Raw genomic sequence first — 57671 nt, 5'->3', positions numbered from 1 at the left:
CGTGCGCCGACCTTCCCGTCCACCACTACGCATAAGGATCGGGCATGCGCCTCGGAGTCTGTTACTACCCGGAACACTGGCCGGAATCGATGTGGGCCGACGACGCCCGCCGGATGAAGGCACTCGGCATCGCGCAGGTGCGGATCGCCGAATTCGCGTGGAGCCGCATCGAGCCGTCGCCGGGCGAATACGACTGGGGCTGGCTCGACCGCGCGATCGACGTGCTCGGCACGGCCGGCCTCGAGATCGTGATGTGCACGCCGACCGCGACACCGCCGAAATGGCTCGTCGACCGTCACCCCGACATCCTCGCGATCGGCGCGGACGGCCGGCCGCGCAAGTTCGGCTCGCGCCGCCACTACGACTTCTCGTCGCCGACCTATCTGGAAGCGTCGCGCCGCATCTGCACCGCGGTCGCCGAACGCTACGGCCGCCACCCGGCCGTGCGCTACTGGCAGACCGACAACGAACTCGGCTGCCACCAGACGGTCGTCAGCTACTCGCCCGCCGCGCTCGTGCGTTTTCGCGCATGGCTGCAGGCGCGCTACGGCACGATCGACGCGCTGAACCGTGCGTGGGGCACCGTGTTCTGGAGCATGGAGTACCGGCATTTCGACGAAGTCGATGCGCCGGTCGGCACCGTGACCGAAGCGCATCCGTCGCACCGCCTCGACTACCGGCGCTTCGCGTCGGATGAAGTCGCGCGCTATCACCGGATGCAGGTCGACGTGATCCGCGCGCATTCGCCGGGCCGCCCCGTCGCGCACAACTTCATGCAGCTCTTCACCGAGTTCGATCATTACGACGTGGCGCGCGACCTCGACGTCGCGACCTGGGACAGCTATCCGCTCGGCGCGCTCGAGGAGCAATGGTTCGCGCCCGACGTGAAGGCGCGCTGGCTGCGCACCGGCCATCCGGATTTCGCGTCGTTCAATCACGACCTCTATCGCGGCATGTCGAAGCTGCCGTTCTGGGTGATGGAGCAGCAGCCGGGCCCCGTGAACTGGGCACAGTGGAACCCCGCGCCGCTGCCGGGCATGGTGCGGCTGTGGAGCTGGGAAGCGTTCGCGCACGGCGCCGGCTGCGTGTCGTACTTCCGCTGGCGGCAGGCGCCGTTCGCGCAGGAGCAGATGCATGCGGGCCTGCACACGCCCGACGACCGGCTCGACGAAGGCGGCCGCGAAGCGCAGCGCGTCGCGCAGGAGATCGCCGCCGTGCTCGACGCAGGTGCCGATGCCGACGCGAACGGCGCGGTGCGTGCACCCGTCGCGCTGGTGTTCGACTACGAAGCGAAGTGGCTGTTCGAAGTGCAGCCGCAAGGCGCCGATTTCCACTACCCGCGCTTCGCGTTCGAGTACTACTCGGCGCTGCGTTCGCTCGGCCTCGACGTCGACATCGTTTCCGCGCACGCGCCGCTCGACGGCTACCGGCTCGTCGTCGTGCCGCCGCTGCCGGTCGTGCCGGACGACTTCGCGGCACGGCTCGCCGCCTCCGGCGCGCATGCGGTGTTCGGTCCGCGCACCGGCTCGAAGACCGCCGACCTGCGGATTCCGCCGACGCTGCCGCCCGGCCCGCTCGCGTCGATCCTGCCGATGCGCGTGTGGCGCGTCGAATCGCTGCGGCCGAATGTGACCGAGCGGATCAACGGCACGCTGCGCGACGGCGCGCCGCTCACCGGCGATGCGCGTCACTGGCGCGACCTCGTCGAACTGCGCGACGACGACGCGCGCAGCGTCGTGCGCGCGCGTTTCGCCGACGGTCATCCGGCCTGCGTGTCGCACGGCACGCTGCACTACTGGGCCGCGCTGTTCGACGACGCGACCACCGCGCGCCTGTTCGCCGACGTCGCGGCCGAAGCCGGCCTGACACCGTCGCCGCTCGGCGACGGCGTGCGCGTGAGCCGGCGCGGCGGCCTGACCTACGTATTCAACTACGGCAGCACGCCGCACACGATCGATGCAGTGCCGCCGTCCGCGTTCGTGGTCGGCGCCGCGCAGGTCGAGCCGCAAGGCGTCGCCGTGTATCGAAGCCGTTCGTAGCAGCCGTTCGTAGCAACCGCCCCCGGCGCCGCGACGCGCCGGTCACGCACAACGACAGACAGGAATGGAGACACCCATGACACATCGCCCCTTTCGCGTCGCCGCCCGGCTTGCGACCGCCGCCGCCATCGCGTTCGCTTCGTTCGGCGCCGCGGCGCCGGCCGACGCGGGCACGCTGACGATCAACATCGCGTTCAAGGGCGCCAGCCAGCGCGCGGTCTGGCAGTCGACGATCGAAGCGTTCCACAAGGCCCATCCCGACATCGACGTGAAGCCCACCTTCGTCGACGAGGAAGCGTACAAGGTGCAGCTCCCCGCATGGCTCACGACCGTCGCGCCCGACGTCGTGAACTGGCACGCGGGCGAGCGCATGGCGTACTACGCGAAGCGCGGGCTGTTCGAGGACCTGAGCGGCGACTGGAAGAAGAACGGCTGGGACGCGATGTACGCGTCGACGCGCAGCGCATCGTCCTATAACGGCAAGCAGTATGCGGCGCCGACCGTCTATTACTCGTGGGGGCTGTTCTACCGCAAGGACCTGTTCAGCAAGGTCGGCATCGCCGACGAGCCGAAGACCTGGGACCAGTTTCTCGATGCATGCAGGAAACTGAAGGCGCCGGCATCACGCCGATCGCGATCGGCGGCCGCGACGCGTGGACGCTCGCCGGCTGGTTCGACTATCTCGACCTGCGCCTGAACGGCAACGCGTTCCACCAGCAGCTGATGGCCGGCGACGTGCCGTATACCGATCCACGCGTGAAGAAGGTCTACACGACGTGGAAATCGCTGATCGACTCGGGCTACTTCATCGACAACGCGCTGTCCTACGATCTCGACGGCGCGCAGCCGTTCCTGTTCCAGGGCAAGGCCGCGATGATGCTGATGGGCACCTTCATCGCCGCGGGCTTTCCGCCGAACGTGAAGCAGGAAATGGGCTATTACCGCTTCCCCGTCATCGACCCGAAGGTGCCGACCGCCGAGGACGGCCCGGTCGAATCGCTGCACATCCCGACCAAGGCGAAGAACAAGGCCGACGCGCATACCTTCCTCGCGTTCGTCGAAACGCCCGAGATGGGCGCGAAGCTCGCCGAAGGGCTCGGTTCGCTGTCGGCCAACGGCAAGTCGCCGGAGCCGGCCGATCCGATCTCGCGCATCGGCTTCCGGATCCTCGCCGACACCCGCGGCGGCGTCGCGCAGTTCTACGACCGCGACATGACGAAGGAAATGGCCGACGAAGGGATGAAGGGGATGCAGCAGTTCGTCGCGAATCCCGCGCAGCTCGACACCGTGCTCGCGCAACTCGAACAGACCCGCAAGCGGATCTACAAGAAGTAACCGCGCGACCCCTGCGGCGGCCGAGTGCCGCCGCGTCCGCCCAGGAGGCTTGCCGTGTCCAGTCCGATCACGTCCAGACCCGTTGCAACGCCGGCTACCCCGGCCGCACCGCCCGCCGCCGCGCCGCCGGCCCGCAGCTCGCCTGCCGCGCTGCGCGCGCGCCGCCCGTCGCCGGCCGTGCGGCGGCAACGGCGCGCCGCGTGGCTCTTTCTCGCGCCCGCGTGCGCAATGGTTGCCGTCTATGTGATCTGGCCGATCCTGTCGACCCTGTGGCTGAGCCTCTGCAACTGGGACGGGATGACCGAGCGCACGTTCGTCGGCCTCGCGAACTACGCCGAGCTGCTGCAAGCGCCGACGTTCTACACCGCGCTGCGCAACAACGTGATCTGGCTCGCGCTGTTCATGCTCGCGCCGCCGCTCGGCCTCGCGCTCGCGCTGTACCTGAACCAGGCGGTCGCCGGCATCCGGCTCGTGAAGTCGCTGTTCTTCGCGCCGTTCGTGCTGTCGGGCGTGGTCGTCGGCCTGATCTTCTCGTGGTTCTACGATCCGACCTTCGGGCTGCTCGCGCTGATCGCCGGGCACGGGATTCCGGTGCTCGGCGATGCACGCTATGCGACCTTCGGCATCGTGTTCGCCGCGCTGTGGCCGCAGACCGCGTACTGCATGATCCTGTACCTCACAGGCCTCACGTCGGTGAACCCGGAGCAGATCGAAGCGGCACGGATGGAAGGCGCGCGCGGCTTCGCGCTGCTGTGGCACGTCGTGCTGCCGCAATTGCGGCCGACCACGTTCATGGCGATCGTCGTCACGGTGATCGGCGCGCTGCGCAGCTTCGACCTGATTTCGGTGATGACGGGCGGCGGCCCGTTCGAAAGCTCGACCGTGCTCGCGTATTACATGTACGACCAGGCGATCAAGTATTACCGGCTCGGCTATTCCGCGTCGATCGCGGTCGTGCTGTTCGCGATCATGCTCGTCTACATCGTGTTCCAGTTGCGCCGCATGCTGCGCAACGAGCAGTGATTTGACCTTCCGGGGAACCATCCATCATGTTTCCGACACCCGTTGCCCACTGGAAGCCGGTATCGCGCCGGCTGTACAAGCTGTCGCTGCCCGTCGCGCTCGTGATCTGGCTGCTGCCGATGATCGCGGTGTTCGTCACGTCGGTGCGCTCGACCGAGGAACTGGTCGAAGGTCACTACTGGGGCTGGCCGCGGCACTTCTCGATGATCGAGAACTATCGCGACGCGCTGACCACGTCGCCGATGCTGCATTACTTCTGGAACAGCGTGCAGATCACGGTGCCGTCGGTGCTCGGGTCGATCGCGCTCGCGGCGATGGCCGGGTTCGCGCTGGCGACTTACCGGTTTCGCGGGAATGCCGCGCTGTTCGGGACCTTCGTCGCGGGGAATTTCGTGCCGGTGCAGGTGCTGATGATTCCGGTTCGCGACTTGTCGCTGAGGCTCGGGGTGTTCAATACGGTCGAGGCGCTGATTCTCTTTCACGTCGCGTTTCAGACGGGGTTCTGTACGCTGTTTCTGCGCAATTTCATCAAGCAGCTGCCGTTCGAGCTGATCGAGGCGGCGCGGATCGAAGGCGCGGGCGAGTGGACGGTGTTCTGGCGGATCGTGTTGCCGTTGATCCGGCCGGCGCTGGCAGCGCTCGCGATTCTCGTGTTTACGTTCGTGTGGAACGATTACTTCTGGGCGCTGTGTCTCACGCAAGGTGACGAGGCCGCGCCGATTACCGCGGGTGTGGCGGCGCTGAAGGGACAATGGACGACTTCCTGGAACCTTGTTTCGGCCGGGTCGATTCTCGCTGCGTTGCCGTCGGTCGCGATGTTCTTCGCGATGCAGAAGCATTTCGTCGCGGGGCTCACGTTTGGGGCGACGAAAGGGTGAGCCGACGCCGAGCGCTGATCGCGGCTGTCTGCTCGCGGATTCGCATCTCCCCCTCTTCATCGAGAGGATTGCCCGCTTCGGCGGGCTTTTTTGCGCGTTTCGGGTACGAACTACACCCCAATTTCGCCCGATTCAACCGCCTGAGCGCATGTCGCGCAGCGGCTAAACAGGTCGTGTCGGGCCACGCATCGAATAGGCCGCATCGCCAGCTCAACATGCTTGACACACGCCCTGACGTCATCGGCCACGCTGGTTCACGTGACTCAAGTCCACCCTTCGAGCCGCAACGTCGAGCGCACGAGCCGCTGCTCCTCCTCTTCGATCTCGCGCAGATACTCGACGCACTGCCGGATATGCTCGCTCGCCGCCTTGCGGGCCTGGTCGGGCACCCGCCCCGTCACCGCGTTGTAGAGCCGCGCGTGCTGGCGGTCGATCTGCTTCTTCAGCGGCTCGCGATGATAGAGGTTGTTCACCGACGCGAACACGGAGCTGAGCAGCAGATCGGTCAGCGACTGCAGCGTGTTGACCAGCACCGGATTGTGCGACGCCTCGCAGATCGCGAGATGGAACGCATGGTCGAGCTTCGCGCGCGCGGCCGGATCGAGATCCAGCGCATCGGCCGCCGTCATCTCCTCGTAGCGGCGCTTGATCAGGATGAAGTCGGCGGGTGTGCCGCGCAGCGCGGCGAGCCGCGCGGCTTCGGTCTCGAGCATGCCGCGCACCTCGAACAGGTCGTACAGCGTGCGCGGCTGCGAGCCGAGCAGATGCATCATCGGCGAGACTTCGCGCTGCGGGGTCAGGCTCGCGACGAACGAGCCCTTGCCGTGCGTCGTGTCGATGATCCCGCGCGCGCGCAGCAGCTTCATCCCTTCGCGCACGGCCGTGCGCGACACGCCGAGCTTCTCGGTCAGCCGACGTTCGGACGGCAGCGCCTGCCCGGCCTTCAACACGCCGTCGACGATCAGCTGCTCGATCCGCTCGGCGACGACATCGGCGACATTGCGCGCCGGCGCTTGTCGATTCTGCATTTCCATACTGGTATGACCACTTTGGACTGATGTCGCCGATTTTCGCACAAACCCTTGTGCGGATTGCGTTTCCTGTCACATCGAGCCACTTCTCGAAAACACTCTAAGAAAAACTGGTATGACCACGCGGGCGGCATCTGGACACGCCCCCGCCGCCCGCCAAGAATGCCGTCCATCGGCGTGCCGAGCGTCCCGCGGCCGCCTGCACGATGAAGATGGTGGAGACGGAGACACACGATGAGTTTCACCTACGACGAACGGATCGACGGCCCGTTGGCGACCGTCGACCGCGACACGCTCGTCGCCGCGCTCGACGCGGCGGCGCCCGGCCTCGACGTGCTGCACGAGCGCGAGGCGCTGAAGCCGTTCGAATGCGACGGCCTCGCCGCGTACCGCACGGTGCCGCTTGCGGTCGTGCTGCCCGACACGGTCGAGCAGGTGCGTGCGGTGCTGCGCGTCGCGGCCGCGCACGGCGTGCCGGTCGTCGCGCGCGGCGCGGGCACCGGGCTGTCGGGCGGCGCGATGCCGCTCGAAAAAGGCATCCTGCTCGTGATGTCGAAGTTCAACCGGATCCTGGAAATCGACGCCGACGCCGGCATCGCGCGCGTGCAGCCGGGCGTGCGCAACCTCGCGATCTCGCAGGCCGCGGCACCCTACGGCCTCTACTACGCGCCCGATCCGTCGTCGCAGATCGCGTGCTCGATCGGCGGCAACGTCGCCGAAAACGCGGGCGGCGTGCACTGCCTCAAATACGGGCTGACGGTGCACAACATCCTGAAGGCCGAGATCCTGACGATCGACGGCGACACGCTGACGCTCGGCGCCGACGCGCTCGACGCCCCCGGCTTCGACCTGCTCGCGCTGTTCACCGGCTCCGAGGGGATGCTCGGCATCGTCACCGAGGTGACGGTGAAGCTGCTGCCGAAACCGTCGAGCGTGAAGGTGCTGATGGCGAGCTTCGACGACGTGGCCGAAGCCGGCGCGGCGGTCGCGCGGATCATCGGCGCGGGCGTGATTCCCGGCGGGCTCGAGATGATGGACAACCTCGCGATCCGCGCGGCCGAGGACTTCATCCACGCCGGCTACCCGGTCGACGCGCAGGCGATCCTGCTGTGCGAACTCGACGGCGCCGCGACCGATGTCGACGAAGACGCCGAACGCGTGGCCGCGCTGCTGCGCGACGCCGGCGCGTCGGAGATCCGCGTCGCGCGCGACGAAGCGGAGCGGCAACGCTTCTGGGCCGGCCGCAAGAACGCGTTCCCGGCGGTCGGCCGCATGTCGCCCGACTACTACTGCATGGACGGCACGATCCCGCGCCGCGAGCTGCCGCGCGTGCTCGAAGGGATCGCCGCGCTGTCCGCGCAATACGCGCTGCCGGTCGCGAACGTGTTCCATGCGGGCGACGGCAACATGCATCCGCTGATCCTGTTCGACGCGAACCGTCCCGGCGAGCTCGACCGCGCGGAAGCGCTCGGCGGCAAGATCCTCGAACTGTGCGTCGCGGCAGGCGGCAGCATCACCGGCGAACACGGTGTCGGGCGCGAGAAGATCAACCAGATGTGCGTGCAGTTCAACGCCGACGAAATCACGTTCTTCCACGCGGTGAAGGCCGCGTTCGATCCGCAGCGCCTGCTCAACCCCGGCAAGAACATCCCGACGCTGCACCGCTGCGCCGAGTTCGGCGCGATGCACGTCCATCACGGCAAGCTGCCGTTTCCCGAACTGGAGCGCTTCTGATGCGACGCGAACGCGAACCCGAATCGATCGACGACAGCGCGGCGCTCGTCGCGCAGGTCGACGCCGCGATCCACGCGCGCCAGCCGCTGCACATCCGCGGCGCGGGCACGAAGGCGTTCGTCGGCCGCGCGGTCGAAGGCCGCGCGCTCGACGTGCGCACGCACCGCGGCATCGTCGCGTACGACCCGACCGAACTTGTCATCACCGCACGCGCGGGCACGCCGCTCGCCGAACTGGAAGCGATGCTCGACGCGGCCGGCCAGATGCTGCCGTGCGAGCCGCCCACGTTCGGCGGCACGGCAACGGTGGGCGGCATGTTCGCGGCGGCGCTGTCGGGGCCGCGCCGCCCGTGGGCCGGCGCGGTGCGCGACTTCGTGCTCGGCTGTCGCGTGATCACCGGCCACGCGAAGCACCTGCGCTTCGGCGGCGAGGTGATGAAGAACGTCGCGGGCTACGACGTGTCGCGGCTGCTCGCGGGCAGTTTCGGCTGTCTCGGCGTCGTGACGGAAGTGTCGCTGAAGGTGCTGCCGAAGCCGCGCGCGACCGGCGATCTCGCCTTACAGCTCGCTGCCGCCGAAGCCGTGCAGCGCGTCGCGGCATGGCGTCGCGCGGGGCTGCCGCTCGCGGGTGCGTGCCACGCGGACGGCGTGCTGCGCGTGCGGCTCGAAGGCGGCGAGGGCTCGGTGAAGGCCGCGCGCGACACGATCGGCGGCGAGCGGATGGACGATCGCGACGACGGGTTCTGGGCGCGGCTGCGCGACCTGTCGCTGCCGTTCTTCGACGATCCGCGCCCGCTGTGGCGCGTATCGGTGCCGGCGGCCGCGCCGCTCGAAGCGCTGCCCGGCGCGCTGCTCGTCGACTGGGGCGGCGCGCAGCGCTGGCTGAAAAGCGACGCCGCGCCGGCCGACGTGCAGCACTTCGCAGCGCAGTGGGGCGGCCACGCGAGCTGCTTCACGCCCGGCACGACGCCCGAGCCGTTCCAGCCGCTGCCGCCCGCGCTGCTGCGCGTGCATCGGCAGCTGAAGGCGCAGCTCGATCCGCATGCGATCTTCAATCCCGGCCGCCTGTACGCGAACGTCTGACGCCAACCCGACTTCGAACCGCCGATATGCAAACCAATCTCAGCGAAGCCAGCACGGCCCTCGACCGGGCCGACGAAGCGGAAGCGATCCTGCGCGCGTGCGTGCACTGCGGCTTCTGCAATGCGACCTGCCCGACCTATCAAGTGCTCGGCAACGAGCTCGACGGGCCGCGCGGACGCATCTACCTGATCAAGCAAATGCTCGAAGGCGAGCCGTGCGGCGAGCGCACGCAGCAGCATCTCGACCGCTGCCTGACCTGCCGCAACTGCGAGACGACCTGCCCGTCCGGCGTGCGCTATCACACGCTGCTCGACATCGGCCGCGCGGAAGCCGAGAAGCGCGCGCGGCGGCCTGCGCGCGAGCGCCTGCTGCGCGCGGGCCTGCGTCACGTGGTGCCGCGGCCGGCAACCTTCGCCGCGCTGCTGAAGGCCGGCCGCGCGCTGCGCCCGCTGCTGCCCGGCACGCTGCAGGACAAGATTCCGGCCGCCGTGCCCGCCGCCACGCCGCGCCCGCCGGTACGCCATGCGCGGCGCGTGCTGATGCTGGAAGGCTGCGTGCAGCCTTCGCTGTCGCCGAACACGAACGCGGCCGCCGCGCGCGTGCTCGACCGCCTCGGCATCAGCGTGACGCCCGCGCGCGAAGCCGGCTGCTGCGGCGCGACCGAATATCATTTGAACGCGCAGGATGCCGGGCTCGCGCGCGCACGCCGCAACATCGACGCGTGGTGGCCTGCGATCGAAGCCGGCGCGGAGGCGATCGTGCTGACGGCGAGCGGCTGCGGCGCGTTCGTGAAGGAATACGGCGACCTGCTGCGCTCCGACCCCGTCTATGCGGACAAGGCGCGGCACGTCAGCGCGCTCGCGCGCGACCTCGCGGAAGTGATCGCGGCCGAGCCGCTCGACGCGCTGGCCGAGTCGACGCGACGCCGCGTCGCGGTCCACTGCCCGTGCACGCTGCAGCACGCGCAGCGGCTCGGCGGCGCGGTCGAAAGCATCCTGACGCGGCTCGGCTTCGATCTGACGAATGTCGCCGACGGCCATCTCTGCTGCGGCTCGGCCGGCACCTATGCGCTGACGCAGCCCGAACTCGCGGCCAGGCTGCGCGACAACAAGCTCGACGCGCTCGAAGCCGCGCGGCCGGACCTGATTGTCACGGCCAACGTCGGCTGCCAGACTCACCTGAACGGCGCGGGCCGCACGCGCGTGCGCCACTGGATCGAGCTCGTCGACGACCGACGGGTCGACTGATTCCACCGACCGCTGATTCCGGAGGAACATGATGCAAACCAAACCCGAACTCCAGCTCGCCGACGCCGAACGCATGCTCGCGGCCGCCCGCGTGGAAGCCGCACGGCACGGCTGGGCCGTATCGATCGCCATCGTCGACGACGGCGGCCACCTGCTCGCGTTCGCGCGCCTGGACGGCGCGTCGCCGGCCAGCGCCGTCATCGCGCAGGACAAGGCGCGTGCGGCGGCGCTCGGCCGGCGCGAGACGAAAGCGTATGAGGATATGATCAACGGTGGCCGCACCGCGTTTCTCAGCGTGCCGCTGACGGGCTTGCTCGAAGGCGGCGTGCCGGTAGCGTTCGACGGCCGGATTGCGGGCGCAATCGGCGTGTCTGGCGTAAAGTCCGAGCAGGACGCGCTGATCGCCCGCGCCGGCGTACAAAGCGTCGCGACATGAGTCAGCCAAGCCGCGCGCGAATTTTTTCCCCGGGAGGAATCACGATGATCGACCAAGCAGGACTGCAAGTCGCGCCAGCGCTGAGCCAGTTCATTGAAAACGAAGCACTGCCGGGCACCGGTATCGACAAGGCCGCGTTCTGGAGCGGTTTCTCGGCCCTGGTACACGACCTCGCGCCGCGCAACCGCGAGCTGCTCGCGGAACGCGACCGCCTGCAGCAGGAACTCGACACGTGGCATCGCGCGCACCCCGGCCCGGTGCGCGACCATGCCGCGTTTCGCGCATTTCTCGAAGAGATCGGCTACCTCGTGCCGGTCCCGTCGAACGTCGCGGCAGCCACCGCGAACGTCGACAGCGAAATCGCGACGCAGGCCGGCCCGCAGCTCGTCGTGCCGCTGTCGAACGCGCGCTATGCGCTGAACGCCGCGAACGCACGCTGGGGCAGCCTGTACGACGCGCTGTACGGCACCGATGCGCTACCCGAGGACGGCGGCGCCGAGCGCACCACGGCGTACAACCCGACGCGCGGCCAGCGCGTGATCGACTACGCGCGCGGCGTGCTCGACAACGCGGCGCCGCTCGCGAGCGGCTCGCACCGCGACGCGCTGCGCTATCGCGTGGAAGACGGCCAGCTCGCCGTCGAAACCGGCAAGGGCGTCGTGCACCTCGCGCAGCCGGCACAGTTCGTCGGCTACCAGGGTGCGGCGGGCGCGCCGTCCGCGATCCTGCTGAAGCACAACGGCCTGCACCTCGAGATCCAGATCGACGCGTCCACCGCCATCGGCCGCGCCGATCTCGCGAACGTGAAGGACGTCGTGCTCGAAGCCGCGGTCAGCACGATCATCGACTGCGAGGATTCGGTCGCGGCGGTCGACGCCGACGACAAGGTCCAGCTCTACCGCAACTGGCTCGGCCTGATGCAGGGCACGCTGGTCGAGGAGGTCGCGAAGGGCGGCAAGACCTTCACGCGCCGCCTGAACGCCGATCGCGAGTACACCACGCCGGCCGGCGGCACGCTGGTGCTGCACGGCCGCTCGCTGCTGTTCGTGCGCAACGTCGGCCACCTGATGACCAACGGCGCGGTGCTGGACCGCGACGGCAACGAGATTCCGGAAGGCATCCTCGACGGTGTCGTCACGACGCTGTGCGCGCTGCACGACCTGAAGGCCAAGCGCAACTCGCGCACCGGCTCGATCTACATCGTGAAGCCGAAGATGCACGGCCCGGTCGAAGTCGCGTTCGCCGACACGCTGTTCGCGCGCATCGAGGATCTGTACGGCCTGCCGCGCAACACGCTGAAGATGGGCATCATGGACGAGGAGCGCCGCACCAGCGTGAACCTCGCCGCCTGTATCGCGGCGGCGGCCGCGCGCGTCGCGTTCATCAACACCGGCTTCCTCGACCGCACCGGCGACGAGATGCACACCGCGATGGAAGCGGGCCCGATGATCCGCAAGGGCGACATGAAGTCGTCGGCGTGGATCCAGGCGTACGAGCGCAACAACGTGCTCGCGGGCCTGTCGGCCGGCCTGCGCGGCCGCGCGCAGATCGGCAAGGGCATGTGGGCGATGCCGGACCTGATGCACGCGATGCTCGAGCAGAAGATCGCGCATCCGCGCGCCGGCGCGAACACCGCGTGGGTGCCGTCGCCGACCGCCGCGACGCTGCACGCGCTGCACTACCATCTCGTCGACGTGCAGGCCATCCAGCAGGAACTCGAGAAGACGCCGTACGCAAGCGAGCGCGACACGCTGCTCGAAGGGCTGCTGACCGTGCCGGTCGTCGAGCGCGCCGCGTGGAGCGAGAGCGAAATCCTGAGCGAGGTCGAGAACAACGCGCAGGGCATTCTCGGCTACGTCGTGCGCTGGGTCGAACAGGGTGTCGGCTGCTCGAAGGTGCCGGACATCCACGACGTCGGCCTGATGGAAGACCGCGCGACGCTGCGCATCTCGAGCCAGCACATCGCGAACTGGCTGCGCCACGGCGTGATCACCGAGGCCTTCGTGCTCGACGTGTTCAAGCGGATGGCGCGCGTCGTCGACCAGCAGAACGCCGGCGACCCGAACTATCGCCCGATGGCGCCCGGCTACGACCAGTCGACCGCGTTCAAGGCCGCATGCGCACTGGCGCTGCAGGGCACGTCGCAGCCGAGCGGTTATACCGAGCCGCTGCTGCATCGGTTCCGGCTCGCGTACAAGGCGCAACAGCACGGCGCGTAAGCCTTCGCATGCGGGCTTTCCCGCATGCGGTTTTCACGAAGCGGGCAGCCATTACGGCTGCCCGTTTTTACATTCGAATTCATGCAAACGCTGAAACGGATAATCGATCCGAATCGCACGATTTAAGGTTCCGCGTGCACCTGCCGTTAAAGCATGTAAATCGGCGACGGCAGTATGCGCGCTGCCCCCTCCTGGCGCAAAGCCTTGCGCTGCAACGTTCCCCACGCGACTGGCAAGTCTCGGCCAGGGCGATAATTTGATCCGGATCAACGGTCCGCAACATTTTCCGCGTGCACGAATGCGCGCGTTATACTCGGACCAATCCGCGCCGCCCGATTCGTCGGATCGTCGAATCGCGGCAACTCTTGCCGGTGAGCAGGTGATGCAGCGGTTTATCCGGCCGCCATCGCCGATCATCGGCATCATGTTCCAGATCGGTCGGGCGGAATGCGCACCGGGGGGTGCATTCCGGATCATCGCCGGCAAATCATACGAACAATCGCATCGGCCCGCCGCCCCGGCGACGATGCCCATCGATCCACGGACCATGGCAGAAACCGACTACGCAATGCCCAGCGAATCCGGCCTGACAAGCCGCGTCGCCGCCCAATTGCGCCGGTTCCTGCTGCCGCACCTGATCTTCTATTCAGGGCTGCTGATCGCACTGATCCTGTTGTTGCTGTGCGGCATCCTGCTGTACGAAGGCCGGATCGACGCACGCGATCGCGCGCGCACCACCCAGCAGAACATCGCGCTGATGGCGTCGTGGGACATCGAGCGCAACATCGAGTTCTATTCGCTGTCGCTGCAGGCGGTCGTCGAAGGCGAGAACGATCCCGCGGTCCTCGCGCTGCCGATGCCGCTGCGCCGCCAGGTGCTGTTCGATCGCGCGACGACGGCCAAGTATCTCGGCGGCATCTACGTGCTCGACACGAACGGCGACATCGCGGTCGACGGCAAGAGCGACGTGCCGCGCAAGGCCAACTTCGGCAACGAGTCGTACTTCACGGTGCACCGCGACAACCCGGACGTCGGCCTGTACGTCAGCGACCCGTACCGTTCGCGATTGCGCGGCGGCTCGCCGAGCATTGCGCTCAGCCGGCGGATCACGCGGCCCGACGGGTCGTTCGGCGGCGTCGCCGTGATGTCGATCCGGCTCGAATATTTCCAGGACCTGTTCTCGCGCCTCTCGCTCGGCGATCGCGGGTCGATGGCGCTGATCAATACGAAGGGCCTGATGCTCGCGCGCCAGCCTTACGATCCGGCGATCGTCGGCCGCAACATCAGCAAGGCCAGCACGTTCCGCCGGTTCATGACCGCCAACGAAGGGAGCTTCGCCGATACCGCGTCGATCGACGGCGTGCGGCGCCTGTACGTGTTCCGGCACCTCGACCACCTGCCGCTGATCATCATGGTCGCGCGCTCGGAGGCGGACACCTACGCCGCGTGGTACGACCGCGCGATCCCGATCGGCTCGGCGATGGCCTTGCTCGCGCTCGGCTTCGTCGGCCTGTCGATGCTGCTCGACATCCAGCTGCGCAAGCGGCACCGCGCGGAAACCGAGCTGGAAGCGCTCGCGCGCACCGACGGCCTCACGGGCCTCGACAACCGCCGGATGCTCGACGTCACGCTCGCGCGCGAATGGCGCCGCGCGGCGCGCTCGCAGCACGCGCTGTCGCTGCTGTTCGTCGATGTCGATCACTTCAAGCGCTACAACGACACGCAAGGCCACCAGGCCGGCGACGATGCGCTCGCCGCGGTCGGCCGCTGCATCGCCGGATGCCTGCGCCGCCCGGCCGACTATGCAGCGCGCTACGGCGGCGAGGAGTTCGTCGTGGTGCTGCCGGACGTCGACACGCCCGGCGCCGTGACAATCGCCGAATCGATCCGCACCGCCATCCTCGATCTCGGCATCCTGCACGACACGGATGCGTCGGACCGCCTGACCGCGAGCATCGGCGTGACGACCTGCTATCCGGAACTCGACGACAGCATCCAGGCCGCACTGAAGCTCGCCGACGACGCGCTGTACCGCGCGAAGGAAGGCGGGCGCAACCAGGTCGTCGTGCAGACGGCCCCGTCCGCCGAGCGCACGCTGCGGCGCGCCTGAGCCACGGCTGGCCGCCCGGCCGCCACAGCGCCGGCCGCGGGCGAAATCGCCGACAATGTCGGCTCGCCCGGCCGCCGCGCGACACGCGCGCCCGCCGGCTCGCGCCCGCTTCACACCACCATGAGACTCAAGGCAAAGATTTTCCTTCTGGCCATCGTGCCGTTCCTGCTCGCGATCGCCGGCATCGGCTTCGGCGTGCGCCAGCAGGCGACGTCGCTCGCGCGCACGCAGCACGCGACGATCCAGGCCGCCTACCTGTCGAGCAAGGAAGTCGAGCTGAAGCATTACGTCGAACTCGCGACGAGTGCGATCATGCCGCTGTACGACGCGAGCGGCCGCAATGCGCGCGACGACGGACTGCTGCGCACGCAGGCGCTCGCGATGCTGCAGAAGATGGATTTCGGCCCCGACGGCTATTTCTTCGTATACGACCTGCACGGCAATGCGCTGATGCATCCGCGCGAGCCCGAGCGCGTCGGCCACAACTACTGGTCGATGCGCGACCCGCAGGGCGCGCTGACGATCCAGCAGCTGATCGGCGCCGCGTCCCACGGCGGCGGCTACGTGCGCTACACGTGGCAGCGGCCGTCGACGGGCAAGCCCGCGCCGAAGCTCGGCTACGTCGTCGCGCTCGAACGCTGGGGCTGGATGGTCGGCACCGGCATCTATCTCGACGACGTCGACACCGCGCTGCAGCGCATCGACGCGCGCGCGTCCGCGAACATCGAGCGCACGATGAGCTGGCTCACCGCGATCGCCCTGACCGGCGCGGCGGCGATCGCCGTCTGTGCGCTGGTGCTGAACGTCAGCGAGTCGCGCAGCGCCGACGCGAAGCTCAAGCAGCTCGCGCAGCGCGTCGTCGAATCGCAGGAGCAGGAGCGCGAGCGGCTGTCGCGCGAGCTGCATGACGGGATCAGCCAGATGATGGTGTCCGCGAAGCTGATGCTCGAATCCGCACTCGCGCGCTTCGAGCGCGGCACCGCGCGCATGCCCGAGGCCGAGCAGGCGCTCGCATCGGGCGTCGGGCGGCTCGGCGACACGCTGCGCGAAGTGCGCCGCATCTCACACGCGCTGCGCCCGGCGATGCTCGACGATCTCGGCCTCGCCGCCGCGCTCGAGCAGCTCGTGCGCGAGCTCGGCGCGGAAAGCGGCATCGACATCGGCTATACGCAGGTGGCGCACAGCGGCGCGCGGCCGCTGCCCGCGCCGGTCAACACGGCGCTGTTCCGGATCGCGCAGGAAGCGCTCAGCAACATCGTGCATCATGCGCAGGCGTCGCGCGCGGCCGTCACGCTCGACGTCGGCGCGCATGCCGTCACGCTGACCATCGCCGACAACGGCTGCGGCTTCGACGCCGAGCGTACGCAGACCGACGCGCGCCGCGGCATCGGGCTGCGCAACATGCGCGAGCGGCTCGACGCGCTGGGCGGCATGCTGACGATCACGTCGCAGGTCGGCCATACCGTCGTGGCCGCGCGCGTGCCGCTGCGCGCCGCCTGAACACGATCCCCATAACCGGAGACCTTGCCCATGAGTGCCCCCGACACCGCCCGGCCCGCTGCCCGACTGCTGCTGGTCGACGATCATCCGCTGGTGCGCGACGGCCTGCGGATGCGGCTCGAGGCGGCCGACCTGTCGGTGGTCGGCGAAGCCGGCAACGCGGACGAGGCGCTTGCGCTCGCCGCGTCGCTCGAGCCCGATCTCGCGCTGATGGACGTCGGCATGAACGGGATGAACGGCATCACGCTCGCCGGCGTGTTCCACGAGCGCTTTCCGGGGATTCGCGTGCTCATGCTGTCGATGCACGACAACATCGAATACGTGACGCAGGCCGTGCGCGCCGGCGCGAGCGGCTACCTGCTGAAGGATTCGCCCGCGAGCGAGATCGTGCGCGCGATCGGCTCGGTGCTGGCCGGGCAGACGTTCTTCAGCGAAGGGCTCGCCGCGCGGATGATCCAGGCGAGCGCGACCGCGTCGCCCCTCGACCGGCTGACGCCGCGCGAGCGCGACATCCTCGATGCACTGGCCGAGGGGCTGTCGAGCAAGCAGATCGCGCAGCAGACGGGGCTGTCGGTCCGCACGGTGGAAACGCATCGGCTCAACCTGAAGCGCAAGCTCGAGATCGAAGGGCAGGCGGAGCTGATCAAGTTCGCGGTCGAGCATCGGCGGCGGTAGGGCGGCGACGTGCGGCGCCGCAAAAGGCACTCTGCGCGTCGGTCACATTGATTAGCCCTACGATGCTGTTTTTTCTCGCTTCGCATGTGATTCGCCGAGTCGGCATCGCGCAGTGGCAATCGCCGCTCGACCGCTCGACTGACCACGAACGAAAAAGGCGCCCGGAGGCGCCTTTCACTCATCCAAAATCCAGACTGCGCGCAGCGACGCTCAATTCGTCCGCGAATTGTGCTTCTGCAGATACGCGATCAGGCCGTCGATCCCGCCCGACGCGAGCTGGCTCTTGAACTGCCCTTGGTAGACCTGGATCAGCCACGCACCCGACATGTCGATGTCGTAGATCTTCCAGTCGCTGCCGACCTTGCCGAGCCGGTAGCCGACCGACTGGCTGTCGCCCGGCGTCGTGACCGTCGACTGCACCAGCGCATCGGCACCCGACGCGCCGCCGGCCTTGAACGAGAACTTCGCGTCCTGGCTGCCGAGCTGCGCGAGCGACGCGGCATAGGTACGCGTCATCAGCAGCTTGAACTGCTTGTACAGCTCCTGCTGCTGTTGCGGCGTCGCCTGCTTCCAGGCATCGCCGACCGCGATGCGGGTCGTGCGCTCGAAGTTCGTCGCGGGCAGGAAGCGCTGCTCGACGACTTGCGTGACTTTTGCCATGTCGCCGCCGCGCGCACCCGGATCGGCCTTCATCGCGTTGACGGTGCCTTCGACCGCATTACGGACGATGTCGACCGGCGCGCTCTGCGCGAAAGCGGAAACCGACACGGCGGCCGCCGCGACGAAAGCAAACAGATGACGTTTCATACGGATATTCGCACTCGGTGAAAAAAACGGACGGCGGATTGCATCGATCGCATCGGCCGGTGGGTCGAAGTATAGCGGCCCGGCGGCCCGCCTGCCGTGCGGTGACCGACTGTTACCTTTCAGCCCCTTTTGTCACAGGGTGCCGGCCGCTGCGCGATCGGTGCCGATTATGTCAATTTCCGCCGCCCATTCGTCCGACGATTCGCGGCGATTCCCTCCCGGCGCAGCAAATATCCTTCCCGCCCCTTTACGCTCCAACGTGGCGACCGACGTCACGTGGCGCCGGTATACTCTTTGCCTTGTCCTTGCCAGCCCCTCCCCACCGCCACATGGTGACTTCTCTCATCGTCCGACTCGTCGCATTGTCGGTACGCCGCCCCGTCTGGGTCGTCGTGCTGTCGCTCGTCATCGCCGTCTTCAGCGGCGTCTACGTCGCGCAGCACTTCAAGATCAACACGGACATCAGCAAGCTCGTCGACGCGGAACCGCAGTGGGCCGCGCTCGGCCAGGCCGTCGACAAGGCCTTCCCGCAACGCAACGGCACGATCCTCGCGGTAGTCGAGGCACCGGCCCCCGAATTCGCGACGGCCGCCGCGCACACGCTCACCGAAGCCCTGCGCAAGCAGGCCGACGCCGGCCGCATCGGCCAGGTCGCCGAACCCGGCGGCGGCCCGTTCTTCGAGCACAACGGGCTGCTGTTCCTGTCGCCGCAGGAAGTGTCGGATACGACGTCGCAGCTCGCGAGCGCGCGGCCGCTCGTCAACGAACTCGCGAAGAACCCGAGCCTGACCGGGCTCGCGACCACGCTGTCCACCACGCTCGGCCAGCCGCTCCTGACCGGCCAGGTGAAGCTGCCCGCGATGGCGAAGCTGCTCGCGCGCAGCGCCGCGACGGTCGACGACGTGCTGGCCGGCAGGCCCGCCGCGTTCTCGTGGCGCGGGCTGGTCGACAGCGATGCCGCACGCCAGCCGGCACGCGCGTTCGTCACGGTGCAGCCGGTCGTCGACTATGGCGCGCTGAAGGCCGGTGCCGAAACGACCCGGGTGATCCGCGACACGGCGAAAGCGCTCGGCATCGAGCAACGCTACGGCGCGGTCGTGCGCCTGACCGGCGAACAGCCGCTCGCCGACGACGAATTCGCGTCGGTGCAAGACGGCGCCGCGCTCAACGGCGTGCTCACGCTGCTCGCCGTGCTCGTGATCCTGTGGCTCGCGCTGCGCTCGAAGCGGATGATCGGCTCGGTGCTCGTCACGCTGTTCGTCGGCCTCGTCGTGACGGCCGCGCTCGGCCTCGCGATGGTCGGTTCGCTGAACATGATCTCGGTCGCGTTCATGGTGCTGTTCGTCGGCCTCGGCGTCGACTTCTCGATCCAGTACGGCGTGAAGTACCGCGAGGAACGCTTCCGCGATCCGCGCATCGATCACGCGCTGGTCGGCGCCGCGCACTCGATGGGCATGCCGCTCGCGCTCGCCACCGCGGCGGTTGCGGCGAGCTTCTTCTCGTTCATTCCCACGGCCTATCGCGGCGTGTCCGAGCTCGGCCTGATCGCGGGCGTCGGGATGTTCGTCGCGCTGCTGACCACGCTCACGCTGCTGCCCGCGCTGCTGCGCCTGTTCGCGCCGCCGGGCGAATCGAAGACGCCGGGCTTTCCGTGGCTCGCCCCCGTCGACGACTTCCTCGATCGCCATCGCAAGCCGATCCTGATCGGCACGCTCGCGGTCGTGATCGGCGCGCTGCCGCTGCTCGCGTTCCTGCACTTCGATTTCAACCCGCTGCACCTGAAGGATCCGAACAGCGAATCGATGGCGACGCTGCTCGCGCTGAAGGATTCGCCCGAAGCGGCCGTCAACGACGTCACGCTGCTCGCGCCGTCGCTCGCCGAGGCCGACGCGGCCGCGAAGCGCCTCGACGCGCTGCCGGAAGTCGGCCGCACGACGACGCTCACGACCTTCGTGCCGGCCGACCAGCCGGCCAAGCGCGCGGCGATCGCCGCGGCCGCGAGCGAGCTGCTGCCCGCGCTGACGCAGCCGGCCGCGCCGGCCGCGACCGATGCGCAGCGCGTCGCCGCGCTCAAGCGCGTGTCGGACCTGCTCAGCTACGCGGCGGAAGATCACCCGGGCCCCGGTGCCGCCGCCGCGCAGCATCTGTCGGCGTCGCTCGCGAAGCTGGCCACCGCCGACAGCGCGGCGCGCGATCGCGCCGAACGCGCGTTCTCCGACACGCTGCGCATCGCGCTCAACCAGCTCGCGACGCTGCTGCAACCGCAGGACATCACGCGCGAATCGCTGCCGCCGCAGATCGTGCGCGACTGGGTCGCGCCGGACGGCCACGCGCTCGTGCAGATTTCGCCGAAGGTGCCGAAGGGCGTCGACCCGAACGACGACACGATGCTGCGCCGCTTCGCGAAGACGGTGAAGGCGGCGGAACCCGGCGCGACCGGCGGGCCGATCTCGATCCTGCATTCGGCCGACACGATCATCAACGCGTTCCTGCACGCGGCGCTGTGGTCGATCCTCTCGATCACGATCCTGCTGTGGATCACGCTGCGCCGCTTCGGCGACGTGCTGCGCACGCTGGTGCCGCTGCTCGTGTCGGGGCTCGTCACGCTCGAGATGTGCGTCGTGCTCGGCATGTCGCTGAACTTCGCGAACATCATCGCGCTGCCGCTGATGCTCGGCGTCGGCGTCGCGTTCAAGGTGTACTTCGTGATGGCGTGGCGCGCAGGCCAGACGGGCCTGCTGCATTCGAGCCTCACGCACGCGGTGCTGTTCAGTGCCGCGACGACCGCAACCGCCTTCGGCAGCCTGTGGCTGTCGCATCATCCGGGCACGTCGAGCATGGGCAAGCTGCTCGCGCTGGCGTTGACCTGCACCCTGATCGGCGCCGTGGTGTTTCAGCCCGTCCTGATGGGCAAACCGCGCGTCAAACGCGCCAAGAACCAATTGCAAGGAAACAATGAATAAGGTGCGAATCATTGCGGCGACCGTCGCTGCCAGCGCAGTGCTGAGCGGCTGCGCGACGGGCCCGAACCGCAACCCCAACGACCCGCTCGAGCCGATGAACCGGGCGATGTACAAGTTCAACGACACGGTCGACACGAACATCGCCGTGCCGATCGCGAAGGGTTACCAGAAGATCACGCCGACGCCCGTGCGTACCGCGATCAGCAATTTCTTCTCGAACCTCGGCGATCTCGGCAACATGGCGAACAACTTGTTGCAGCTGCGCATCACCGATGCGACGCAGGACCTGATGCGCGTGGCGATGAACTCGGTGTTCGGCGTCGCCGGCCTGATCGACATCGCGACGCCGGCCGGGCTGCCGAAGCATCACCAGGATTTCGGGCTGACGATGGCGCGCTGGGGCATGCCGTCCGGCCCGTACCTCGTGCTGCCCGTGTTCGGGCCGAGCACGATCCGCGACGGCGTCGGCCGCGCGGTGGACGTCCGCTTCAACCTGCTCAACTACATCGAGCCGGCCGTGCGCAATCCGATGTACATCGCGCAATTCATCAGCGCGCGTTCGGATCTGCTCGGCGCGACCGATCTGCTGAAGCAGGCGGCACTCGATCCGTACTCGTTCGTCCGCGATGCGTATCTGCAGCAGCGCAAGTCGCTGACGTATCACGGCCAGTCGGCGTCGGCCGCGCCGCCGAACTACACGGAGCCGGGTGAAGCGGGAGCGGTGCCGGCGGCCACGCCGGCCGTGCCGGGCTTGCCGAACTACGAGGATCCGGGCGAGTCGGGCGGCGCGCCGAACAACGCGCCGGCGGCGCCGGGCTTGCCGCAGTACGACGATCCGGGTGCGGACGGCGCGATGCCCGCGAGCGCGCCTGCCGCGGCCTCGGCCGCTGCGCCCGTGGCGGCGCCGAGCGGGGCGACGACGGCGCCGGCCTCCAACGGCGCGCCGATCGCTCCAGCGATGCCGACCCTGCCCGCGAGCGCACCGGCCGCGCAGTAACGCGGCACGGAACCCGCCGACAAGCCGAAGCGCGCTGCATCACGCAGCGCGCTTTTTTTGTGCGTCCGGAAAACGGGAACGGAAGGGGGAGAGGAGAAGCGGCGAACGCCGCTCAGACGATCCGCATCGCGCCCGCACGCTCGAATGCGTGCCGCGCCTGGATCAGCGTCGTGCGTGCCGCGCGCGCGTCGCCCGCGACCTGCAGCAGCGGGCCGAGCTGCGACGGCTGCTTCAGCAGTTCGCGCAGGATCGGCAGGATGGCCGTGCTGCCGTCGTCGCGCAGGCCGGCCGTCGCCGCGCGCGGCAGCGTGCGCCACGCCGGGTCGACGATCGCGCGGCACACCGCGAACGGTACGCCGCGCGACGCCGCGAAGGCCGCGGCGATATGCGATTCCATGTCGACGGCGAGCGCGCCCTTCGCGCGATGCAGCGACGTCTTTTCCTGTTCGCTGACCACCGGCGCGCCGACCGCCGCCATCGTGCCGCGCGTGACGCGTGCCCATACCGGCGTGTCGTGCAGTGCGGCGACGAGCCGCGCGCTCCAGCCCGGATCGGTCTGCACGCGGCCGAACGGCCCGTCGATCGCGTCCGCGATCACGAGCGCGCCGGGTGCGAGATCGGGCGCGAGCCCGCCTGCCGTGCCGAAGCTCACGATGCCCGCGCAACCGCGCGCGGTCGCCTCGGCCAGCGCACGCTCGAGGCGGTCGGCCCGCGCGGCAAACACGGCCTCGACGCCCTGACCGCGCGCGATGCGCGCCTCGAACGCCATCCCCGTGACGGCGATGACGGGCAACGTGCCGTTGTGCTGCGTCGGCGCCACGCGTTACATCCCGACCGTCACGCGCGTCGCGTTGGCGCGCTTCAGGTTGCGATAGCGCGCGAGCGCCCACAGCGGGAAGAACTTGCGATAGCCGTGATAGCGCAGATAGAACACGCGCGGGAAGCCGGTTGCCGTGAAGCGCGTCTCGTCCCACAGGCCTTCTTCGTTCTGCTGACCGATCAGGTAGTCGACGCCGCGTGCAACGGCCGGGTTGTTCACCTCGCCGGCCGCCATCAGGCCGAGCAACGCCCAGGCCGTCTGCGACGCGGTGCTCGGCGCCTGCTCGAAACCGCGGTAATTCAGCTTGTAGCTGTCGCCGTCCTCGCCCCAGCCGCCGTCCTTGTTCTGGATCGACAGCAGCCACTGCGCGCCGCGCTTCATGCGCGGATCGTCCGGCGTCAGGCCGGCCGCGTTCAGCGAGCACAGGGCCGTCCACGTGCCGTACACGTAGTTCATCCCCCAGCGGCCGTACCAGCTGCCGTCCGGCTCCTGCTCCTTAAGCATGTAATCGAGCGCGCGACGGGCCGGCTCGCTGTTCAGCGGCGTCTCGCCGAGCTGCGACAGCATCGACAGGCAGCGGCCCGACACGTCGGCGGTCGGCGGATCGAGCAGCGCACCGTGATCGGAGAACGGAATGTTGTTCAGGTAGTACTGCGTGTTTTCCGGTTCGAACGCGCCCCAGCCGCCGTCGCTGCTCTGCATGCCGACGACCCATTCGCGCGCGCGCGCCATCGAGTCGCGATACGTGTCCGTCTGCCTGAGCTTCTGCGCGCGGTTCATCGCCATCACGACCACAGCCGTGTCGTCGACGTCAGGGTAGTGCGCGTTCGCGTACTGGAACGCCCAGCCGCCGGGCCGCACGTGCGGCCGGCGCGAGATCCAGTCGCCGCGCACGTCGAGGATCTGCAGCGGGCGCAGCCAGTCGAGGCCGCGCAGCACGGCTTCCTCGGCACGCGCGTCACCGGTTTCGAGCAGCGCATGCGCGACGAGCGACGTGTCCCACACCGGCGACAGGCACGGCTGGCAATACGCTTCGTCCTCGTGCACGACGAGCAGCTTCTCGAGCGCCTTGCGCGCGATCGCGCGGTTCGGATGATCTTCCGCATAGCCGAGCACGTCGTACATCATCACCGCGTTGGCCATCGCCGGATAGATCGCGCCGAGGCCGTCCTCGCCGTTCAGGCGCTCGTCGACGAACGACACGGCCTGGCGGATCGCGCGTTCGCGCGTGTAGTTCGGGAACAGGCCGTCGACCGCGCGCAGCGCATGGTCAACCACGCGGAAGAACGCGAACCAGCCGGGGCTCTGGTGGCCCTGGCGCGGCAGCAGGCCGGCGTTGACGGGCGGATCGATGAACAGCTCGTCGATGCGCACGCCTCGCGGGTTCTTCGCGATCGGGCGCTTCGCGTTCAGCACCAGCAGCGGCACGATCACGGTCCGCGCCCAGTACGACACCTTCGACAGGTGGAACGGGAACCACTGCGGCAGCAGCATGATCTCGACCGGCATCATCGGCACCGCGCGCCACGGAATCGCACCGTACAGCGCGAGCTGGATGCGCGTGAACACGTTCGACATCTCGGCGCCGCCCATCGCGTGGATCGCACGGCGCGCACGCTGCATGTGCTCGGCGTTCTCGTCGTCGCCGATCACCTTCAGCGCGAAATACGCCTTCACGCTCGCGCTGATGTTCGGCGCGCCGTCGGTGAACAGCGGCCAGCCGCCGTCGGCCTGCTGGATGCGGCGCAGATACTTGCCGATCTTCCGTTCGAGCTCGAGATTCGGCGTCTCGCCGAGATAGTGGACGAGCAGCACGTATTCGGCGGGAATCGTCGAATCGGCCTCGAGTTCGTAGACCCAGTGTCCGTCCGCGTTCTGCGCGGCCAGCAGCGCGTCGGTCGCGCCGGCGACGGCCGCGTCGAGCCCGGCCGGCACGGTGCCGGCGGACAGGGTGGCCATTTCGGTGAGATCGTTCATCGGTCCCTCTGTTGCTTACTGTGTCTGGAGCACGTCCGCGGCCAGCTGGCCGGAACGGATCGCGCCCTCGATCGTGGCGGGCAAGCCGGTGGCAATCCAGTCGCCCGCCAGCACGAGATTGGTCCAGCGCGTACGCACGGCCGGACGTTTCATTTCCTGCGACGGCACCGCCGCAAACCCCGCGCGCGGCTCGACCACGAGCTGCCACGCCGGCATGGTTTCCGGGTTCGCGCCGGTCACGCGCGCGACGTCTTCCCAGATGCGCCGCGCGAGCGCATCGCGCGGCATGTCGAGCCAGCGGCCCGCGTCGCGGATGGTCGCCGCGAGCGGACCGCCGCCGGTGCGCACCGCGTCGACGACGCCGTTGACGACGGTCGTCTGCAGCGGGCCGTCGGCCGGTGTATCGACCGCGAAATACGCGGTCACGACCGCACTGAACGTGTCGGGCGCGGTGAGATCCGGGACGAGCGGCTGCGCGACCTCGGGCGGCACGGCCAGCACGACCGCGTCGCCCGGTGCGAGATCGACGCGCTCGCCGCCGATCGCGACCGCATCGACCGCGTTGCCGTGCGCGCCGAATTCGAACGCATCGAGCCGCGAATTCAGCCGGATCTGCGCGCCGCCGTGCTGCAGCATCCGCAGCGCCGGTTCGACGAATGCGCTGCCGAGCCCGTGGCGCGCGACGAGCGGGCGCCATCCGGGGCCGCCCGCGGCAAACGTGCCGCACAGCGCCGCGCGCGCGAGTTCGGCGCTCGCGTGGCGCGGCTCGACGTTCAGCACCCCGAGGAAATACGGCCGCAGCCAACGGTCCCACAGCACGCCGTCGCAGCGCATCGTCTGTGCGAGTGAGCGGCCGGTGCGCGCGAACGCGAGCGAGGCCAGCGCAAGATAATCGAGCGGCGTGGTGCCCGGCGCGCGCGATGCGGCGTCGAACAGCCACGACGGCCAGCGCCCGTTGCCGAAACGCAGCGTCCAGCGCTGCTGCGACGCGACGTCGACCACCGGACATTCAGGCAGCGCGGGCCCCGTGAGCCGATCGGCCGCGCCGATCGCGCGCAGGTAGCGCTGGGTCGCGGATTGCCCCGCGAAAACCTGATGCAGCCCGCTGTCGAGCGTCGTGTTCAGCACGCCGTCGAACCATGAGCGGCAGCGGCCGCCCGCATGCGCATGCGCGTCGTGCAGCACGATGCGCCGCCCGCGGCGTTGCAGCTCGACGGCGGCCGACAGCCCCGCGAGTCCTGCACCGATCACGTGGACGGTTCTGGGCATCGGCTCAGAACAGCGCGTAGCGCGCGGCGATCATCAGCATGCGCGCCTTCGGCTTGCGCAGCGGCGCGCGCGGGGCGGCGAAGCCGCGCGCGATCGCGGCCTCCAGGATGCAGCGATACGCGCCCGACATGATGCGCGGCGCCTTCACCTGCGCACGCGTGCACGTATCCATCACGGCGTCCGCTTCGCGGAAGTGCTCGAGCGCGCGCTCGACGAGCGTCGCGCATACGCGCGGCAGCGCCGGATCGCGCACGATCGTCGCCGGATCGGTGATCGCGATGCCTTCGCGCGCGAGCAGCTCGCGCGGCAGGTAGCAGCGGTTGATCGCCGCGTCGTCGTCGATGTCGCGCAGGATGTTCGTCAGCTGCAACGCGCGGCCGAGGTGGTGCGACAGCTTGATGCCTGCCGCCTCCGGGATCCCGAAAATCCTCACCGACAGCCGGCCGGCCGCGCTCGCCACGCGATCGCAGAACAGGTCGAGCGTCGGTTCGTCCGGCGCACAGATGTCCTCGGCGGCGTCCATCGCCATCCCGTCGATCATCGCGTGGAAGTCCTCGCGCTTCAGGTCGAACGCGCGGATCTCGCGCTCGAGCGCGACCAGATGGCGCGGCGGCTGGCCGGCGAAGCACGCATCGATGTCCGCGCGCCAGCGATCGAGGCCCGCGTTGCGCTCGGCGCGCGGCAGGTCGCTGTCGGCGATGTCGTCCACCGCACGGCAGAATGCATAGACCTGGAACATCGCGTCGCGCTGCACGGCCGGCAGGATGCGCATCGCCAGATAGAAAGAACTGCCCGATGTGACGGCAGCGGCGTCGGTTTCTTGTTCGTCCACGACGAGATTGGAAACGGCCAAGACGAGCTCCACGGAGACACCCACGCGGGGCGATTGAAGAAGCCATGCCCGGCTGGGTTGGTCAGGGCGTCAAATGCGTGCGAGATATGCGAACGATCGACGCAGACAGGCACAAATTACCGGCCGGAAGCCGGAATTGGGCGAAAGTATAGCAATCTTTGACGTTCGATGGCGGACACCGCCGCGCCCGGGGGCCCGCGCGGGGCTTGGGAGACCGGCCGCGGCGGGGAGCGGCGCCGCGCCGCCCGTCAGCCGTAGACGATGTCGCGCTGCAGGTCGAGCGCGATGAGCCCCATTTCGCGGGTCAGCTGCAGCATCGAGCGGCGTTCGAGCCGCGAGCCCATGAAGCTCGTCACGCGCCCGTCGGGCTCCGCCGTGAACTGGAACGACGGGCCGCCGGTGCCGAACCACGCGCCCGGCACGTCGGGCGATTCCTGCCAGTCGATCTGCTCGAATACGCGCGCGATCCCCGCGCGCACCATGTCGCTCGGGCCGATCGGCGGCGCGGTCTCGCCCAGGTCGTCGAGGGAATAGGGGCCGGGTTTGTCCGGCCGCCGGTAGAAGAGGTAATCGACGTTCATGGGGCGCAATCGGGAGCAAAGCGTCAAATTAGCGCGCTTCGGCGCAAATTCAAATCAGATCAAGACGAAATGTGGCCTGTACGAGACAAAAGCGCCGCATCGCGAGAGCCGGTGCGCGCCCGCGCACGCCCGGGCCGTGCGTTCATGCCGGGGCGCGCAGCTTCGTCGACGCGGCTTCGTCTAAGATGAACATCTTTCTCAAAAAACACGGACACCATGGAGACGAACGTAACCGCCACCGCGCCATCCGACCATCCCGTTTTCGTGCTGGTGCACGGCGCGTGGCACGGTGCGTGGTGCTACGCGCACGTCGCGGCCGCGCTGGCCGCGCGCGGCTACCTGTCGATCGCGCGCGACCTGCCCGCGCACGGCATCAACGCCCACTTTCCCGCATCCTATCTCGAACGGCCGCTCGACAAGGACGCCTTCGGCGCCGAGCCGTCGCCGGTCGCGAACACCACGCTCGACGATTACGCGACGCAGGTGATGCAGGCCGTCGACGACGCGTATGCGCTCGGTCGCGGCAAGGTCGTGCTCGTCGGGCACAGCATGGGCGGCCTCGCGATCACGGCCGCGGCGGAGCGTGCGCCGGAGAAGATCGCGAAGATCGTCTATCTCGCGGCGTTCATGCCCGCGTCGGGCGTGCCGGGCCTCGACTACGTGCGCGCACCCGAGAACAAGGGCGAAATGCTGGGCCCGCTGATGCTCGCGAGCCCGCGCGTCGCGGGCGCGCTGCGGATCGATCCGCACAGCGGCGATGCCGCGTATCGCGGGCTCGTGAAGCGCGCACTGTATGACGACGTGCCGCAGGCCGACTTCGAGGCGGTGGCGAACCTGATGACCTGCGACGTGCCGGCCGCGCCGTTCGCGACCGCGATCCCGACGACCGTCGCACGCTGGGGCGCGATCGATCGTCATTACATCAAGTGCCTGGCCGATCGCGTGATCCTGCCCGCGCTGCAGCAGCGCTTCATCGACGAAGCCGACGCATTCGTGCCCGGCAAGCCGACGCACGTGCACCAGCTCGACAGCAGCCATTCGCCGTTCGTGTCGCAGCCGGCCGTGCTGGCCGGCGTGCTGGCGGATATCGCGAAAAGCTGACGGAGGCGCGGCACGCGCGGTGTGCGGTGTGCGGTGTGCGGTGTGCGGTGTGCGGTGTGCGGTGTGCGGTGTGCGGTACGCCGCAGGTAACCGCGCTGCGGCCGCGCCGCGCTTACGCGTATGCGATCGACCGGTCGCGCCCGAGCCGCTTCGCGCGATAGAGCGCGGTATCGGCCTCGTTGACGAGCACGTCGCACGCCAGCGCGCCGGCCGTCGCGCACGCGCCGCCGACGCTCGCCGTCACCGGCACGCTGACGCCTTCCGCGTCGACTGGCGTGCTGCCGATCGCGTAGCGCACCTTGTCCGCTACCCGCATCGCTTCGTCGAGATTCGTGCACGGCAGCAGCAGCGCGAATTCCTCGCCGCCGAAACGGCCGAAAGTATCCTGCGCGCGCACGATCGACGCGACGCGGCGCGCCGTCTCGCGCAATACCGCATCGCCGGCCGCATGCCCGAACCGGTCGTTGATCGTCTTGAAGTGGTCGAGGTCGAACAGCAGCACCGACAGGTCGCCGCCGTAGCGCTGCCAGCGCGCGAACTCGTCACTGAGCCGCGCCTCGAAGAAGCGCCGGTTCGCGATGCCGGTGAGGCCGTCGAGATTCGCATGCTCGCGCAGCTTCGCGACCGCCTCCTCGCGCTCGCGCTGCATCACGCTCACGTGCGTGACGTCCGAGATCGTCACGCACACGGCCTCCACTTCGCGGCCGCGCGTGAGCGGCATGAACGTGCAATCCTGCTGCATGTAGTCGACGCCGCCCGTGATCGGCCGGTCGTGCTCGAAGCGAAACAGGTAGGGCCGCTGCTCCCAAGAGCTGAACGCGAAGCTGCCGAGCTGGAACACGCTCTCGAGCTTGCGCTCGAGCCACGCGCGCGGCAGCGCCGGAAAGCAGTCGAACAGGTTGCGACCGATCACCTCGGCGGCCGGGATGCCGCTGTGGTCCTGCATGAAGCGATTCCACATCAGCACGGTCATCGCGCGGTCGAGCACGAACAGGCCGAAGCCCACCCGTTCGATCACGAGGTCGCTCAGCGACGCGGCAGTGGCGGTGGCGGCGGGGGTCGCGTTCATAGCGCGGACAGCAACGCGTCGAGCGCTTCGCCCATCAGCCGGATCGAGTCCTCGGCCATCAGCATCACGAAATGTGCGCGGAACGCGTGATCCTCGAGACCGAAGTTCACTTCGAGCAGCAGCGCGACGCTCCAGGCCAGCGCGGTCGGCTGGAACACGTCGTCGAACGACACGTTCGCGCCGAGCAGCCCCGGCGGGAAAAACACGGGCTTGCGGCCGAGCTCGTCGAGGATCGACGCGACGCATGCGCTCATCAGCACGTTCGAGACATCGAACACGAGTTCGTCCTGCGTGGCCATGCCGGCATACACGCCGTCGCCGAACGTGCGCTCCATCAGCGACATGAGCCGCGCGACGCCCGCGCTGCGGCACAGCACGATCGCCTCGCCCTTGATGTCGGAACGGAATCCCTGGCGCACGGCCGTCACATTTTCGTGGATGCCCGTCATCTCGCGCAGCGCGTCGCCCGCATCGGCGGCCTTCACGACGCGCACGCGCGGTACCGACAGCTCGATGAAGTGCCCGAGCAGCAGCGCGAGCCGTGCGGCGGCACGGCCCATCGCGAGGTTGGCGATTTCCTGCAACGCGTCGCGTTGCTCCGCCGTGAACACCGATTCAGGCATACAACCCATACTCCTTGAGAATGGGCAGCAACGCCTCCGACGTCACGGGCTTGGCAACGAATGCGATCGCGCCCAATTCGCGCACGCGTGCTTGCGCCTGCGGCTGAATATCGGCGGATACCACGATCACGAACGTGTTCAGGTCTTCGTGGCGCAGTGTCTCGAGCACCTGATAGCCGTTCATGTCGGGCATCGTCAGGTCCAGAAACATCACGGAAGCCTTGCCGTCACGATAGAGCGCCAGGGCCTCACGACCATTCGCCGCATACGCGACGTCGACGTCCCAGTCTCCCGGCAGTGCCTTTGTCAGAAGTTTGCGAGCGAGCAAGGAGTCGTCGGCGATCACGATCGGCAAAGGCATGGCGGCGAAGCGGTATACGGAATGGTCTCTCTCGCGTTAACGACCGCGCGGCGCGCTTCTTTAGGCGCCATGCGATCAAGCGCGGCCACCGCCGTGCGGCCGCGCGCGGGCGCCGCGGCGCGAGGCACGCGACACACCGCGCCGCAAACGCCGGCGGGCGCATATATCTGTCATGGGGAAAGCAAGGCGCGATTCTCTGAGTAAACCGAAGGCGGTGCAACTCGCCATTTTCACCATTTCGAACAAAATCGCTTCATTCGCCCGGCATTCCGAAAACAGCCGCGACCATTTTCGAGATAAGCACGCAAAATTTTTCTTTGTGTACGTTTGCGCTGCCGGATTCATAGCGTTTTCAAACTTTCACCGTGCCCCTGTCGGAATCACCAGGTTGCACATCGGTGCGGCGGTACGGCGCACGTGCGCAACTCGTTTATGATGGAACACCTCCGCTTCACCCGCTTTCTTCGATGACGTCCGAACGTCCCGCCGACTCCCGCACGCACACCGCACCGCCCGCCGACGACTGGCAGGACGACGGCAACTATGCGTCCGGCGCGCCCGAGCACGATTTCGCGGTCCGGCGCGTGACGCTGATCGTGCTGCTGGTCGCGGCGATCGTGCTGCCGTGCATCTACGTGTCGGTCATGGCGTACAACGACCTGAAGGCCCGCGAAGCCGCGGCGAGCGACGTGACGATGCGCACCGTGCGCGTCGCCGAGGAACATGCGCTCAAGGTGTTCGACCTGAGCGAGACGCTCGATGCGCGCATCGTCGACCTCGTGCAGGACATGGACGACGCCACCGTGCGCCGCCACGAATCCGACATCCACGAAGCGCTGAATACGATCGGCGGCGGCTATCCGCAGGTGGCCGCGGTGTCGATCTTCGGTGCGAGCGGGATGCTGCTCGCCAACAGCCTCTACTATCCGGCGCCCTATGCGTCGATCGCGAACCGCGACGACTTCGCCGGCATCCGCGACGGCCGCGTGATCGAACACATCTCGAAGCTGATGATGGGGCCGCTCAAGCTCGAGAACATCCCCGTGTTCAACACGGGCGTCGCGCGACGCCATAGCGACGGTTCGTTCGCCGGAATGGTGTCGATCGCGCTGAAGTCGTCGTATTTCAACGCGTTCTACCGCGACCTGCTCGGCGGCGCGGCCACCCCGATGACGATGGCGCTCGCGCGTTCCGACGGCGCGGTGATCGCGTCGTATCCGCCGCCGCCGTCGCTCGCGCACACCGATCTCACGGCCACCTTCGGCAACGCGCAAAGCGATCCGCGCGCGGGCGTCGTGCGGGTGCGCCACGACGGCGCCAGCAGCGAGATCGTCGCGTACCGCCAGGTCGGCAGCTACCCCGTGTACGTGACCTGCGCGTACCGCACGTCGGCGATCTGGCGTGAATGGTACGAACACCTGAGCGTGCTGTTCATCTCGATGTTCGCGCCGTCGATCGCGCTGTGGTCGGTGATCTGGCTGTCGCTGAAGCGGCTGAAGGCGGAAGAGGAGGCCTGGGACCGCTGGCAGGCCGAAGCGTCGATGCGACGTTCGATCGAATCCGCGTACCGGCAGTCGCGCAAGATGCAGGCGCTCGGCAACCTGGTCGGCAGCGTCGCGCACGACTTCAACAATCTGCTGATGATCATCTCGAGCAACGTGCAGATCGCGCGGCGACGCGGCGTCCAGCATCTCGACAAGGAACTCGGCGCGATCGAACGCGCGCTGAAGAACGGCCAGTCGCTCACGCGCCAGCTGCTCGGCGTCGCGCGCAAGCAGCCGCTGCACAGCGAGACGATCGACGTCGGTCAATGGCTCGGCACGTGCCGCGAACTGCTGAAGACGTCGCTCGGTTCGAAATCGCTGCTGGTCGTCGCGATCGAGCCCGGCGTATGGCCGATCCGGGTCGATGTCGCGGAGCTCGAGCTCGCGGTGATCAATCTCGCCGTCAACGCGCGCGATGCGATGACGGTCGGCGGCCGCTTCACCGTCGGCGCGCGCAACGTGACGCTGCGCCGCGAGGACGGCTTTCCGCTGACCGGCGACTTCGTGCAGATCTCGCTCGACGATACGGGCTCGGGCATGCCGCCCGACGTGCTCGCGCGCGCGTTCGAGCCGCTCTTCACGACGAAGGCGCAGGGGATGGGAACGGGGCTCGGGCTGCCGCAGGTGTTCGCGTTCTGCGAGCGCTCGGGCGGACTCGCGACGATCGACAGCGCGGTCGGCGCCGGGACCTCGGTGCGCCTCTACCTGCCGCGCGCACGCGTCGAGGACATCGTCGCGCGACCGCAGGCCGCCGTGCACGACGCGGGCGGGCTTGCCGGCCTGCACGTGCTGCTGGTCGAGGACAACAGCGAAGTCGCGGCCGGCACCGAGGCGCTGCTCACGCTGCTCGGGCACCGCGTCACCTATGCGCCCACCGCCGACGACGCACTGCGCCTGATCGAAGGCGCGGCCGCGAACGACGCATTCGACCTGGTGATCTCGGATATCCACATGCCGGGCCGCCTGAACGGCATCGATCTCGCCGAAGCGATCGACAAGCGGCCGGGGAAGCTGCCCGTGATCCTCGTCACGGGTTACGCGGAGGAACTCGACCGCACGCGTACCGTCGACGTGCGCGTGCTGTCGAAGCCGTTCGACATCGCGCTGCTCGACGAGATCCTGCTCGGCATCCGCGAAGCGCGCGACGCACGGCACGCCGGCGCCTGACCCGCGGCATGCGGGCCGGTGCCGGCGGCGGCAAGGAAACGGCGATCAGGCCGCCTTCAGCACGCGCACCCAGTCGACGTAGCGGTCGACGAAACCCTGCAGGAACTTGCGGGTGTCTTCGCTGACGATCTGGCCCTCGTCGTCGATACGCGCCGGGTCGTGCTTGATGAACATTTCCGGCTGGCCGAGCGTCTTCACGTCGAGATACGCAAGCACGTTGCGCAGGTGCTGCTGCGCGAGCGCGGTACCGGTCGCACCCGGTGACGTGCCGAGCACCGCACCCGGCTTGCCGGACCACGAATTGTGCCCCCACGGGCGCGAGCCCCAGTCGAGCGCGTTCTTCAGCACGCCCGGGATCGAGCGGTTGTACTCGGGCGTCACGAACAGCAGCGCGTCGGCCGCCTCGATCGACTGCTTGAAGCGCTTCGCGACTTCCGGAAAGTCCGCGTCGTAGTCCTGGCTGTAGAGCGGCAGTTCGCCGATCTCGACGAATTCGAACGAGAAATCGGCGGGGGCGAGCGAGATCACGGCTTGCGCGAGCGCGCGGTTCCAGGAACCGCGACGCAGGCTGCCGACGACGACTGCAACACGATAGGACATGGCTTTCTCCTTCCGGTGAGTAAGGAATCGGGTCGATTGATTCTGGACAGGCGACAAAGGTCTGTTTATAGGCAAGCCAGCCCGCGAGCCGTCCCACGGGGCCGACCGGCCGACTTTCCACAAGGTTTTCCACAGAAATTGTGGATAACTTGACCGTTATGGTCTGATGTTACAGACCGCCCGCGTCGCGATTTCGCGGCGCGGGACGCCAAGCTTCGGCAAGCATAGCGCAGCACGCCAGCCGGCTTCGTGAATTCGCGACGGAACATGCGTTGCAGCGCAGCGTCTCGCCCAGTAAGCTGCTCGCACACCGCGATGCGCCCGCCCGGTGGCGCGCACGCGAGCGCTTTCGCTTCGTAAGGCTCCCGACCTGCCATGCTGTCCGCGTACGACGACCCCGCCTATCTCGCGCAACTGCGGCGCGACCTGCTGCGCTTCGCGCGACTCCAGCTCCGCGACACCGATGCGGCCGAGGATGCCGTGCAGGAAGCGCTGACCGCCGCGTGGTCGCACGCGGGAGAGTTCGCGGGACGGTCCGCCCACAAGACCTGGGTGTTCGGCATCCTGCGCAACAAGCTGATCGACATCCTGCGCGCACGGCAGCGGACGGTGAGCCTGTCCGCGCTCGATGCGGAACTCGACGGCGAATCCGCGCTCGATCGCGAACTCTTCAAGGAAAACGGGCATTGGGCGCCGCACACGAAGCCGCGGCCGTGGCCGCGCCCCGAAACGCTATTGCAGCAACAGCAGTTCTGGATGCTGTTCCAGGTCTGCCTCGACCACTTGCCGGAACACATCGGGCGCGTGTTCATGATGCGCGAATTCCTCGACGTCGAGATTGCCGACATCTGCAGCGAACTGACGTTGACGACGAATCATTGCAGCGTGTTGCTGTATCGGGCGCGCACGCGCCTGCGCACCTGCCTCAGCGAAAAAGGAATGACGACCGAAGATGCTGCCGGGGAAATGTAGGGACGTGACGCGACTGCTGTCGGATGCGCTCGACCGGTCCTTGACGCTTCATGAGCGCATGCAGGTGCATGTGCATCTGCCGACTTGCAGCGGATGCCGCGTGTATCGCGGGCAGATCGCGCTGCTGCGGACGGCAGCTCATGCGGCGGCAGGGCGGGGGACGGGGGACGAAGCGGGTGGCGATCGGGATGAGTCGTCGGGCGACGGGCAGGGCTGAGTTGCTGCCTTGTGATTTCTGCTACGAGCGGTTCATTTGATGACGGCTGGGAGCGTAGCCACGGTGGACGGTTGTGATATTCGAATTCAGTCGAGCGATCCGACGCGTCTCGTGATTGCTGCTACGAGTGGTTCCATCGATGACTGCTGGCAGGGCAGCCACGGTGGACGGTTGTGCTACTCGAATTCAACCGGTCGATCGGATGCGTCTCGTGATTTCCGCGACGCGCGGCTCATTTGATGACCATCGGCAGCGTAGCCACGGTGGTCGGTTGCGGCCCGCGAATTCAGCCGCTTATTCCCGGCGCGCTCGCGCCGGGATGATGCGCTAAGAAAAATACGCCGAACAACAATTATTCGAACAGCGCGCGCACCGACTCGGGCGGACGACCGATGGCCGCCTTGCCTCGATACACGACGATCGGACGCTGCAGCAGAATAGGATGAGCCGCAATCGCTTCATAGGCCTCCGCGTCGGTCAGACTCGCACGGGCAAGATCCAGCGTCTTGTACGGCTCTTCGCCGTCGCGAAGCATGTCGCGCACCGGGCGCCCGAGCTGACGATGCAACGCTTCCAGTTCCTCGACCGTCGGCGGCGTCTTCAGATACTCGACGACATTCACCTGCGTGCCGGCGGTGTTCAACGTCTCGACCAGTGCGAGCGTCTCGCGGGACTTCGAGCAGCGGGGGTTGTGGTAGATCGTGATCATCATTCGGACCTGGATAGGAAAGGCACGTATTGTAGCCAGTCTGGTTGCGTGCGTTTCGGCGGGGACCGGCGCGCGGGCGAAAGGGGAGTTGGAGTACGGTGCGGCGTGCGGGGAGGAATCGTTCGCGCCGACGAGCGTGCAGAGCGCGTGATGCCTTTATGCGCATAAAGTGCGTTGTATGGGCAATCGCCAAGGACGTCTGCGGCGGGGAGCGCAGATGAACAACGACGCATCGCTCTGGCGTGTTGGAGGTTCCGACGCGAGGGCCACCGTACGGTTTTGGTTTTATCCGTCGCCGAGTTTATGCGCATAAAGCTGTCGCTTCGCGAGGTGGGGAGGTCCACTGATATCGCGACTGGGCCGGACACTTCGATGCCTCGAACGATCAGCGGGGCGATACGCGATCGCGTCCGTCCGGGGCATTGTCGCGGGACGTATTAATGCGCGCTTGCCGACGTGGGGCCGCCGATCGCGGCCGAGCCTCTCGATGGTTTATGCGCATAAACGCTGGGGGCGGCCAGCGCTTCACCGCTTCACCACTGCACGCTGCGCACGGCGCGAGTATCGCGCCGGCCTGAGTCGCGCCGCGTTCGTCATCCAGGCTCGTGCTCAAGCGAGGACGCCGACTCGCAGATCCTCTCCAGCACCGCCGAAGTTTATGCGCACAAACTCCTCCGTCACCAAGGCCCCGCGCGTTCGGCTATCGACGGGGCAGGCGCCAACACATTGCGCCGATCAGCTTCTCGAACGAGGGGGCAGAAACGCCTGTCGTCACGACGATCCATCCGCTCATCATCCACCGCAGCAATCTCGCCGCCATCCGCTGCAGTCAGCCAGCGTCCCCATTCGTTTATGCGCATAAACCGATAGCCCGAATGGCTAACGCGTAGTTGGCAAACGACAATTTCATTGAAATATAAATATCGTCCTGTAAAATTCCAACGACCAAAAACAGGAGTGAAAATTGGCCGCGGAAATCATTGCAGTCACTCAACAAAAAGGTGGCGTCGGCAAAAGCACGATTGCCATGCACCTCGGCGCGGCATTCCATGAGAAAGGGAAGCGCGTCCTCGTCATCGACGCCGACGGTCAAAACACACTGGTTCACTGGTCGAGCGCATCCGGTGACAGCGACGCCGGCATCCCGTTCCCGGTCGTCAATCTCGCCGAAGCCGGCGGCCAAATCCATCGCGAGATCAAGAAGTTCATCAACGACTACGACATCATCGTCGTCGATTGCCCGCCGTCGATCACCGAGAAAGTCTCCGGCGTCGTGCTGCTGGCCGCATCGATCGCCGTGATTCCGACTTCGTCGTCGCCAGCCGATTACTGGTCGAGCGTCGGGCTGGTGAAGCTGATCCAGCAGGCGCAGGTGATGAACGAAGACCTCCGTGCCGTCTTCCTGCTGAACAAGACCGAAGAGAAGCGCATGCTGACCCGCGAGCTCAAGCGTGCGCTCGAGGAGCTCGGCTTCCCGTTGCTGAAGACGCAAATCCCGACCCGGGAAGCGTACAAGCAGGCAATGGCGCTCGGTCAGACCGTGCTGCAGATGAACGATCGCGGCGCCAAGCTGGCCGCCGCGGAAATTCGCGCATGTGCCGACGAAATCGTCGCCATGCTGCCCTGACTTTATGCGCATAAAGGAGTCACATGAAACCCTCCCAATTTGCAAAAGGATTCCAAGCGCGCCCGGATATCACGACGAGCGAGAAGCGCACGGCGCTTGATCGGCTGAATGCCATCGACGGCATCGTCAAATCCGAGACGGCCACGCCGGTCCCGACGAAGTCCGCCAAGAAGGACATCACGCCGCCACCGTCTCCGGACGTCCTGCTCGATCCGTCGATCGACGAGTCGCCGCAATATCGCGCGTGGCGCCTCGAGAACCGCTATGCGCCCGGCCAGGTAATCGAACTGCCGTTGAAGGCGATCAAGCATAGTCCGTTCAACCCGCGGCACTTCTATCTGAAGTCGTCGATTGCCGAACTCGCGGTCAACCTCGCGAAGCAGGGGCAGCAGCAGGCGATCCACGTGATTCCGGACTATGACAATCCGGGTTCGTATTTCGTCAGCGATGGCGGCCGCCGCGTGCGCGCGCTGAAGGAAGCGAACAAGGAGTCGGTAAAGGCGATCGTGATCGACGTGCCGATCGGGATCCAGAGCTACAAGCTCGGCTACGACCTGAACGTGCAACGCGATTCGCAGACGGTGTTCGACAACGCCGTCGTATGGCGCCGCTTCCTCGACGACAAGCACTTCCTGAGTCAGAAGGAACTGTCCGAGCATCTCGGCCTCGACGAGTCGACGGTCGCGGTCGCGCTGTCGATCGGCAAGCTGCCGGAAAGCGTGATGCAGGAGATGGTCGCGCGTCCCGATCGTTTCGGTTCGAACATGGCGTATCAGGTCGGCCGTTATCACAACGCGCGCGGCACCGAGGCGACGCTGCGCCTGATCAACAAGATCGTGTCCGACGATCTCAGCACGCGTCAGGTGTCGGACATCGTCAAGGGCCGCGTCGCGGCGCAGGAAACGCCGAAGCCGGCGGGCCGCCAGCGCTATGCGCAGCGTCTCGAGATCAAGCTCGGCGGCAAGTCGGTCGGCGACCTGAAGTCGTATGGCGAAGACCGCATCGAACTGCGCCTGCGCGGCCTCCCGAAGGACAAGCGCGACGCGATCCTCGAGCAGCTCGAGCGGATGCTGTTGTCGGACTGATGGAAACGGCCGGCAGGGCCTGGCGATGCGCCGGGCCCGCCGGTTGGGCGGGCGGCCGGCGGCGGCCCGTCAGAGGGGCCTGAACAGGCCTCAGGCGGCCCGCGATTGATTCAGGGTGAACGACAGCAGGTCGCCGTCGGTCGGCTCGCCCCAGGTCTTCTGAGCCAGCCAGTCGAAAAACGCCGTCTCGGCCAGCTTCGAATCGAGGCCGCGCTTGCGCCAGTCGTCACGCAGGTGCGAGCCCATCGTCGGCAGCACTTCCGACTCGAACGACTCGCGCGCCACTTCGCGCTCCGCGTCGCCCTGCTCCTCGTACAGCACCTTCGCTTCCTTGCGGCGGAACGCCGCGAATTCGCTCAACAGACGCGCCTTCAGATCGTCCGGCTGCGCCGCGACGACCTTCGCGGCAGGCGCGCCCGACGGCAGCGCGTCGACGGACTCGACCGGCGGCGCATAACCCTTCTTCAGCGCATCCTTGAACAACGCGGGCGCGCTGCGCACCGGCGGCAGCGTCGTGCTGCGCATCCGTTGCTCGGTCATCTGCAGCGCGGCGCGAATCCGGTTTTCCTCGCTGTCCGCGTAGAGCGTCTGCGCTTCCTTGAGCGGAATGCCGAGCTTCACCATCCGGTCGACCAGCGTGCTGTCGAACACGTTCGGATGCTCGTCGAGCGCGAGCATCGGCTGCTTGCGCTCGGTCACACGGAACTGGATCTCCGCGACCCGGCGCCCTTCGCGATGTTCGATCAGTTCGACGAAGATATTGGTGACCGCATTGACCTCGGCGATCGCCGGACGCAGGTAGTCGCGCTTGAAGTACTTGTACTCGCGCTTCGCCTCGTCGCCGGCTTCCGTATCGGGCGTGCCCGACAGGATCGGCCGCCACCATTCCCACGGCTCGCGCATCGTCAGGTGGCTCGGGTTCGTCAGGTAGCGCACGCAGATCTCGTAGAGCGCGAGACCGGCGCTGCTGCGCAGCTGGCTCTGGAACTGCAGGCTCAGACGCGCGTACTGGACCGGGTCGAGCAGCTTCTTCTTGATCTTCGGTGCGAACGAGAATTCGACCCACACGCGGCGGGTAGCCGGATCCTCGAGAATTTCGGCATCGGCGATCAGCGTCGAGATCCCCCACTTGCGGCCCGGCTTCTGGCTCGACGTCCCCGTGCTCCATTCAACCTGGACCGACACCATGCGGCGCAGGTGTTCCTTCACCAGCGCGGTGTCGTTCGAATCGAAGGCGGAGTTGGCGACGATATCCGACAGCAGCGCGCGATACGTATCGCCCGAGTCGTCGGCCTGCTGCGCGACGGCGAGCAGGACGTTGAACAGCTTGCGGGTCAGGAGCGTGATCTTGCCGCTCTTCGGCTGAATTGCGATCGCCTCGACGGCCTTACGCAATTCGGCTGAACTGGCACTCACCACATCCACATCGGTTTTCTTGGCGCGCTTCGTTGCCATGCGTCGGGTCGGAGGAGAAGTTTCACGGAAGGATAGCGCCTGTGGTGATGTGCGTCCAGAACGACATGCTCACCATAGCGGGTGAAGTGCGCGTGTGAAACGGCACTCACCCCAACCCTCTCCCGAAAACCCTCACCGGTCCGGATTTACAGCGTTTCGGACTCGTCCAGACGTGTCGCGGGATGCGCGGATTCACAGATTTTCGCCTGTGCTCGACACGTGCGAAACTTGCTCCCGTATCGGCTCACCTTTCGATTTGTCGTAATTTTGCGACTGCACTTCCGGGTCCTCGTCACAGGGTCGCCACTGGACGTCGCGACATCGAGCGGACAGGCCCGCACCGGCCTGTATGCATGTACAGGCGCGGCTGACCGGGGCGACCGCAACCACGCCCGGCACCCGGAAACCGCGCCAAAAAGGATGCGTCGCGAGGCCATCGAAGCCGATTCACAGGCCCGGGCGCGCATTGTACAGCGCACGGAAACCGTTCGGTCCCGAAAATTCTCACCTCAACGGCTCGGAATTCTGTGCCCCGGATCCAGACAAGTCCCCGGCACACGCGGGATCGCCAGCCAGGACCTCCCGAAAAGCCTCACCTTATTGAAAAAAGCGGCGCTCCAACGGACGCGGATACGGCTCCCGAAAAACCTCACCGTAACCGCCGCGGTATCAAAAATGTCAATGCCGTCCGATACTTGTGTGCAGCAGGCGTTCCGCTGTGTCCGGCGATCGCCCCCCCGAAAAGCCTCACCTTTGCGGCAGGCGAACGTCGGCGGCAGCTGTGTATCGACTCCTGAAAACTCTCACCTGTGCCAAAAAGTGGCACAGCAAAAATCAGTTTTCTGCCAGTCCCGGCGGGCTTTTCAGCGAATTCGCCCCGTTATGGGTCCCGAAAAGCCTCACCTTTGCCCTATTTTCGAGCAAATGGCGCTCCCGAAAAGACTCACCTATCAGGCAAACGACAGCCTGTGATCGATGTCCCGAAAAAGCTCACCTCAACGGGATCCGGGCAGGAAAACCCGGATTTCGCTCCCGAAAAGCCTCACCTTTCAGGCTTCACAGGCCCCACAGGGCACTTTTGCTGTGCAAAATGACCGTCGGTTCCCGGAAATCCTCACAGCAAATCCCTGTGGAGTCCCGTGAAACCTCACCTTTCATGAAAACTGCCCAAAAGATGGGCAGAATAGGGGCGCGAGTAAGGTCCCGCAAATTCTCACCTATGTCTGCACAGGCAGAAAACTGTGCGCGCAGGCACAGCGCGGGTTCCATGGCTGTGCGGCCCCGAAAAACCTCACCTTTGGGAAATCTCGCATTTCACTGTGATCCCGAATCCGCTCACGACCTTTCCTGCATCGGCTCACGCAGATCCCCGAACCCCATCACTTCAGCTCCCGCAGAAGATCACCTTGATTCCCGTAAAACTTCACCTTGTCGGCCGGAAAGCCTTACTACATAAGGCTGTGCCGTGGCGTTAACGTTTTTAACTAAGGGTTCAAGGGTGTTTACTTCTAATACTCTCAAGACATCGGTCGTCGAGTTTTCCACAGAGACCCCAACCCCTGAACACCGACAGTGAGCGTGACGCCCATCATGTGAAACAAATGCCCTTTTTCGGGGCTTGCTAAAAAACGCTTTCAGCACAAGTACTTGGCTCGCTTTCTTCGCTTTGTTTCACGGAATCGGGACGCTGGCTCATCCAGATCGGCTCACAGCGCCGATTTCTGTGCACAGTGACGTAAATTCACCGCGGCCGACAAAAACAGGTATCAAAAAATACGTATTCCGTTATGATCACAACATTTCAATGTCTGTGAGTCCTGCCATGACGCTGGATGAAATACGTGAAGCCATCCGGGAAGAACTCGAATCGCTACGCGCGAGCGGCGCGCGCCGCCAGGAGTTGTCGCTGCATGCCTGCAAGCGCCTGTTTTTCGATCTCGGCATCCGGCCGTCGGCCGCCAATGTCCGCGATCTGACCCAGACCGGCAGTGCCAGCGACATTCCGAAGGACATCGATCATTTCTGGGAACGGATCCGCGCCGCGTCGAAGGTTCGGCTCGACGGTGCGGCGATTCCGAAAGCGGTCGAGGAAAAGGCGGGCGCATTGCTTGGCGCGCTATATGAAGAGGCGTTGAAAGCGGCCAGGGAAAGTCTCGATGTCGACCGCGAGCAGATCCGCGCCGGCGTGACCGATGCGGAACAGCGGCTGCGCGACGCCACGGTTCGCCAGGAAACCCTCGAGGGCGCGCTGACGCGCAGCGAAGCCCGCAACGAGCAGCTGCAGGCACGTGTGACCGAGCTCGAGGTGCAGCTGGCCTCGCAATCGACGCACGGTTCGGCAAACGAGGCGACGCTGCTCACCACAGTCGCCCGACTCGAAAAGGAACTGGCCGCCATGGCCGGCCGCGTCGATGCCGAACAGACGCAGAACGCGGCGCTGCGCGACCGTATCGACACGCTGCAAGCCGAATTGCAGCAGCGCACCGAACACTATGCGCAGCAGATCAAGGATGCGGTGGCGGAAGCCGAGCGCCGCGTCAAACCGATGCTGGTCGAGCTGGACTCGCTGCGCAGCATGGCGGCGACCTATCAGAGCGGTTTGCGCGACGTGCAACGCAAGGAATTCGATTTCCTTCAGCAACTGAGTTCGACCAAGGCCCGCGCGGACCGGCTCGAGGAACAGCTTCGCAGCCAGGGCGACGAGTTGGAGCGCGCGACGCGCGAGGTGAATACGCTGCGCGCGAGCCGCGGGATGAACCCGGAGATTTCCGCGCTGATCCGGCGCCTGGCCGATGCCGGTCAGCTGGATGCCGATGCGTTTTCCGCGATCGGGACGTCACTGGACCATGAAATTCCGGTGCCGACCCAGTGCCCGCATTGCGATGGCGAACCGGAGTTGTCGCACGGCGACGACGGGTTCGAAGTATCGTGCCCCGAATGCGAACATGCGTCGGGGCCCTGGCCTTCACGATTCGAAGCGATCGCACGCTTTGCACGCGATTGACGCGCCGGTCGGCACAGCGATCGCACAGGTGAGGTGATTCGGGACGTGTGAGGTGAGGTTTTTCGGGAGCGGGGAAACGGTGAGGCTACGCCGCACAAGGCTGCTCACGGATCACGTCGCGTGAGCAGCCGGTTCGTCATCAGTGAGTTTCGTCCTGGTCGGAAGCGTCACCATTCGCGAGATCGTCACGCCAGTTTTTCCACGCGCGGTGCAGCCGGTTCGACGAGATCGGCCGCACGAAGCCGAGCCATTTGCCGACCCGCTCGGGCGGTACGTCGTGTTCGAACAGCTCGGCCGCATAGGTATTGCGCAGCGTTTGCGGACTCGCGCGCGCTGTGCGCGACGACGTCAGCCCGGCGGATTCGACGATCGCGTCGATCGCGCGCAGCATCGTCGCCTTGTGCATCGGCCGCCCGGCGTGCGATGCGGGAAACACGAGCTCGCCGGGAATCTCCTGGCGCTTGCGCTCCACGAGCCATGCTTCGAGCAACGCGATCGCGAACGACGCCAGATGGGTTTCGCGCGCGAAATCGGGATGCGTCGACGGGATCTGCAGCGACGTTCCGCTCGTATTGATGCAACTAATCGTGAGCACGCGTGCTTCGCCGGTCTTCACGCCGGCGCCGAGAAACGCGGCGACGAGCGCGCGGTCGCGGCGCTCTTTCCAGTACGCGGAGCCGGACACGCCGATCGGCGAAAACAGATAGGCCAGCAACTTTGCGCGTTCGGCCGGCGTCAGGAAACCGGTTGGCTCGTTGTCGCGTGCCTGACGCCAGTTCGCTTCGCCATCCTGAGCAATGAAGCGGGCCGGGTTGGTGGACGCGAACTCGGTGCGCCGGATGTGGTCGAGCACGCGTTCGATCAGCCGCAAATAACGCATTCGCTGCGTTTTCCGGATCGGAAGCTCGCCGACGAAGTTCGCGATCGTTGCGGTATCGACCGTGGCCAGGTTTTTCTGGTTTGCACGCAGCCACGCAAGAAAGGCGCCCCATTGTGCGCGGTAGACGTCGGCCGACGAACGGCGGTAGTCCTGCATGGCAAGCCACGCGTCGAACGCGGCTTCGGGCGAGATGATCCAGTCGGACGCGCCGCGGTCGAACAGATCCTTTTCTTCCGGGCGTGCCGGGGTGTCGGAGGGCGTGGGAAGGGACATGTTATTTATTCCGTTAGTTGCGTATATGGTAGCCCTTTCCGCAACGTCGCGGACAGCAGGATGCGGGAGCCGCCCACCGTGTCGGACGCTCGGGGCCTGACGTCAGTCGCCCCACGCCTTCGACGGGCGGTGAACGCGTTCGCGGGGCGCCGCTTCCTGCGATTTGGCCGCGGCTTCATACGCGAGGACCGCGAACGAGAACACGGCGGGCAGCGCGTTCGATCGGCCGAAGTCGATCGGATCGTCCGTTTCGGGAAAGGTCATGTCCGATGGCCGTTCGAACAGTTGACGCATGCCGGCCTCGTGCCGGCTGGCAAAACCGAGATCGGCGAGCGCCTCGGCTTCGATCGCGTGCAGCAGGCGCCACGACAGCGGGACGCGCTGACGGATGTAGCGCCCGGCTATATGGCGGACGATCAGTTCGAGGTCGTGCGCGGCAGCCTTGAAGCTGAGCGCGGCCAAATCTTGTTCTTCTGTCATCGCAGGCTCCTGTCGACCGGCGCGGGCGCCTCGGTGCGCCGCCCCGGCCATGCATGGCGGAATGTTCGTTTACTGTACAAACATACAGTATTTTCCGCAACTGGCCTTTCGGCCAGCTAGCCGCATCGTCAGCGATGAATCACGATCAGTAGTGCGCGTGCCTCGGCCTTGCCGGGGTTGCGGATCGCGTGCGGCGTGTCGGCCGGGTAGCGCGCGGTGTCGCCCGCCTTCAGGCGTCGGCTCGCCGCCGCGGCTTCGATTTCCATCGCGCCCTGCAGCACGGTGAGGTGCTCGCGCGTGCCGGGTTCGTGCGCGTTCGATACGAGCGCGCCGCCGCCCGGCAGCGTCAGTTCGTACCACTCGAACTTGCCGGCCAGGTCGATCGGGCCCCATACGCGCAATTGATAGCGGCCGTCGTGGCCGGCGAGCGTCGGGATGTCGTGCGGGCCGTCCACGCGGATCGTCTCCGGCGCTTTCGGCTGAGAGAACAGCTCGTCGAGCGTGATGCCGAGCGCATTCGTGAGCCGCCATGCGACCGCGATCGTCGGATTGGCCTTGTCGCGCTCGATCTCGGAGAGCATCGACTTCGACACGCCAGCGGCGCGCGACAGGTCGTCGAGCGTCAGCTTGCGCTCGTTGCGCAGGCGCTGGATTTGCTCGCCGACGCGCGGCGGCGTCACGCCCGGCGCTTGCGGTGCGGCGCTGGCAGGCGTGCGCCGCGACGCGGAGGAACTTGCCATTTGGTTTCCGTTCGCTTAGAGTTGTTCGGTATTTCGAATTCTAGTTCGGAATATCGGATAAGTGCGGTCAACCGAACGACCGACTATAACAGTAGCAGGCCGTTGCGCCGCCGCCACGAGTGGCGCGCGACGGGATGCGAATCCCTGTCAGGAGCTTTGCGATGCGTGATGCCTTTCTCGCCCAGGTGCGCGGGACGCTCGACCAGATCCGCGCGGACGGTTTTTACAAGACCGAGCGCGAGATCGCGAGTCCCCAGGCGGCGGCCGTGCGGCTCGCCGGCGGTGCCGGCGTGCTGAATTTCTGCGCGAACAACTATCTCGGTCTGGCGAACGATCCGCGCCTGATCGCCGCGGCGCAGGCCGGTCTCGACCAGGACGGCTTCGGCATGGCGTCGGTGCGCTTCATCTGCGGCACGCAAACCGTGCACAAGCAGCTCGAAAGCGCGCTGGCATCGTTTCTCGGCACCGAGGACAGCATCCTCTATTCGAGCTGCTTCGATGCGAACGGCGGCCTGTTCGAGACGCTGCTCGACGAGAACGACGCGGTGATCAGCGACGAGCTGAACCACGCAAGCATCATCGACGGCATCCGTCTCTGCAAGGCGAAGCGTTTCCGCTACAAGAACAACGACCTGTCCGACCTCGAGGCGAAGCTGAAGGAAGCCGACGCCGCGGGCGCGCGCCACAAGCTGATCGCGACCGACGGCGTGTTCTCGATGGACGGCATCATCGCCGACCTGAAAGGCATCTGCGACCTCGCCGATCGTTACGGCGCGCTCGTGATGGTCGACGATTCGCACGCGGTCGGCTTCATCGGCGCGCATGGCCGCGGTACGCCCGAGCACTGCGGCGTCGACGGTCGCGTCGACATCATCACCGGCACGCTCGGCAAGGCGCTGGGCGGCGCATCGGGCGGCTACGTCGCGGCCCGCCGCGAGATCGTCGAATTGCTGCGCCAGCGTTCGCGCCCGTACCTGTTCTCGAACACGCTGACGCCGAGCATTGCCGCGGCGTCGTTGAAGGTGCTGGAACTGCTCGGCAGCGACGAAGGGGCGAAGCTGCGCGAACGCGTGCGCGAGAACGGCGCGCGTTTCCGCGAGCAGATGACGGCCGCGGGTTTCACGCTCGTGCCGGGCGCGCATCCGATCATCCCGGTGATGCTCGGCGACGCGCAGCTTGCGACCAACATGGCCGACAAGCTGCTGGCCGAAGGCGTCTACGTGATCGGCTTCTCGTTCCCGGTCGTGCCGCGCGGTCGCGCGCGCATCCGTACGCAGATGAGCGCCGCGCATACGCCCGAACAGATCGATCAGACGGTCGCCGCGTTCGTGCGCGTCGGCAAGTCGCTCGGCATCCTCTGACGGAGGCGCGACCATGAAAGCACTGGCAAAGCTCGAACGCGGCCCGGGCCTCACGCTCACGCGCGTGAAGCGCCCCGAAGTCGGACACAACGACGTGCTGATCAAGATTCGCCGCACGGCGATCTGCGGCACCGACATCCATATCTGGAAGTGGGACGACTGGGCGCAGAAGACGATTCCCGTGCCGATGCACGTCGGTCACGAATACGTCGGCGAGATCGTCGAGATGGGGCAGGAAGTGCGCGGCTTCGCGATCGGCGATCGCGTGTCAGGCGAAGGCCACATCACGTGCGGCTTCTGTCGCAACTGTCGCGCAGGGCGCCGGCATCTGTGCCGCAACACCGTCGGCGTCGGCGTGAATCGTGAAGGCGCGTTCGCCGAGTACCTGGCGATTCCCGCGTTCAACGCGTTCAAGATTCCGCCCGAGATCTCCGACGATCTCGCGTCGATCTTCGATCCGTTCGGCAACGCGACGCATACAGCGCTGTCGTTCAATCTCGTCGGCGAGGACGTGCTGATCACCGGCGCGGGCCCGATCGGCATCATGGCCGTCGCGATCGCGAAGCACGTCGGCGCGCGCAACGTCGTGATCACCGATATCAACGACTACCGGCTCGAACTTGCGCGCAAGATGGGCGCGACGCGCGCGGTCAACGTCGCGCGCGAGTCGCTGCGCGACGTGATGGCCGACCTGCGCATGACGGAAGGCTTCGACGTCGGTCTCGAGATGTCGGGCGTGCCGAGCGCGTTCACGAGCCTGCTCGAGGCGATGAATCACGGCGGCAAGGTCGCGCTGCTCGGCATTCCGCCCGCGCAGACGGCGATCGACTGGAACCAGGTGATCTTCAAGGGGCTCGAGATCAAGGGCATCTACGGTCGCGAGATGTTCGAGACCTGGTACAAGATGGTCGCGATGCTGCAAAGCGGTCTCGATCTGTCGCCGATCATCACGCATCGCTTTGCGGCGGACGATTACGAGAAAGGCTTCGCCGCGATGCTGTCGGGTGAAAGCGGCAAGGTGATTCTCGACTGGACGGTCTGAGCGCCGGCGGGGCGGTTCGGTACGTTTGCCGGCTGCCCCGCTCGTGCGGGCATGAGCGTTTGTCGGGGCTGGGCCGCTTCGACGAACGCGTAAGGTGAGAATATTCGGGAGCTGTGTTTGCGTACCGAACGGCGGCTCGATCATGCTGCCGCGTGTCGCGCAGGCGTGGAATTCAACGGGCTGCACGTCGTTTCTCGTCAGCGATACGAGGGCGATCGCACTTCGATTCCGCAGCACTCATCGGTGACATGCAATCGCGCATGCACCTCACCCATCAGCGCCGCTCCGCTGCCCACTCCGTCGCGTCGCTCGGCGCGTGCCTTTCTTCCTGCCCTTCCGTTTTCGCTTGTCGTGCCTGAATAGTGGGCCCTTGCCGCATCATCGCGTGTCATGGTTTTGCCCTGCGTCAGCGCCAGCACGTCACCACGCAACCCGGTCACGGCTCGGCCTCGAGGCGTGAGCCGATCACCGACATGCAACTCACCCATCAGCCCGCCAGCCGGCATCGATCGGTGCGCTGCCTGCTATTCGATCCGCTCACCGTTCGGCCATCGCGGCTCGAGTTGCAGACTCAACACGACGAGCCAGCGTTTCGGGCATTGCGGTGCGATTTCGATCAGATCCCCATGCGCGCCGGGCACCGTCACGAGTCCGTTTTGCGCTGCATGCCGATACGCGCGCGATGCGTCCGCCTGAAGCCAGGAGCTGACCAGCGCGCACGTGACGAAGCGGAACAGCAGCAATGTCGCGGCTTCCGGCGTGTCGCCCAGCAACACGAGCAGGCTGTCGAACGCGAGCGTCAGCAGCTGCGTGACCGTGATCGTGATGACAGTCAGCTTCACCAGCCCGCGCATGCGCAGTGCTGCCCGCGTGCGGGCGTGACGTAGTGCGAGCCGCGCGCGATCGTCGTCGCTTTCGTGTCTCACGACGCCGCTCCGGCGCGCTGCGCGACGTCGATCGATGTCGTGTCGGATACAGGCATCGGCGCGCCCGCTCCGCCAACCGCCTTGCACAGGATCGCGCTGTCGTAGCTGTGTCCTGCAAACCGCATCACGTCGATCAACCGAAACCCTTCGCGACGATAGAAGTCGACGAGCCGGACAGCCGCATGCGGCGCATCGAGCGCGATGTGCGTCGCGCCACGCGCGGCAGCCCGCCGTTGCGCGAACGCGAGCAGCGCACGGCCGATGCCGCGGTCCTGCCAGACCGGATCGACGGCCAGCTGGCCGAGCGTCGCGACGCGTCGGCTGCGATACGGATCGCAACGCGAATCGGGATCGTGCGGTTGCATCGTGATCGTCGCGACCAGATGCGCGTTGCCGAGCGCGACGAAACACTCGCTGGTGAGCATGCGTTCGCGCGTCGCCGACGCCGGCTGGTCGACACCCGGACAGTTGAAGCCCGCGGCGCCGAGTGGCGCGTACGCACGATGCAGCAACGCGGTCAGCGACTCATACGAATCGCTGCGCGGATCGAAACGCCTTACCACCACGCGGCCGTCGAGCCGCTTCGCATAAGCCGCATAGGCACGCGCGGAGCGTGCGGATTCCGGTCGCTGCATGATGTCCTTTCGGCCAGACAGGGTGACCGAAGTGTAGTGAGCCCCCCGCGCCAGCTTCAAGAAAAAATGTCGTAAACGCCGGCTGCAATGCGCCGCCCGCCATCGGGACCATGCGGCGTTCGGCCCTTCCGACGGCAGGGCCTTTTCACGCCGCTGTTGACGAGGGAGAACGATCGTTCTACCGTAAACCCATGAACACACATGATGACCTCTCCGGCGAACCGGCCGTTCGCGACCGGCTGCTCGACGCGGCCGAGGCGCTGATCTACTCGGGCGGCATCCACGCCACGGGTGTCGATGCGATCGTGAAGCGATCCGGTGCCGCGCGAAAGAGCTTTTATTCGCATTTCGAATCGAAGGAGGCGCTGGTCGTGGCCGCGCTCGAGCGCCGTGACGAACGCTGGATGCGCTGGTTCGTCGACGCGACGCTGGCGCGCGGCAAGTCGCCGCGTGCGCAGTTGCTCGGCATGTTCGATGTGCTGCGCGACTGGTTCGTGGAACCCGATTTTCACGGCTGCGCATTCCTGAACGCGTCCGGTGAAATTGCCGACGCCGACGATCCGGTGCGCATCGTCGCGCGCATGCACAAGGCGCGCTTGCTCGCGTTCGTGCGCGAGCGGTTCGACGCGTATGCCGACGCAGCCGGGATCGAGCGCCGCGGGCTGGCCCGCCTCGCACGTCAATGGCTGGTGCTGATCGACGGCGCGATCGCCGTGGCGCTCGTCAGCGGCGATGCCGTCGCGGCGCGCGATGCGCGCGCAGCCGCCGAATGCTTGCTCGATACGGTGTCTCGAGCGTCGCAGTAACGCGTCCCAACCGGCTGCGTTCGTGCGCAGCCCAACCTTGAACAGGAGCATCCCATGTCCGCTTGCCCGGAAGTTCGTCCGCCCGTTCCGCCCTTCACGCTCGACACGGCGCGCCAGAAAGTGCGCGCCGCGGAGGATGCGTGGAACACGCGCGACCCGCTGCGCGTGTCGCTCGCCTATACGCCGCAGAGCCGGTGGCGCAATCGCGCGGAGTTCGTGACGGGCCGCGACGAGATCGTCGGCCTGCTGCAGCGGAAATGGACGCGCGAGCTCGACTACCGGCTGATCAAGGAGCTGTGGGCGTTCGGCGGCAATCGCATCGCGGTGCGATTCGCGTACGAATGGCATGACGACGCCGGCAACTGGTTCCGCTCATACGGAAATGAAAACTGGGAGTTCGACGAAAACGGCTTGATGGCGCATCGCCACGCGAGCATCAACGATCTGCCGATTCGCGAAGCGGACCGCCTGTACCACTGGCCGCTCGGCCGCCGTCCGGACGATCATCCCGGCCTGTCCGATCTCGGGCTGTGACGCAGCACGATGACGACGCGTGAACGCGTTCGATTACGCATCGAGCGTGCCGCCTGTGCTCAACGGTGAGGAAATTCGGGAGCCGTGTATTGAGGTGAGAGTTTTCGGGAGAAGGAGCGATTCCGTGCGGGACGGTGTGATTCTTCACGTCCCGCGTCTCACCGATCATTCTTCGCAGGAAACGGCGCGATTGCGCTGACGGAAGCGCCGTGCGCATTGCAGTGCTCGCGCTTTCGTTGCGTTGCCCGCGCGCGAATCGAATGCGACATCGACACTGGCGGGATTCGATCGGTGTGTAGCGATGCGCGATGCAACTCACCGCTCGACTTCGACGTGATGCCGGTTACGGCGATGGATCGACACGTGACCGTGCGTGTCACCGCATCGCGTTGCTCACCGTTCGAAATCGACATCGATACCGACACGCGCGCGTCCAGGCCCGCACATCGGAATCAACCAGGGTGCGCGGCAGCCGGTCGTGTTGCTCACCCCTGAACATGCATCCATCGACCACCTGCGCGCGCCCTGCGCATCGTTCCGTCAGCCTGCGATCCGCGCCGCGATCGCTTCACCCACTTCCTGCGTTCCTGCCTGGCCGCCGAGATCGCGCGTGCGCGGCCCGGTGCGCAGCACGTCCTCGATCGCCGCGACGATCGCATCGTGCGCTTCGCGTTCGCGGCCCGCGCCGTTGCCGAGGAAGTCGAGCATCATCGCCGCCGACCAGATCATCGCGATCGGGTTCGCGACGTACTGGCCCGCGATGTCCGGCGCGGAGCCGTGCACCGGTTCGAACAGCGACGGAAACGTGCGATCCGGGTTCAGGTTCGCCGACGGCGCGATGCCGATCGTGCCCGTGCAGGCCGGCCCGAGGTCGGACAGGATGTCGCCGAACAGGTTCGACGCGACCACGACGTCGAAGCGGTCGGGCTGCAGCACGAAGCGCGCGCACAGGATGTCGATGTGCTGCTTGTCGACGGCGATCTCGGGATAGCGCTCGCCCATCTCGGCCGCGCGCGCGTCCCACCACGGCATGCTGATCGCGATGCCGTTGCTCTTCGTCGCGACGGTCAGGCGCTTCGCGCGGCGCTGCGCGAGCTCGAACGCGAACTTCAGCACGCGCTCGGTGCCGTGACGCGTGAAGATCGACTGCTGCATGACCACTTCGCGCTCGGTGCCTTCGAACATCGTGCCGCCGACCGACGAATATTCGCCTTCGGTGTTCTCGCGCACGATCATGAAGTCGATGTCGCCCGCGTTGCGGCCGGCGAGCGGCGACGGCACGCCGTCGAACAGGCGCGCGGGCCGCAGGTTGATGTACTGGTCGAACTCGCGGCGGAATTTCAGCAGCGAACCCCACAGCGAAATGTGGTCGGGCACCGTCGCGGGCCAGCCGACCGCACCGAACAGGATCGCGTCCATGTCCGACAGCTGTGCCTTCCAGTCGTCCGGCATCATCTTGCCGTGCTGCGCGTAGTAGTCGCAGCTCGCCCAGTCGATCTGTTCGAACTGGAAACGGATGCCGAAGCGCGCCGTCACGGCGTCGAGCGCGCGCAGGCCCTCGGGCATCACTTCACGGCCGATGCCGTCACCGGGGATGACGGCAATCCTGTACGTCTTGTCGCTCATGCAAGCCTCCTTGGCTGTTCGGGCCGCCGGCAGCGTGCGCAGCGGAACGTGACGCCATTTTATTTATTTCCATTCAGATTAAAATCGTGCGAAAGGTTAATCGACTTTCCACGAATCGTGAACAAATCGCCGAATCTCGACGACCTGCGCGTCTTCAGCCTGGTCGTCCGCCTGACGAGCTTCAGCGCGGCCGCCGAGCAGCTCGCGGTGTCGCCCGCGTACGTGAGCAAGCGCATCGCGCTGCTCGAGGCGCAGCTCGGCACGCGGCTGCTGCATCGGTCGACGCGCCGCGTGACGGTCACGGAGGCCGGCGAACGCGTGTTCGCGCGTGCCGAGAAGATTCTCGACGACGTCGATCATCTCGTCGAGGATGTCTCGACCACGCGCACGGTGCCGCGCGGCACGCTGCGCATTTCGAGCAGCTTCGGCTTCGGCCGCCATGTCGTCGCGCCGGCGTTGCTCGACTTCTCCGCGCGCTATCCGCAGCTGAACGTGCGGCTCGATCTGTTCGACCGGCTCGTCGACGTCGCGGGCGAAGGCTACGACCTCGACGTGCGCATCGGCGACGAGATCGCCGATCACCTGATCGCGCGCCGCCTGGCCGCGAACTATCGCGTGCTGTGTGCGTCGCCCGACTATCTCGCACGACGCGGCACGCCGCGCACGCTCGCGGATCTCGCGTCGCATGACTGCCTCGCGATCAAGGAGCGCGACCATCCGTTCGGCGTGTGGCGGCTGAACCTGCGCGGAGAAACGGCAACGGTGAAGGTCGGCGGCGCGCTGTCGACGAACCACGGCGAGGTGGCCGTGCAATGGGCGCTGGCCGGGCGCGGGATCGTGCTGCGCTCGATCTGGGAGGCGGGGCCGCTGATCGAACGCGGCGCGCTGCGGCGCGTGCTGCCGGACGTGATTCAGCCGGCGAACATCTGGGCGGTCTATCCGGAACGCGTCGCGGCTTCGGCGAAGGTGCGCGTGTGCGTCGATTTTCTGGCGGAGGCGCTCGCCGGGTTGAATGCCGCGGCGAGCGACGATGCGGGCTGAAATCGGTGAAAGGTGAGCTTTTACGGGGGCATGTCTGTGACGTCGGCACATGCCCGTTTTGTGCGTGCCATCGCGTCATGGGCCGACACGACGCAACAGGCAGCGATACGTCGATGGCCGCGAGGCACGAGCCCGACCGACGATGATGCCCGCACCCGCACCCGCACCCGCACCCGCACCCGCACCCGCACCCGCACCCGCACCCGCACCCGCACCCAAACCGCGGCTCACACCCGCGGCTCCGGCGTTCAAGCCGCTTTCGCAGCGCTCTCCGTGCCGAGCATCAGGTCGAGATTCTGCACGGCCGCGCCGGATGCCCCCTTGCCGAGATTGTCGAACACGGCGGACAGCAGCACCTGACCGTGATCGTCATTGACGAACACGCTCAGCCGCAGGTCGTTCGTACCGTTCAGCGCCTGCGGATCGAGATGCGTGATCGTGCGCGTATCCGCGAGCGGCGTGACCTCGACATGGCGCGCGCCGGCGTAATGGTGCGCGAGACACGTGTGCAGCAACTCACCAGTCACGCCGGCCGGAAGAAGGCGCAGCTCGATCGGCACCGTCAGCACGATGCCCTGCCGATAGGCGCCGTAAGCCGGCACGAACAGCGGACGGTGCGCGAGCCCGGCATGCAGCTGGATCTCGGGCGCATGCTTGTGCGCGAGCGCGAGGCCGTAGACCTGCAGCGGTTTCGCGCGCGCGGCGTCGTTCGATTCGAATGCGTCGACGGCGGCGCGGCCGCCGCCCGAGTAACCCGACACCGCATGGATGCTCACCGGGTAGTCGCGCGGCAGCAGGCCGGCCTGTTGCAGCGGCCGCAGCAGCGCGACCGCGCCTGTCGGATAGCAGCCCGGATTGGTGATGCGCCGTGCACGTGCGATGGCCTGGGCGTGCCCGTCGGCCATCTCGGGGAAACCGTAGACCCATTCCGGTTCGGTGCGATGGGCCGAGCTCGCATCGATCACGCGTACCGCCGGATTCCGGATGAAGCCGACCGCTTCGCGCGCGGCGGCGTCGGGCAGGCACAGAATCGCGATATCGCACGCGTTGATCGCTTCGCCGCGCCGCGCGGGGTCCTTGCGCTCGGCATCCGGCAGCGTGACGAGCCGCAGGTCGGTGCGATCCCGCAGGCGCTCGTGGATCTGCAGTCCGGTCGTACCTTGGTCGCCGTCGATATAGACAGTAGGGAGGCTCATGATGGTCGCGTTCCTCGTTTCGGGCATCGGGAAAGCCGTATCGTCCATCGAACGCCTAGAATAGGAAAAGTTGAATTTCCTGATGACCGGATTCAGTTTTCCTGAACGGGAGGTGGGCATGCGCGAGATCAGTCTGGACCGGCTGCGTACGTTGGTCGCAATCGCCGACCAGGGATCCTTCGTGGCCGCCGCGCAACTGCTGCATCTTGCGCCGCCGACGGTCAGCCTTCATGTCGCCGAACTCGAAAGCCGCATCGGTGCGCCATTGCTGTCGCGCACGCGCGGCAACGTGCAGCCGTCGACGATCGGTGCGGTGCTGGTGGAGCGGGCGCGCCGTCTGCTGGCCGAGGTCGAGTCGACCCTCGACGACGTGGAGCGGCAAGTGCAGGGCCTGACCGGGCGGGTGCGCCTCGGAGCATCGACCGGGGCGATCGCCCATCTGTTGCCGCAGGCGGTGGCCCGGCTGCGCGAGCAGCATCCGGACATCGATGTCCAGATCGCGGTGCTCACGTCGCACGACACACTGGCGCGGATTGCGCAGGGCTCGCTCGACGTCGGGCTGGTCGCCCTGCCGCAGGCGGCGGTCGCGGGGCTGTCGATCCGCGCGTGGCGGCGCGATCCGGTGCTGGCCTTTCTGCCCGCGGACTGGCGGCTGCCGGCACGCGTGACGCCGGCCTATCTGGCCGCGCGCCCGCTGATTCTCAACGATGCGACCACCCGCCTGTCGCGGCTCACGACGGAATGGTTCGCGCTCGGCGGCCACCGGCCCGAGCCGCGCATCGAACTCAACTACAACGATGCGATCAAGAGCCTGGTCGCCGCGGGTTACGGCGCGACGCTGCTGCCGCACGAGGCGGGCGCCCCGTTGCCCGACCCACGCATCGTCATGCGGCCGCTGCGTCCGGCGTTGTGGCGCGAACTGGGCATCGCGCATCGGGCCGGCCCGGTCGAGCGGTCGACCCAGCACGTGCTCGACGCGTTGTGGGCGCTCGGCGCGCGCTAGGGCGCTCAGGGAACCGCGCCGCCGTCCTACAGCCGGTTGTCCTTCGCGAGCATCAGCACGCGCGCCCAGCGCTGCGCATCGCGCTTGTCCATCATCGGCAGTTTCCATTCGCCGCGCACCGCGTCGCGCACGCGCACGACGAGATGCCAGCGGCCGCCGATCGGCGCCGCCTCGCAGCCGTCGAGCTGCGACAACGTATAGCGGCCGTCCGCGCCGTCGTGCGACAGCCACAGCAGCCCCTGCGTCGCGGACACGCGCACCTCGCCCCACGCGCGATGCACGATGTGGGTCCAGCCTTGTTCCTTCGTGTTCGGTGCGATGTCGCGGCGGCGCTTGATCCACCATGCGATCAGCGCGATCAGGATCGCGGCGGCGAGCACGGCGGCCGCGATCGCGACCGGCTGGCCGAACTGCGCGGCGATGACGTGAAACAGGTGGACGGCGCCCCATCCCAGGGCGATGAGCGCGAACAGCGCAATGAAGATCGGCATGTCGAATCGGAACAGAGGACGGACCGGCGCAGCCTGCGCGCCGGTCCGTCGCACACGGCATCACCGGCGGCGGTGAATGTCGTGCGTGACGAAGCCCGCGTCGTTGGTGGGCAGCGCGAGGCCGTCCTTGACCGCGAGCGTCTTGCGGATGTCGTCGAGACCCGCGCACCAGTGGTCGCGCATCGTCGACAGACCGAACTGATAGTCCTTGTAGTGGTGCTCGTACGCCTTCTGCTGATAGATCAGGTGCTGGATGTTGTATTTCTTCCCGCTCGACATCGCTTCGGCCTCGATGCACCACGGGTCGTTCTTGCGCTGCTCTTCCGGCACCTGCTCGAGCACGTGGCGCAGCACGTTGCGGTAGCGCTGTTCGCGCTGCAGCGTATCGGTGACGAAACGCGTGCGGCTCGAATACTGCACGTCCTTCGTGCGTTCCGCGACGTCGGCCATCGTGCGCGGCAGCGGCCCGCGCGCGCTCCACAGATCGACCTGGAACGCGAGCGTGTCGCGCCGCGGACGCGCGCGCAGCACTTCCATCAGCGGCGTGTTCGACACGACGCCGCCGTCCCAGTAATACTCGCCGTCGATCTCGACCGGCGGAAACGCGGGCGGCAGTGCGCCGGACGCCATGAAGTGCTCGGGCTCGAGGCGGATGCGCGAGTTGTCGAAGTACACGAAGTTGCCGGTGCCGACGTTGACCGCGCCGACCGACACGCGCGTCTCGCCCGAGTTGATCCGGTCGAAATCGCACAGCTTGAGCAGCGTCGCGCGCAGTGCCGACGTGTCGTACCAGCTGATCTTTTCCGGATGATCGGACAGGCCCGGCAGCGGCGGCGGGAAGCGCGGCGAGAAGAAGCCCTGCTGGCCCTGCATCATCGCGCTTGCGGCCTGCGATGCGGTGAAGAACGTGCGGACCTGGTCGATGCTGTTGAACAGCGCGAATTCGAACGCGGCCGGAATCGCGGGAAAGAACGCCGGCTGGCAGATCGTTTCCCAGAATTGGCGCAGCCGCTCGACGCGATGTTCGGGCGCATTGCCGGCGATCAGCGCGGTGTTGAGCGCGCCGATCGAGATGCCTGCGATCCAGTCAAGCGGAACGCCCGCTTCGTGCAGCCCTTCGAACACGCCGGCCTGATACGCGCCGAGCGCGCCGCCGCCCTGCAGGACGAGCGCGATGGTTTCGTACGGCAGCGACCGCGCAGCGGCCGGCGCGCCGGCTTCGTGTTGCAGGTCCGCCGCATCGACGGCCTGCTTTTCTGTACGCGCGTGCGGTTTCATCAGTTGCTCCGAGAAATCCCGCCGTGGACGGCGGAGATGGATGGCGTGGCGTCGACCGACGGCACGCCGTCCTTGGTATGGATGGTGGTGTGGAAGTCGCCTCCCGTTACAGAGGCGAGGACCTTACTGCATGAACCAGCCGTGGCTGACGACGAACGACTGGCCCGTGAGCGCGGCGCTCGGGAACGCCGACAGGAACAGCACCGTCTGCGCGACGTCCTGCACCGTCGTGAACACGCCGTCGACCGT

General features: G+C 67.0%; 50 protein-coding genes and 2 pseudogenes (1 of these 52 running past the window's edge). 28 read left to right on the top strand and 24 right to left on the bottom strand.

The window, feature by feature from the left end:
* The 5 genes and pseudogenes from DID99_RS05750 to DID99_RS05730 form a co-directional block, all read left to right on the top strand.
* Positions 1-35, top strand: the end of a protein-coding gene (locus DID99_RS05750) for an ABC transporter ATP-binding protein (protein WP_124520153.1). It extends 1114 nt beyond the left edge of the window; 35 of the gene's 1149 nt are visible here — the last part of the coding sequence; its start codon lies off the left edge, out of view; it ends in the stop codon at positions 33-35.
* A gap of 9 nt (positions 36-44) precedes the next feature.
* On the top strand, positions 45-2039 hold the full coding sequence (locus DID99_RS05745; RefSeq protein ID WP_124666288.1) for a beta-galactosidase: 1995 nt from the start codon (positions 45-47) through the stop codon (positions 2037-2039).
* Positions 2040-2115: 76 nt separating this feature from the next.
* A pseudogene (locus DID99_RS05740) lies at positions 2116-3374 on the top strand (ABC transporter substrate-binding protein).
* Positions 3375-3428: 54 nt separating this feature from the next.
* A complete protein-coding gene (locus DID99_RS05735; RefSeq protein ID WP_409333437.1) occupies positions 3429-4397 on the top strand; it encodes a carbohydrate ABC transporter permease in 969 nt (322 codons plus the stop codon).
* 26 nt (positions 4398-4423) lie between these two features.
* Complete coding sequence (locus tag DID99_RS05730; protein WP_039318652.1) at positions 4424-5275, top strand: carbohydrate ABC transporter permease; 852 nt, start codon at positions 4424-4426, stop codon at positions 5273-5275.
* A gap of 263 nt (positions 5276-5538) precedes the next feature.
* Here DID99_RS05730 and glcC read toward each other — a convergent pair whose 3' ends face one another.
* The gene (gene glcC, locus DID99_RS05725) at positions 5539-6309 is read right to left on the bottom strand and encodes a transcriptional regulator GlcC (RefSeq protein WP_124666287.1); all 771 of its coding nucleotides are present in this window, start codon (positions 6307-6309) and stop codon (positions 5539-5541) included.
* A gap of 231 nt (positions 6310-6540) precedes the next feature.
* Here glcC and glcD point away from each other — a divergent pair, with 231 nt between their 5' ends.
* Genes glcD through DID99_RS05700 form a run of 5 tightly spaced genes read left to right on the top strand, consistent with a single transcriptional unit; the run spans position 6541 to position 13024 of the window.
* Positions 6541-8040 (top strand): glycolate oxidase subunit GlcD, encoded by a 1500-nt coding sequence (gene glcD, locus DID99_RS05720; RefSeq protein WP_124666286.1) that lies wholly within the window; start codon positions 6541-6543, stop codon positions 8038-8040.
* Positions 8040-9122, top strand: a complete 1083-nt coding sequence (glcE, locus tag DID99_RS05715; RefSeq protein ID WP_124666285.1) for a glycolate oxidase subunit GlcE — start codon at positions 8040-8042, stop codon at positions 9120-9122. The genes glcD and glcE overlap by 1 nt, the downstream gene beginning before the upstream one ends.
* Positions 9123-9148: 26 nt before the next feature.
* A complete protein-coding gene (gene glcF, locus DID99_RS05710; RefSeq protein WP_124666284.1) occupies positions 9149-10369 on the top strand; it encodes a glycolate oxidase subunit GlcF in 1221 nt (406 codons plus the stop codon).
* Between the two features lie 31 nt (positions 10370-10400).
* On the top strand, positions 10401-10805 hold the full coding sequence (locus tag DID99_RS05705; RefSeq protein ID WP_044848880.1) for a heme-binding protein: 405 nt from the start codon (positions 10401-10403) through the stop codon (positions 10803-10805).
* 44 nt (positions 10806-10849) lie between these two features.
* Positions 10850-13024, top strand: coding sequence for a malate synthase G (locus tag DID99_RS05700; protein ID WP_124666283.1), 2175 nt, complete (start codon positions 10850-10852; stop codon positions 13022-13024).
* Between the two features lie 51 nt (positions 13025-13075).
* Here the strand turns inward: DID99_RS05700 and DID99_RS05695 are convergent, their stop codons facing one another.
* Positions 13076-13450, bottom strand: coding sequence for a hypothetical protein (locus DID99_RS05695; protein ID WP_124666282.1), 375 nt, complete (start codon positions 13448-13450; stop codon positions 13076-13078).
* 121 nt (positions 13451-13571) lie between these two features.
* Between DID99_RS05695 and DID99_RS05690 the strand changes: the two genes are divergently transcribed.
* The 3 genes from DID99_RS05690 (at position 13572) to DID99_RS05680 (ending at position 17309) form a co-directional block, all read left to right on the top strand.
* A complete protein-coding gene (locus DID99_RS05690) occupies positions 13572-15134 on the top strand; it encodes a sensor domain-containing diguanylate cyclase (protein WP_124666281.1) in 1563 nt (520 codons plus the stop codon).
* 120 nt (positions 15135-15254) lie between these two features.
* The gene (locus DID99_RS05685; RefSeq protein ID WP_044848872.1) at positions 15255-16634 is read left to right on the top strand and encodes a cache domain-containing protein; all 1380 of its coding nucleotides are present in this window, start codon (positions 15255-15257) and stop codon (positions 16632-16634) included.
* A gap of 30 nt (positions 16635-16664) precedes the next feature.
* Positions 16665-17309, top strand: coding sequence for a response regulator transcription factor (locus DID99_RS05680; RefSeq protein ID WP_044848871.1), 645 nt, complete (start codon positions 16665-16667; stop codon positions 17307-17309).
* Positions 17310-17519: 210 nt separating this feature from the next.
* On the opposite strand, the gene DID99_RS05675 is transcribed toward DID99_RS05680, so the two are convergent.
* On the bottom strand, positions 17520-18116 hold the full coding sequence (locus DID99_RS05675; protein ID WP_124485984.1) for a phospholipid-binding protein MlaC: 597 nt from the start codon (positions 18114-18116) through the stop codon (positions 17520-17522).
* Between the two features lie 329 nt (positions 18117-18445).
* Between DID99_RS05675 and DID99_RS05670 the strand changes: the two genes are divergently transcribed.
* Positions 18446-21079, top strand: coding sequence for an MMPL family transporter (locus DID99_RS05670; protein WP_124666280.1), 2634 nt, complete (start codon positions 18446-18448; stop codon positions 21077-21079).
* Positions 21072-22076 (top strand): VacJ family lipoprotein, encoded by a 1005-nt coding sequence (locus tag DID99_RS05665; RefSeq protein WP_124485982.1) that lies wholly within the window; start codon positions 21072-21074, stop codon positions 22074-22076. Before DID99_RS05670 ends, DID99_RS05665 begins: the two co-directional genes overlap by 8 nt.
* A 112-nt stretch (positions 22077-22188) precedes the next feature.
* On the opposite strand, the gene DID99_RS05660 is transcribed toward DID99_RS05665, so the two are convergent.
* The 5 genes from DID99_RS05660 to DID99_RS05640 all read right to left on the bottom strand — a co-directional run bounded on the left by DID99_RS05660 (position 22189) and on the right by DID99_RS05640 (position 27576).
* Positions 22189-22896, bottom strand: a complete 708-nt coding sequence (locus DID99_RS05660) for a phosphorylase (RefSeq protein ID WP_082088758.1) — start codon at positions 22894-22896, stop codon at positions 22189-22191.
* A 3-nt stretch (positions 22897-22899) separates the two neighbouring features.
* The gene (gene shc / locus DID99_RS05655; RefSeq protein ID WP_124666279.1) at positions 22900-24873 is read right to left on the bottom strand and encodes a squalene--hopene cyclase; all 1974 of its coding nucleotides are present in this window, start codon (positions 24871-24873) and stop codon (positions 22900-22902) included.
* Positions 24874-24888: 15 nt separating this feature from the next.
* Positions 24889-26142 carry a hydroxysqualene dehydroxylase HpnE gene (gene hpnE / locus DID99_RS05650; RefSeq protein WP_044848865.1) on the bottom strand — a complete coding sequence of 418 codons (1254 nt, stop codon included), beginning with the start codon at positions 26140-26142 and terminating at the stop codon, positions 24889-24891.
* Between the two features lie 4 nt (positions 26143-26146).
* A complete protein-coding gene (gene hpnD, locus DID99_RS05645) occupies positions 26147-26995 on the bottom strand; it encodes a presqualene diphosphate synthase HpnD (protein ID WP_044848864.1) in 849 nt (282 codons plus the stop codon).
* A 248-nt stretch (positions 26996-27243) separates the two neighbouring features.
* Entirely contained in the window at positions 27244-27576 is a 333-nt protein-coding gene (locus DID99_RS05640; RefSeq protein ID WP_044848863.1) for a hypothetical protein, read from the bottom strand.
* 216 nt (positions 27577-27792) lie between these two features.
* Between DID99_RS05640 and DID99_RS05635 the strand changes: the two genes are divergently transcribed.
* Entirely contained in the window at positions 27793-28677 is an 885-nt protein-coding gene (locus DID99_RS05635; RefSeq protein WP_124520170.1) for an alpha/beta fold hydrolase, read from the top strand.
* 112 nt (positions 28678-28789) lie between these two features.
* On the opposite strand, the gene DID99_RS05625 is transcribed toward DID99_RS05635, so the two are convergent.
* Genes DID99_RS05625 through DID99_RS05615 form a run of 3 tightly spaced genes read right to left on the bottom strand, consistent with a single transcriptional unit; the run spans position 28790 to position 30730 of the window.
* Positions 28790-29746 carry a diguanylate cyclase gene (locus tag DID99_RS05625; RefSeq protein ID WP_124485978.1) on the bottom strand — a complete coding sequence of 319 codons (957 nt, stop codon included), beginning with the start codon at positions 29744-29746 and terminating at the stop codon, positions 28790-28792.
* On the bottom strand, positions 29743-30369 hold the full coding sequence (locus DID99_RS05620) for a chemotaxis protein CheC (RefSeq protein ID WP_124520174.1): 627 nt from the start codon (positions 30367-30369) through the stop codon (positions 29743-29745). Before DID99_RS05620 ends, DID99_RS05625 begins: the two co-directional genes overlap by 4 nt.
* Positions 30362-30730, bottom strand: a complete 369-nt coding sequence (locus DID99_RS05615) for a response regulator (protein ID WP_040138947.1) — start codon at positions 30728-30730, stop codon at positions 30362-30364. The genes DID99_RS05620 and DID99_RS05615 overlap by 8 nt, the downstream gene beginning before the upstream one ends.
* Before the next feature lie 467 nt (positions 30731-31197).
* Here DID99_RS05615 and DID99_RS05605 point away from each other — a divergent pair, with 467 nt between their 5' ends.
* A complete protein-coding gene (locus DID99_RS05605; RefSeq protein WP_044848765.1) occupies positions 31198-33441 on the top strand; it encodes a hybrid sensor histidine kinase/response regulator in 2244 nt (747 codons plus the stop codon).
* Between the two features lie 45 nt (positions 33442-33486).
* On the opposite strand, the gene DID99_RS05600 is transcribed toward DID99_RS05605, so the two are convergent.
* A complete protein-coding gene (locus tag DID99_RS05600; protein WP_044848764.1) occupies positions 33487-34041 on the bottom strand; it encodes an NADPH-dependent FMN reductase in 555 nt (184 codons plus the stop codon).
* 375 nt (positions 34042-34416) lie between these two features.
* Here DID99_RS05600 and DID99_RS05595 point away from each other — a divergent pair, with 375 nt between their 5' ends.
* A complete protein-coding gene (locus DID99_RS05595; RefSeq protein WP_124485974.1) occupies positions 34417-35013 on the top strand; it encodes an RNA polymerase factor sigma-70 in 597 nt (198 codons plus the stop codon).
* Positions 34994-35230 carry a zf-HC2 domain-containing protein gene (locus DID99_RS05590; protein ID WP_124666278.1) on the top strand — a complete coding sequence of 79 codons (237 nt, stop codon included), beginning with the start codon at positions 34994-34996 and terminating at the stop codon, positions 35228-35230. The genes DID99_RS05595 and DID99_RS05590 overlap by 20 nt, the downstream gene beginning before the upstream one ends.
* A gap of 352 nt (positions 35231-35582) precedes the next feature.
* Here DID99_RS05590 and arsC read toward each other — a convergent pair whose 3' ends face one another.
* A complete protein-coding gene (gene arsC, locus DID99_RS05585; protein WP_044848770.1) occupies positions 35583-35939 on the bottom strand; it encodes an arsenate reductase (glutaredoxin) in 357 nt (118 codons plus the stop codon).
* 964 nt (positions 35940-36903) lie between these two features.
* Between arsC and parA the strand changes: the two genes are divergently transcribed.
* Complete coding sequence (gene parA / locus DID99_RS05580; protein WP_040138954.1) at positions 36904-37566, top strand: ParA family partition ATPase; 663 nt, start codon at positions 36904-36906, stop codon at positions 37564-37566.
* Positions 37567-37589: 23 nt separating this feature from the next.
* The gene (locus tag DID99_RS05575) at positions 37590-38651 is read left to right on the top strand and encodes a ParB/RepB/Spo0J family partition protein (RefSeq protein ID WP_124485972.1); all 1062 of its coding nucleotides are present in this window, start codon (positions 37590-37592) and stop codon (positions 38649-38651) included.
* 90 nt (positions 38652-38741) lie between these two features.
* Here DID99_RS05575 and DID99_RS05570 read toward each other — a convergent pair whose 3' ends face one another.
* A complete protein-coding gene (locus DID99_RS05570; RefSeq protein ID WP_044848760.1) occupies positions 38742-40106 on the bottom strand; it encodes a replication initiation protein in 1365 nt (454 codons plus the stop codon).
* A gap of 1822 nt (positions 40107-41928) precedes the next feature.
* Here DID99_RS05570 and DID99_RS05565 point away from each other — a divergent pair.
* A complete protein-coding gene (locus DID99_RS05565) occupies positions 41929-43110 on the top strand; it encodes a DNA-binding protein (RefSeq protein ID WP_124666277.1) in 1182 nt (393 codons plus the stop codon).
* Between the two features lie 139 nt (positions 43111-43249).
* On the opposite strand, the gene DID99_RS05560 is transcribed toward DID99_RS05565, so the two are convergent.
* The 3 genes from DID99_RS05560 to DID99_RS05550 all read right to left on the bottom strand — a co-directional run bounded on the left by DID99_RS05560 (position 43250) and on the right by DID99_RS05550 (position 45483).
* Positions 43250-44263, bottom strand: a complete 1014-nt coding sequence (locus DID99_RS05560) for a tyrosine-type recombinase/integrase (protein WP_124485971.1) — start codon at positions 44261-44263, stop codon at positions 43250-43252.
* A 102-nt stretch (positions 44264-44365) separates the two neighbouring features.
* The gene (locus DID99_RS05555) at positions 44366-44743 is read right to left on the bottom strand and encodes a DUF2471 family protein (protein ID WP_124485970.1); all 378 of its coding nucleotides are present in this window, start codon (positions 44741-44743) and stop codon (positions 44366-44368) included.
* A 128-nt stretch (positions 44744-44871) separates the two neighbouring features.
* The gene (locus DID99_RS05550) at positions 44872-45483 is read right to left on the bottom strand and encodes a helix-turn-helix domain-containing protein (RefSeq protein ID WP_124485969.1); all 612 of its coding nucleotides are present in this window, start codon (positions 45481-45483) and stop codon (positions 44872-44874) included.
* Positions 45484-45644: 161 nt separating this feature from the next.
* Between DID99_RS05550 and DID99_RS05545 the strand changes: the two genes are divergently transcribed.
* Entirely contained in the window at positions 45645-46844 is a 1200-nt protein-coding gene (locus DID99_RS05545; protein ID WP_124666276.1) for a glycine C-acetyltransferase, read from the top strand.
* A gap of 13 nt (positions 46845-46857) precedes the next feature.
* Positions 46858-47886, top strand: coding sequence for an L-threonine 3-dehydrogenase (gene tdh, locus DID99_RS05540; protein ID WP_044848754.1), 1029 nt, complete (start codon positions 46858-46860; stop codon positions 47884-47886).
* 524 nt (positions 47887-48410) lie between these two features.
* Here tdh and DID99_RS05535 read toward each other — a convergent pair.
* Together DID99_RS05535 and DID99_RS05530 are read right to left on the bottom strand one after the other, a co-directional pair.
* The gene (locus tag DID99_RS05535) at positions 48411-48812 is read right to left on the bottom strand and encodes a hypothetical protein (RefSeq protein WP_124666275.1); all 402 of its coding nucleotides are present in this window, start codon (positions 48810-48812) and stop codon (positions 48411-48413) included.
* A complete protein-coding gene (locus DID99_RS05530) occupies positions 48809-49447 on the bottom strand; it encodes a GNAT family N-acetyltransferase (protein ID WP_124666274.1) in 639 nt (212 codons plus the stop codon). The genes DID99_RS05535 and DID99_RS05530 overlap by 4 nt, the downstream gene beginning before the upstream one ends.
* Before the next feature lie 191 nt (positions 49448-49638).
* On the opposite strand from DID99_RS05530, the gene DID99_RS05525 reads away from it, so the two are divergent.
* Together DID99_RS05525 and DID99_RS05520 are read left to right on the top strand one after the other, a co-directional pair.
* Positions 49639-50253, top strand: a complete 615-nt coding sequence (locus DID99_RS05525; RefSeq protein WP_124666273.1) for a TetR/AcrR family transcriptional regulator — start codon at positions 49639-49641, stop codon at positions 50251-50253.
* Between the two features lie 54 nt (positions 50254-50307).
* On the top strand, positions 50308-50787 hold the full coding sequence (locus tag DID99_RS05520) for a nuclear transport factor 2 family protein (protein ID WP_124666272.1): 480 nt from the start codon (positions 50308-50310) through the stop codon (positions 50785-50787).
* A 540-nt stretch (positions 50788-51327) separates the two neighbouring features.
* Here DID99_RS05520 and DID99_RS05515 read toward each other — a convergent pair.
* The gene (locus tag DID99_RS05515; RefSeq protein WP_044848750.1) at positions 51328-52413 is read right to left on the bottom strand and encodes a tartrate dehydrogenase; all 1086 of its coding nucleotides are present in this window, start codon (positions 52411-52413) and stop codon (positions 51328-51330) included.
* A gap of 117 nt (positions 52414-52530) precedes the next feature.
* Here DID99_RS05515 and DID99_RS05510 point away from each other — a divergent pair, with 117 nt between their 5' ends.
* Entirely contained in the window at positions 52531-53454 is a 924-nt protein-coding gene (locus tag DID99_RS05510; protein WP_124666271.1) for a LysR substrate-binding domain-containing protein, read from the top strand.
* 248 nt (positions 53455-53702) lie between these two features.
* Here DID99_RS05510 and argC read toward each other — a convergent pair whose 3' ends face one another.
* A complete protein-coding gene (argC, locus tag DID99_RS05500; protein ID WP_124666270.1) occupies positions 53703-54650 on the bottom strand; it encodes an N-acetyl-gamma-glutamyl-phosphate reductase in 948 nt (315 codons plus the stop codon).
* Positions 54651-54768: 118 nt separating this feature from the next.
* Between argC and DID99_RS05495 the strand changes: the two genes are divergently transcribed.
* Complete coding sequence (locus DID99_RS05495; RefSeq protein ID WP_124666392.1) at positions 54769-55653, top strand: LysR family transcriptional regulator; 885 nt, start codon at positions 54769-54771, stop codon at positions 55651-55653.
* Positions 55654-55679: 26 nt separating this feature from the next.
* Here DID99_RS05495 and DID99_RS05490 read toward each other — a convergent pair whose 3' ends face one another.
* The 3 genes and pseudogenes from DID99_RS05490 to DID99_RS05480 form a co-directional block, all read right to left on the bottom strand.
* Positions 55680-56144 carry a hypothetical protein gene (locus DID99_RS05490; protein WP_124520195.1) on the bottom strand — a complete coding sequence of 155 codons (465 nt, stop codon included), beginning with the start codon at positions 56142-56144 and terminating at the stop codon, positions 55680-55682.
* A 60-nt stretch (positions 56145-56204) separates the two neighbouring features.
* On the bottom strand, positions 56205-57422 hold the full coding sequence (locus DID99_RS05485; RefSeq protein WP_185733736.1) for a patatin-like phospholipase family protein: 1218 nt from the start codon (positions 57420-57422) through the stop codon (positions 56205-56207).
* A 123-nt stretch (positions 57423-57545) separates the two neighbouring features.
* Positions 57546-57671: pseudogene (locus DID99_RS05480) on the bottom strand (3-hydroxybutyrate dehydrogenase); the annotation flags it as partial.

It is taken from the genome of Burkholderia sp. Bp8986 (genome assembly GCF_003854225.1).
GTDB lineage: Bacteria > Pseudomonadota > Gammaproteobacteria > Burkholderiales > Burkholderiaceae > Burkholderia.
This window is presented reverse-complemented; position numbering and strand designations above follow the sequence as displayed.

Coding starts and splice junctions, on each gene's coding strand:
- DID99_RS05745 (WP_124666288.1), top strand. CDS start 45: ATGCGCCTCGGAGTCTGTTACTACCCGGAACACTGGCCGGAATCGATG.
- DID99_RS05730 (WP_039318652.1), top strand. CDS start 4,424: ATGTTTCCGACACCCGTTGCCCACTGGAAGCCGGTATCGCGCCGGCTG.
- glcC (WP_124666287.1), bottom strand. CDS start 6,309: ATGGAAATGCAGAATCGACAAGCGCCGGCGCGCAATGTCGCCGATGTC.
- glcD (WP_124666286.1), top strand. CDS start 6,541: ATGAGTTTCACCTACGACGAACGGATCGACGGCCCGTTGGCGACCGTC.
- glcE (WP_124666285.1), top strand. CDS start 8,040: ATGCGACGCGAACGCGAACCCGAATCGATCGACGACAGCGCGGCGCTC.
- glcF (WP_124666284.1), top strand. CDS start 9,149: ATGCAAACCAATCTCAGCGAAGCCAGCACGGCCCTCGACCGGGCCGAC.
- DID99_RS05705 (WP_044848880.1), top strand. CDS start 10,401: ATGCAAACCAAACCCGAACTCCAGCTCGCCGACGCCGAACGCATGCTC.
- DID99_RS05700 (WP_124666283.1), top strand. CDS start 10,850: ATGATCGACCAAGCAGGACTGCAAGTCGCGCCAGCGCTGAGCCAGTTC.
- DID99_RS05695 (WP_124666282.1), bottom strand. CDS start 13,450: ATGATGCCGATGATCGGCGATGGCGGCCGGATAAACCGCTGCATCACC.
- DID99_RS05690 (WP_124666281.1), top strand. CDS start 13,572: ATGGCAGAAACCGACTACGCAATGCCCAGCGAATCCGGCCTGACAAGC.
- DID99_RS05685 (WP_044848872.1), top strand. CDS start 15,255: ATGAGACTCAAGGCAAAGATTTTCCTTCTGGCCATCGTGCCGTTCCTG.
- DID99_RS05680 (WP_044848871.1), top strand. CDS start 16,665: ATGAGTGCCCCCGACACCGCCCGGCCCGCTGCCCGACTGCTGCTGGTC.
- DID99_RS05675 (WP_124485984.1), bottom strand. CDS start 18,116: ATGAAACGTCATCTGTTTGCTTTCGTCGCGGCGGCCGCCGTGTCGGTT.
- DID99_RS05670 (WP_124666280.1), top strand. CDS start 18,446: ATGGTGACTTCTCTCATCGTCCGACTCGTCGCATTGTCGGTACGCCGC.
- DID99_RS05665 (WP_124485982.1), top strand. CDS start 21,072: ATGAATAAGGTGCGAATCATTGCGGCGACCGTCGCTGCCAGCGCAGTG.
- shc (WP_124666279.1), bottom strand. CDS start 24,873: ATGAACGATCTCACCGAAATGGCCACCCTGTCCGCCGGCACCGTGCCG.
- hpnE (WP_044848865.1), bottom strand. CDS start 26,142: ATGCCCAGAACCGTCCACGTGATCGGTGCAGGACTCGCGGGGCTGTCG.
- DID99_RS05640 (WP_044848863.1), bottom strand. CDS start 27,576: ATGAACGTCGATTACCTCTTCTACCGGCGGCCGGACAAACCCGGCCCC.
- DID99_RS05635 (WP_124520170.1), top strand. CDS start 27,793: ATGGAGACGAACGTAACCGCCACCGCGCCATCCGACCATCCCGTTTTC.
- DID99_RS05625 (WP_124485978.1), bottom strand. CDS start 29,746: ATGAACGCGACCCCCGCCGCCACCGCCACTGCCGCGTCGCTGAGCGAC.
- DID99_RS05620 (WP_124520174.1), bottom strand. CDS start 30,369: ATGCCTGAATCGGTGTTCACGGCGGAGCAACGCGACGCGTTGCAGGAA.
- DID99_RS05615 (WP_040138947.1), bottom strand. CDS start 30,730: ATGCCTTTGCCGATCGTGATCGCCGACGACTCCTTGCTCGCTCGCAAA.
- DID99_RS05605 (WP_044848765.1), top strand. CDS start 31,198: ATGACGTCCGAACGTCCCGCCGACTCCCGCACGCACACCGCACCGCCC.
- DID99_RS05600 (WP_044848764.1), bottom strand. CDS start 34,041: ATGTCCTATCGTGTTGCAGTCGTCGTCGGCAGCCTGCGTCGCGGTTCC.
- DID99_RS05595 (WP_124485974.1), top strand. CDS start 34,417: ATGCTGTCCGCGTACGACGACCCCGCCTATCTCGCGCAACTGCGGCGC.
- DID99_RS05590 (WP_124666278.1), top strand. CDS start 34,994: ATGCTGCCGGGGAAATGTAGGGACGTGACGCGACTGCTGTCGGATGCG.
- arsC (WP_044848770.1), bottom strand. CDS start 35,939: ATGATCACGATCTACCACAACCCCCGCTGCTCGAAGTCCCGCGAGACG.
- DID99_RS05575 (WP_124485972.1), top strand. CDS start 37,590: ATGAAACCCTCCCAATTTGCAAAAGGATTCCAAGCGCGCCCGGATATC.
- DID99_RS05570 (WP_044848760.1), bottom strand. CDS start 40,106: ATGGCAACGAAGCGCGCCAAGAAAACCGATGTGGATGTGGTGAGTGCC.
- DID99_RS05565 (WP_124666277.1), top strand. CDS start 41,929: ATGACGCTGGATGAAATACGTGAAGCCATCCGGGAAGAACTCGAATCG.
- DID99_RS05560 (WP_124485971.1), bottom strand. CDS start 44,263: ATGTCCCTTCCCACGCCCTCCGACACCCCGGCACGCCCGGAAGAAAAG.
- DID99_RS05555 (WP_124485970.1), bottom strand. CDS start 44,743: ATGACAGAAGAACAAGATTTGGCCGCGCTCAGCTTCAAGGCTGCCGCG.
- DID99_RS05550 (WP_124485969.1), bottom strand. CDS start 45,483: ATGGCAAGTTCCTCCGCGTCGCGGCGCACGCCTGCCAGCGCCGCACCG.
- DID99_RS05545 (WP_124666276.1), top strand. CDS start 45,645: ATGCGTGATGCCTTTCTCGCCCAGGTGCGCGGGACGCTCGACCAGATC.
- tdh (WP_044848754.1), top strand. CDS start 46,858: ATGAAAGCACTGGCAAAGCTCGAACGCGGCCCGGGCCTCACGCTCACG.
- DID99_RS05530 (WP_124666274.1), bottom strand. CDS start 49,447: ATGCAGCGACCGGAATCCGCACGCTCCGCGCGTGCCTATGCGGCTTAT.
- DID99_RS05525 (WP_124666273.1), top strand. CDS start 49,639: ATGAACACACATGATGACCTCTCCGGCGAACCGGCCGTTCGCGACCGG.
- DID99_RS05520 (WP_124666272.1), top strand. CDS start 50,308: ATGTCCGCTTGCCCGGAAGTTCGTCCGCCCGTTCCGCCCTTCACGCTC.
- DID99_RS05515 (WP_044848750.1), bottom strand. CDS start 52,413: ATGAGCGACAAGACGTACAGGATTGCCGTCATCCCCGGTGACGGCATC.
- argC (WP_124666270.1), bottom strand. CDS start 54,650: ATGAGCCTCCCTACTGTCTATATCGACGGCGACCAAGGTACGACCGGA.
- DID99_RS05495 (WP_124666392.1), top strand. CDS start 54,769: ATGCGCGAGATCAGTCTGGACCGGCTGCGTACGTTGGTCGCAATCGCC.
- DID99_RS05490 (WP_124520195.1), bottom strand. CDS start 56,144: ATGCCGATCTTCATTGCGCTGTTCGCGCTCATCGCCCTGGGATGGGGC.
- DID99_RS05485 (WP_185733736.1), bottom strand. CDS start 57,422: ATGAAACCGCACGCGCGTACAGAAAAGCAGGCCGTCGATGCGGCGGAC.